Origin of the sequence: Streptomyces rishiriensis (assembly GCF_003112535.1) — a bacterium.
Classification (GTDB): Bacteria; Actinomycetota; Actinomycetes; order Streptomycetales; family Streptomycetaceae; genus Streptomyces; species Streptomyces rishiriensis.
In genome coordinates, this window is record NZ_BEWA01000007.1 from 1 (window position 1) to 56,566 (window position 56,566).

A 56,566-nucleotide genomic window follows, 5' to 3' on the forward strand; every position below is an offset into this window, starting at 1 on the left:
GTGCCGACCGGCGACGACTACTAACGACAGTCGTACTGAGCGACAACCCAGGTCACCCGATGGGATCTGCGTGCCCAAGCCCGGAGCTCTCACCTAGCAACGAGATCTTGGGCACCAGCGGAGGCGATATGTCGCGGTTCTGAGTGGACAGTTGGAGTGCGCCTGGTCTCCTGCGGCCATCCTCTGGCTAAGACGCGTCGGACAGGGTGCCTCAGTGTCCTGAAGATGCAGGTCAAGCCCTGTTTAGACGCACGAATTCGGCTGGTTTCAAGACCGTCGTGGCAGCGATTCCGCCGTACGCTCGAACCCACTGCCTCCGTGCGATGGTAGTGAGCAGGGCCCCTGACCTGTCATTCCGGCCGGGGCCGCTCTTGTGTTCGGTTCAGCGTAACTGACCGTGACTCCCCCGTTCGAAGGGCACGGAGCGCGATCCCTGGGTGGCTACAAAGGGCCGGTTGCAGGCTCGGCGGCTTCTGCGCTCGGCTGGGAGGGGATGCGGGCCACGGCGCCCCGGCGGTTCTCGATGAGGTTCCCCAGTTCCTTCGGGGTCGGCCAGGGGGCGCGGCGGTGGATCATGCGGTGGCAGTTCGCGCAGATGAGTGCGAGGTCGCTGAGCTTGGTCCGGCCTTCGCCAGCCTCGTGCAGGGGCACGACGTGGTGGCACTCGATGTAGCCGCTGCCGCGGTCACCGTAGACTTCCTCGAAGTCGAATCCGCACGCCTCGCAGGCTAGCGCTCCGCCTTGCTTGAGAACCGCGGCGATTTTCTTCTTCCGCAGGTCCTTGTTCCGCTCTCGGCGCTTGTGCCGGCTCATCAGCAGCCGACCTTCGGGCGCGCTGTAGTCCAGGTTCTCGTCATCGTCTAGGGGCAGCGTCTGGAGGTCGCCCGCGGTGATGCCGTGCCGGACCAGCTGAGCGACCTCGGCCATCTCGGCCGGCCGGGCCAGGAACTCATGCAACACCTCGGCGTCGAGGGCGCCACCGTTGGTGGGCTTGCCTGGGTAGTCCGGGTGGCGCGTGGCGATGTCGAACGTCTTGCGGGCCACCCCGTTGGGGTTGCGGAACTTTTCGTTGCGGTCGGTCTCAGCGTGGATCGGCATGAGCTGCAGGAGGCCGGACAGCTCGATGACGCGACGATCGCTGGCGTTCAGTCCTTTCCACCCGTTGGCCATCACAAGGTGGCAAGCCATGATGATCTCATCGCGGGCCCAGTCGGGGTTCTTGACAGCCTTGATCTCGAACCCAGCCCGCTTGAGCCAGGCCGCGGCGTGGTCCTTCCCGCCGCTGAACTCCTTTGGGAGGAGTGCGCGACCGTGGTCCCACTTGTGGGCCACCCCGGCAACGGCCTTCGAGTCGTACTCTCGCCCCTCGTGCAGGAGGTTGTACGAGCGAGCCTCGCTGAAGCCGTACCGCGCCAGGAACTTGGACCGACCTAGCTGGTCGTACTCGGCGATGGTCTTGAGCACAGCAGCCCGTGTGATCGCACCTCTACGCATGATGGAAGCGTAGGCGTGACTAGTGACAACCGTGGGGTGTACCAAAGGCTGGTATCGCTTGATCTCATCGTTCTGAGAGCGTCCGCACTCTGGCGGCAAGTTACTGAAGGCCTCGTCAGTACGGGAAGGTGACGTTATCACTGCAGGTACCCGCCAGCCGTGGCACAGCGGTGGGGCCTGGTTGGCGGCTGCTTCTAGGGTTCTGCCTCGGTGAACTTGGCTGTCTTTGGCCAGGGGAGCAGGGCTCCGCGCGTCTGCTCGTCGACGTGATCGGCCCTGAGGTGACTTTCTGTCAGTACGTGGTGATAGACCTATCAACCACAGTTGCATGCAGCACCGTTGGCTACAACGGGACCAGAACAAGGGGGAGACTCAGCATGACCGTCTTCGCGCAGCCAGCGAGTCTGAAGCGGCCGGCCGTTCGGGAACACTACGAGGACACCATCCTGCAACCAGTCGATCTGGCGAGCCACGCCGATCTGTTTGATCCCATGGTCTTGCAAACGCTGAGTGATCTCTTCCCCGCTGGTGAGGCGCAATTGTGGGGGGTCACGCCGGGCATCGGCGGGGCCAATCTGCCTCAGATTCGCAAGATGCAGGCTGGAGACGTCGTCTTCTTCTCTGGCAACAAGCGCCTGTACCTCGTCGGCACAGTCGCTCTAGCGTGGCATAACCCTGCTCTTGCTCAGCGCTTGTGGGGCGTTGATGACCGGACGGAGCAGACGTGGGAGTACATGTACGCCCTCACCAGCGTACGGGGCATCAACTTCCCGATGGAGGAGATTCGCTCCCTACTGAGCTGGAAGCCCAACCGCAACATCCAAGGCTTCGTTGCACTAGGCGAGACGGACGCGGCAATCCTCACGGACCTGGTGGGATACGAGGACGGCATCCATGGAATGCCGCCCCAGAGCCCCGGGGAGCCCGCGACACCTCCTCTCGGCCCCTCGGATGCGGTCGCGGAGGCTCAACGCCGGGCAGAGCAAGGGCGCCTCAAGAAGACCCTTCTCCCTGGGGCAGAGGGCGAGTGCGCTCTCTGCGGACGTACGCTTCCACGAGCCTTCCTTGTTGCTGCACATATTAAGAAGCGCGCCGCGTGCAGCGAGGAGGAGCGATGGGACCTGAACAACGTGGCCATGCTCGCGTGCCTACTCGGCTGCGACAGCCTTTTCGAACACGGCTTCGTCGCCGTCGAGGAGGGGGGACAACTCATGGCTAGCCCTGTCGCAGCGTCCGCTCCGGCCGTAGCCAAGTACATAGACGAACACCTCACGGGCCGCTCTATTGACTGGTGGTCGCCAGAACGTGAGCAGTACTACGCGTGGCACCGATCGCACACGTTCCAGCTCGGAGCCCTAACTCCAAGGCAAGTCAACGACTGACCATTGCATCGCGTATCAGACGGATGGCGACGGCCGCATGGCCCTAACCACGGCCGATATGTCGGGGAGTGAGGTCTGAGCACCCACCTTAAACAACGAGAGCCCAGAGGGAAAGCGCTCGGCTTCCCCGGAGGCTGCGGCTAGTAAGACATCTTCGCAGGAATAACGCCCCTGACCCCGCCGCGCGGGTCTGGAGTGTCACCCCGCCTCCGTGGAATCAGATGAATGTGAGCATGCTCGACTGTTTGTCCAGCAGTCACCCCACAATTGACGCCAACATTGAAACCAGTGATGTTGGAATCGGCCTCCAGGAGAGTCACCCGAAGATCGCGCAGAGCTCTAACGCTGTCACTCTGCTCGGCATCGTTGAGTTCGAAGTAGTCCGCCAGGTGCCTTTTGGGTACAACCAGAAAGTGGCCCTCGGATACAGGGTACGCGTCCAGGAAAGCCACCATCGTGCCGAAATCACGGACGTCCCTTGCGCCACTACGGACTATGCGGCAAAAGGTACATGGGGTGTCCGCGGTGCCAGTGCGTTGACTGCTCATAGCCACTGAGGTAGTCATTCCCCGCTCTCTTTCTTGAGCTTCGCTGCCAGGAGGTTGTAGCCTCCCAGGACGTCGGCTTCGAACTGCTTAGGGAAATACTCATAAGACGAGTTGCGTACGATGCTCTGGCCGGCGAAGGCGCGAGACAACATGCTGTAATGACCGAGAAACTTGGAGAAGCTGTCAGGGATCGGGATCAGGCAGAGGCCGGACTTTTCCTCGAGGATATTTGCAATTTTCTTGTCAATGGCCAGAATTTGATCAACGATTGCCTTATCGTCAACATCCCCTCTGATCTCATTCACATGATCAAGGATGTGCCAAGCCTCGGGTCTGCCTTCCTTCAGCTGAGCAGACAGCACTTTGTTCTGGTCTAGGAGGAGCTTCACAGGGCCATAAAGTTCATTGAGTCGCTTAAGGTTTAGCTCCCGCCGGTAGGCGTTTCGTTCTCTCTTGTGCGTCAAGGCATTAGTCACCAGGCTCACGATCCCGGCAGTGACGAAAGCGATGACGGCGCTGATGATGGTTGCGGTTGGTGCTGAGACTCCCTCGGAGGGTGAAGGCGTACCACCGGTCGTAGCAAGGATGGCGATCATGTCCTCAAACTAACGCCACGGACTGACAGTGCCACCCCACGCGGGGGACGCATTGCTCCCTAACTAGAGGTACCCACTCCGAAACGCTTCGTATCCGGCAGTCTGGAGACCCAGCTCCCGCTTGTGCCACGCCCACGCTCAGGCCTCTGCTTGTACCGTTCGCGGTGAGACTGCCGTTCGACGGGCGCCGTTGTTACCGAGAGGGCTCGATCGGCTCTGCCGGAGGGCTGGAGACACGGGCTGTGCAGCTGAAGCAAAACCGCACTGGGACGGACTCGCTGGCGAGACGGACGCCAGGGACCATGGTCTGCGCCTCGCACTCTGGACAGCGTTCAGGGTGGCCTTTGTCCCTCGTATAAAGCTCCATGATCCATGGAGTGAGGGCGACCCAGGTGTGGCCGCAGAAGTGGCACTGGACAGTTTCTCCATCGGTGACCAGGGCCATCTCGTGGCACTGATCGCACTCCGTGGTGCGGCTCTCGAGGCCTTTCAGTTCCCCGCGTAGCCGTCGTCTGCGTTGAGTGATGAAAGTATGGACTCCGTCCAGCCCGTTACGGACCTGGACCATGTCCGCGCCGATGCTGTTCCGCTCTTCCTGGTCGAAGTCTGGGAGGAGGGCGTCGTCGAGGAAGCGGACGAGGAAGTCGAGAACCCGGCCGGCGCGGGCCTCGAGAGCGCGGGCGTTGTGGGTCAGGCCGTAGTGCTGCAAGGCGTTGCGGTCGCGGCCGAGGTCCTTGAGGGCATCCAGCTCCTTGTTGGTGATGTGGACGCCGGCGATGTTGCGCAGTCGGGTGACAGCTTCGTTGATGGTGCAGCTCTTGAAGTCGCCGGAGCGGAAGGCCCGGTCCGTGGCCTCGCTGGGGCTGTCGAAGACCAGGCTCCAGTGCTCACGCACGAGTCGGGCTTTAAGTAGCACCTCGGTGGCGGCCTGCAGGTGGAGCACCGCGTACTTGATCTCCCGAGGGCCGACCTCACTCCTGGTGAGGTGGTCGACGACGCTGACGAGGTAGTCGATTCCGTTGCGGACGGGTGGGAAGTCGAGCTGGTGGGACTCCGGTGCCCCGGCGGGGGCCGTAGAAGCTTCCAAGTCGGGTGGCATGTTTAGACCTTCCCCCATTCATCCCCCGGCAGGATCCTCTTTATGAGAGAGCGCAGGTGATAGGGGTGTGGGGAACCCGCTGGACTGCCGCCTTCGCCTCGGGGTCCTCGTACTTGCGCACGAGCGGGGTCTGCCAAGGTAACGAAGCTGGGCCGTCTGTGGGCCGTCCCAAGGGGGCCTACAACGACCACCGACGACAGACAACAACAGCACCATTGCTGGTCAGGAAGGCAGTGCATCTAATCCACCGAGGTAGCCGAGCCAGAACGTCACTTCTTCGACGTGTGACCGGGCCGGGCCCGCGGGCCCGCAGCGACGCCCCCGTCTCCTGTTCGTCAGGAGGCGGGGGCGTCGTCGTAGGGCGGCGTTCCGGGACCAGGGCATTCCTTTGCTCTCCACTGGGGCTATCCGGATCCGTCCATGGCGGGCCCGGGTGCACACTGGCATGGGGGCGAGTGCCTGACTGCGGGGTGGTGCAGATGCGGAGCCGTTTCCGGAGCGACCGGGGACTGACCGTGCGGATGACGGTCACCTTGTTCCTGCTCGGACTGCTGTACGTGGCGTTCGTCGTCGCGCTGATCGTGTTGCTGAAGTCCTGGTTGCTGGTCGTGGCGCTGATCGGCGCCCTGTTCGTGGCGCAGTTCTGGTTCTCCGACCGGATCGCCCTGTTCGCGATGCGCGGCCGGGTCGTGGAGCGGGAGGAGTATCCCGAGCTGCACGCCGTCGTGGACCGGCTGTGCGCCCTGTCGGACATGCCCAAGCCGGTCGTCGCCGTCTCGACCATGGACATGCCCAACGCGTTCGCCACCGGGCGCAACCCCCAGAACGCCGTGGTGTGCGTGACGACGGGGCTGCTGCGCCGGCTGGAGCCGGCCGAGCTGGAGGGCGTGCTCGCGCACGAGCTGTCGCACGTGGCGCACAAGGACGTGGCCGTGATCACCGTCGCCTCGTTCCTGGGCGTGATCGCGGGGCTGATCGTGCGGTTCGCGTTCTACTCGCAGGTGTTCGGCGGCGGCCGCCGGGACCAGAACACCGCCGCCGTCTTCGCCGCCGTGATGGGAGTGTCGGCCGCCGTGTACGCGCTCAGCTTCCTGCTGATCAGGGCCCTGTCGCGGTACCGGGAGCTGGCCGCCGACCGCGCCGCCGCACTGCTGACCGGACGTCCCTCGGCGCTGGCGTCCGCGCTGGCGAAGGTGTCCGGCGACATCGCCCGCATCCCGACCGAGGACCTGCGCACCGCGCAGGCCTTCAACGCGTTCTACTTCACGCCGGCCACCGGCAGGGAGCCCGGCATCGAGCGCTTCTTCTCGACCCACCCGAGCCTGGAACAGCGCCTCGACCAGCTGGGGCGGATCTCCGCCGAGCTGGGCGAGGCCGCCACGCCCGGGAAGGCCGGCTGAACGGGATGGGGCTGCTGGACATCCTCCTCGGCCGGACGAAGCCGGTCGTCCCGGACCTCGATCAGCTCTTCGCGCTGCCTTCGGCGGCGGTGACGCTGGAGGCGGCGGCCGGGTTCACCCCGACCGGGCAGGGCGCCGTGTGTTTCGCCACCGTCGAGGGCTCGGCGTTCGAGCAGACGCACCGCGAGGTCCAGGCGCTCCTCGACGCCGACACCGAGCGCACCGGCCCTCCGGTACGGCTCGTGCGGGACGGCTACGGCTACTCCTGGCTCGTCTCGCACCGCGCGCCCGACGAGCTGTCGGCGCTGGTCAACGACCTGCACGCGGTGAACAGCGCCATGGAGGTCAACGGTTTTGGGCCGCAGCTGCTGTGCTCCCTGGCCGGGTTCGAGGAAGGGGCCGCAGGCAGTGCCGGAGACGAGGCGGAAGGCGGCTCCGCCGGGCGGCGCCTGGGGCTCGTGTATCTGTACAAGCGCGGTTCGTTCTACCCGTTCGCGCCGTTGCCCGGCGCGGGGCAACGGCGCGACAACGCGCTGGAGTTGCAGGTGAAGGCCGCTCTCGCCGGCGACCTGCGGATCGAACAGGACCTGAGCCGCTGGTTCCCGGTGTGGGGCGCCCCCGGCCTCTAGGGCGCCCCGGCCCGTGCGGCCGGCCTTACCTGCCGCGCTCGCGCTCCTGACGGCGGGACTCCAGGGGGCGCTCGCGACGGTAGCGGCGCTCCCACCTGGCCTGCGTGTCACGGCGCCGGCGGTAGGCCTTGTACGAGGTCGGCGCGGGCGCCGCGGTCGGAGCGGGCCCGGCCGACGGCGACGACGGCGTCGACGTCCCGGTCCCGTACCGCACGTACAGGAAGAGCACGGCGACGGCGGCGAGCCAGTACAGCGGGTTTCCGAATCCCAGGACCACCAGGACGACGGCCCCGGAGAGAACGACGGTGCCCATGGCGTGCCTCCTCCCTGGGCAGGGACGGACGGTTACTGAGCGTTGCGGTGGGGGCGGCTCGACGTCTCCAGGGTAGGGAAACGGTCACTCACCGTGCATCCCATTTTCCTCGGCGGCGCGCGGGGGTCAGATCCCCGGCGCGGCCCTCACCACGCCTGCCGCGATCGCCGTGCCCAGGACCGAGTGGTCGGCGGCGGTCTGCGCGGCGTAGGCCAGGGCGAACTCGGCGACGGCGCGCTCGAAGGTGTCGGCCCCGCCCAGGTACCCGGCGATGGCCAGGCGGTCGCCGGACCGCGCGTGGGCGCGGGCCAGCGCGGTCCCGCACAGCCGGGCGTACGCCAGGAGGTCGGCCGGGGTCATCCCGGCGACGTCTGCGGAGCCCTCGACGTCGCGCAGCTGACGCCAGTAGAAGGCGCGGCCCTGCGGCCCGGTCATCCAGCCCAGGAAGACGTCGCCGCCGGCCTGCAGCAGCCGCTGTCCGGCGACGACGCGACGGCCGGGGTGGACGGAGGTCCCGCTGGGCAGATGCGCCTCCAGGACGGACGCACGGGCCTCCTTGATCTGCAGGAAGAGCGGGTCCCCGGCGTCACGGCCGGCGAGCAGCACGACGAAGCAGCGGGTGCCGACGCTGCCGACGCCGACGACCTTGCGGGCGGCGTCGACGAAGCGGTAGCGGTCCAGCAGCAGGCGGCGCTCGTCGTTGAGGGTCGACCGGTAGTCGCAGAAGATCTTGCGCAGGGCGGCGCCGTCGGAGGCGCCGGCGGGTTCGAGCAGCGGCGGGTCGTGGACGATGCGGCGGCGTCCGTCGACGACCTCGGTGAGCTTGCCGAGCGGTGGGAGGCTGGTGCGGCGGCGGGCACGGGTGAGGCTGGCCTCGGCCCGGCCGCGGCGTCGCGCGGAGCGCACGAGGGGCAGCAGGCGGTCGGCGTCGATGCGTTCGTGCCAGACGGCGAGTTCGCCCAGCCGGGCCAGCCGTCGCATGGCTCGGCGATAGGCGGCGACGGCCTCCAGGACCGCGCGGTGCACCCTGGTCTCGGGGTGACCGTTCTCGCGGGCCGCCACGGCGACGGAGACGGCGAGCCGTTTGACGTCCCACTCGAAGGGACCGGGGAACGTCTCGTCGAAGTCGTCGAGGTCGAAGAGCAGGGTCCGCTCCGGTGAGACGTACACCCCGAAGTTCAACAGGTGGGCGTCACCGCACAGTTGCACGGTCAGCCCGGTGTGCGGCTGCGACGCCAGATCGGCGGCCATGACGGCGGCCGAGCCCCGCAGGAAGGCGAAGGGCGAGGCGGCCATCCTGCCGTAGCGGACGGGCAGCAGCTCGGGCAGCCGGTCCCGGCCCTGCCGCTCCAGCACGGCGACGGGGTCCGCCCGGTCGACGGACGGGAGCCAGGAGGCGTGCGCGGACCTGGGGACGCGCCTGCGGGCCGCCTTGCCGCGCCGGGCACGCTCGGCGGGGGTGGTCATCCGCGTCGCCTTCGCACCACGTCCGCCTCCCGTCCCAGAACCTCGCCGGGCTTCTGTTCGCAGTGAAGGCCGCAGCGGGGAGGTCCGCACGCCGGATACACCGAACGGGTGACACGCGACGGCAGGAACCGGCGGCTTGCGGAGAGTCGGCCGCCGGGGCCGCTCTCGGGCTCGCCGGTCGCCGGTCGCCGGTCGCCGGGGCGATTGTCAGTGGTGTCGGGGAGGATGCGGTCAGGGACGGGTGACGGACGACGAGACGCCGGGCCGGACGGAAGGCCGGACGGCGGAACGTGACGGGGCGAGGGAGGGTGGAGGCCGGGATGGGCGACGGACAGCGGTACATCGACGGGGCGGAGCGCCGGGCCAGGCTGGCCCTGCGGCACCGGCTCGCCCCCGAGGCGCGGGCCGCGACGCCCGAGGCGGTGGCCGACGCGTTGGTGGCCCTGCACGGGACCGACCCGGCGACGGTCTATCTGGCGGTCGGCGCCCGCCTCGCGGATCCGACCGCGACCGTGCCGGAGACGGACCGGGCGCTGTACACGGACCGGAGCCTCGTGCGGATGCACGGCATGCGGCACACGGTCTTCGTGTTCCCGACGGAGTCGACGGCCGTCGTGCACGCCTCGACCGGACTGGCGGTGGCCGCGCGCGAGCGGGCCGCCCTGGTGAAGGACATGGCGAAGGCCGGCGCCCCGGACGCGGTCTGGCTGAAGGAGGTCGAGGAGTCGGCGCTGGCCGCCCTGGCCCGGCTCGGGCAGGCCACGGCCGCCGAACTGGCCCGCGAGGAGCCGCGCCTGCGGGAGCGGTTCGTGTACGCGGCCGGGAAGCCCTACGAGGGCGTCCACACCGTCGTGACCCGGCTGCTGAAGGTGCTGGGCGTGGAGGGCAAGGTGGTCAGAGGCCGCCCGCTGGGCTCATGGACGTCCAGCCTGTTCCGCTGGGCCCTCGCCCCCGAGCACCCCGAACTCCCCCCGGCCCAGGCCCAGTCGGAGCTGCTGCGGCGCTGGCTGACGGTGTGCGGCCCGGCCACGGAGACCGACCTGAAGTGGTGGACGGGCTGGCGGGTGACGGAGGTACGGCGGGCGCTGACGGCGATCGGGGCGCGGGCGGTGACCCTCGACGAGGGCACGGGCCATGTCGTCGACGGCGACGTGGATCCCGCGCCCGTCCCCGAGGGCCCGTGGGCGGCCCTGCTGCCGGCGCTGGACCCGACGGCGATGGGCTGGCAGGGCCGGGACTGGTATCTCGCCCCGGAGCTGCGCCCCGCGCTGTTCGACTACAGCGGCAACGTGGGGCCGACGGTGTGGTGGGACGGCCGGGTGGTGGGGAGTTGGGCCCAGCGCGCCGACGGGGAGATCGTGTGGCGGGTCCTGGACGCGGAGGGCATGGGCAGCGAGGCGCGGACGGCGATCGACGCGGAGGCGGAGCGACTCGGGGCCTGGCTCGGCCCGACCCGGGTGACGCCGAGGTTCCGGACGCCGCTGGAGAAGGAGTTGGTGAGCTGAGGCGCGCCTTCGTGGGAAAGGCGGTGCCGGGCGCCGCCTCCACGACGACGCCCGGCACCCCGCTCACCGGGTCACCGGGTCACCGGGTCACCGGGTCACCGGGTCACCGGGTCACCGGGTCACCGGGTCACCGGCTGTAGCGCATCAGGGCCCGCACCATGTGGCACGTCGTGTCCGACGGCGGGTGAACGCCGATCAGCTGCGCCGTGCTGCGGATCTTCTCGTTGCGGGCCTGGTTCGGCATGTAGACGCCGAGGTCGAGCAGCGCGATGGCGAGACGCATCGCCTTGAGACGACGGTTGTGCGTGACGTACCACTCGCGGGGCCGCCCGGGCGGCAACGGCCGCTTCTCGACGGGCGCGCAGGGCAGGTCGAGCTGGACGGAACGCTTCGCGGTGGACTGGGTCGCGGACGGCTTCGGCTTCAGTGCGGCAGCGGGCACAGGCATCCTCCTGTCGCGGTCAGGGCCCGCCCCGGCACCTCCGGCGGACCCTCGAACACTGCTTCTATTCTACTGTTCCCCACTGACAAAAGCCCCTGATCACATGGGCTTTGGAGCCATTTTCGAGCTACCGTGACGGGCATGGAGATCTGGATCAACCCCGCCTGTTCCAAGTGCCGCAGCGCCCTCACACTCCTCGACGCCGAGGGCGCCGACTACACCGTCCGCCGCTACCTGGAGGACGTGCCGAGCGAGGACGAGATCAGCGAGGTGCTGGACCGTCTCGGCCTGGAGCCGTGGGACATCGCCCGCACCCAGGAGCCCGCGGCCGGGGAGCTCGGCCTGAAGGACTGGGCGCGGGACGCGAGCACGCGCGGACGCTGGATCGGCGCCCTGGCCGCCCACCCCAGGCTCATCCAGCGCCCGATCATCACCGCCGACGACGGCACCGCACTCGTGGCCCGCACGGACGAGGCCGTACGGGACGCCCTGTCCCGCTGAGCACTGCCGGGCGGCCGACGGCCCTTCGCACGGCGGGAGTCGACACCGTGACGCACGTCACTCTCAAACACCCCCGTGACCACTGAGCAGCCTCGTTCGGTATCTCGTACATAGCGGCGTACGCACCCCTATCTCTCAGGAGGCGCGCATGTCGCGCAGGAGAAGTGTCGGCACGAAGAAGAAGATCGCGCTGCTCGTCAGCGCAGCAGCGGTCGCGGGCGCCGGGGCCTTTGTGATGGCGAACACCTCGAACGCCGCCCAGACACCGCAGAACGCGACGCCGCTGTCGGCGTCGAACTCGACGGTCTGTCAGGGACTCGCCACCGCTCTCGGCAACAACCAGAAGTTCATCGACGGCCAGCGGGCCGCCCCGGACGCGCAGTCCGCGGCCCGGATCGCCAACCGCGAGGCCGTCATCGCGCAGATCAAGGTCCAGCAGAAGGCGTCCGGGTGCGCCGTCGGGGAGTCGGCTCAGGACTCCCAGACGGGCGGCTCCCAGGCAGGCGGGGCACAGGCAGGCGGGGCGCAGGCGGCCCAGCCCTCGCAGGCGGCCTCCGCCCCCGCGGGGAACGCCGGGAACAACGCCGGAAACGGCGGCGGCAACGGCAACGCGGGAAACGGCGGCGCCGCCTCCGGCCGCCAGGTCTGCAACGGTTCGACGGTCACCCTGTCCGGCGAGGCCGGCGCCCCGGCCGCGTCGAGCAACCAGTTCCCGGCCGGAACCAAGCTCAAGGTCACCAACCTGGACAACAACAAGTCCACGACCGTCGAGGTGACCTCGGTCTCCGGCAGTTGCGCCCTGCTCAACAACGCGGCCTTCGAACAGGTCCGTGAGCCCGGCAAGTTCCTCATCCGCCGGGCTCTGATCGAGAAGGTGGGGTGAGGCTCAGCCGCCGAGAAACCCGATGAGCCGACGGCCCGCTCCGGAGGGCAGGGCGGACGGCAGCGCGTGGTGAGAGACGTCCGGGAGGACGATCGTCTCCAGATCGCGCACCGTCGCGCCCGCCCGGGCCGCCGGCTCGTGCGCGGGGGAGGCTTCCCCGCCCGAGGGAAGCCTCGGACGGGCCGAGGTCCTGCTGTTCGCGGCCACGAGCAGCAGGACCGGAGCCTGCAGCCCCCGCAGGGCGTCAGGCCGCGGACGCGGACCGGTCACCGGCCGTTCCGCCGGGAATCCCGCGGCCGCCTCCTGCAGCCGGAGGCAGTCGGGGTCCAGCCCCGCGCCGCCCGTCTCCCACTCCAGGAAGGCGCGCACCCGGCGCGGAGTGGGCCGCACCAGCATCGGCAGGGCGCGCAGCAGATACGTCGCCTTGTAGCCGGCGAAGCACTGGGTCGGGTCGAGGAGGAACAGGCGACGTACCCGCTCGGGGGCACGCAGCGCGAGGCGGAGCGCGAGCCAGCCGCCGTAGGAGTGGCCGCCGACGTCGGCCCGGTCGACGCCCAGTCCGGTCAGCACCGCGTCGAGCCAGGCGTCGAGGTCGGCGAGGGTCCGCACCCCGTTCCCCGTGCTGCGGCCGGCCGCCCCGACGAGATCCAGGGCGTACACCCGCCGCACCCGGGCGAGGTCGGCCGCCTGGGCGAACCAGGAGGCCGAGGTCGCTCCGCCGCCGCCGGGCAGGAGCAGCAGCGCGGGCGCGTCGCGCGGGCCGCAGACGTTGACGTATGCCGTGCCGTACGGGGTGGGGACCCGGACGGCCTCGCGGTCGGCCGGCCACTTGGCCATGACCGTGTCGTAGGCCGCCTGGAAAGACTCGTCGTCGTACGCACCCATGGAGCCCCACCCCCTGCCTTCCGACGCCTTCCGACGCCTTCCGACGCCTTCCGATATTATCTCGCTCGGCGAGAGAATAGCTGAGCGAGATGACAGCCGAGGGAGCACCGCCGTATGCCGACCGACGACCCGCGCCTGGAGACCGTGCATCTGCTGCGCGCTGCGACGGTCGAACTCGGGCTGCACAGCGCCCGGTTCGCGCAGCGCAACGGGATGCACCCGACGGACGTGCGCGCACTGATCGTCCTCATGGACGCGCGGCGGGCCACCGAGGAGGTCACCGCCGGGCGGCTCGGGGCCGCGCTGGGCCTGAACTCGGCGGGCACGACCGCCCTCGTCGACCGGCTGGAGCGCGCCGGGCACGTCCGGCGGGTGCGCGGCGCCACGGACCGGCGCAAGGTCGTCGTCGAGGTGGACGAGCGCGCGGTGGAGCTGGGCCAGGCCTTCTTCGGCCCGCTGATCGGACGCGTGACCGGCCTGCTGGACGGCTACGACGAGCGGGAACGGGCCGCGATCCGCGGCTTCCTGGAGGGCGTGCGCCGGGCCGCGGCCGAGGCGGGCTGAGGCCGGGTCTGCCCCGTTCCCGGCCGCCCACTCCCCTCGCATACGAGCCACCGCCCGCTCCTGCCCGCCCGCGCCCCGCTCCCGGCCTGGGCTCTCACCGCGTGAGGCGCACCACAGAACCACCCGGTAACACGGGGTTCACATTCGAGCAATGATCGGGAAATCGCCTGTTGACAAGCTTCCGGGCAATGGCGGCGCCCCAGTGCCGCAGCACCCGCAGGTGCGTCAGACACACCCCCGAAGGAAGTGGCCCGTGACCTTCAAGGCTGAGTACATCTGGATCGACGGCACCCAGCCGACGGCGAAGCTCCGTTCCAAGACGAAGATCGTCGAGGGCGCTCCCGCCGGTCTCGACGCGCTGCCGATCTGGGGCTTCGACGGGTCGTCCACGAACCAGGCCGAGGGCCACGCCTCGGACCGTGTCCTCAAGCCGGTCTTCACCTGCCCGGACCCGGTCCGCGGCGGCGACGACATCCTCGTCCTGTGCGAGGTCCTCAACATCGACATGACGCCGCACGAGTCCAACACCCGTGCCGCGCTCGTCGAGGTCGCCGAGAAGTTCGCCGCCCAGGAGCCGATCTTCGGCATCGAGCAGGAGTACACGTTCTTCCAGGACGGTTACCCGCTCGGCTTCCCCAAGGGCGGCTTCCCGGCCCCGCAGGGCGGTTACTACTGCGGTGTGGGCGCGGACGAGATCTTCGGCCGTGAGGTCGTCGAGGCGCACCTCGACAACTGCCTCGCCGCCGGTCTCGGCATCTCCGGCATCAACGCCGAGGTCATGCCCGGCCAGTGGGAGTTCCAGGTCGGCCCGCTGGCGCCGCTTGAGGTCTCCGACCAGCTGTGGGTGGCCCGTTGGCTGCTCTACCGCACCGCCGAGGACTTCGGCGTCGCCGCCACCCTCGACCCCAAGCCGGTCAAGGGCGACTGGAACGGCGCCGGCGCGCACACCAACTTCTCCACCAAGGCGATGCGCGAGGGCTACGACGCGATCATCACCGCGTGCGAGTCGCTCGGCGAGGGCTCGAAGCCGCTCGACCACGTCAAGAACTACGGCGCCGGCATCGACGACCGTCTGACCGGTCTGCACGAGACGGCCCCGTGGAACGAGTACTCCTACGGCGTCTCCGACCGCGGCGCCTCGGTCCGCATCCCGTGGCAGGTCGAGAAGGACGGCAAGGGCTACATCGAGGACCGCCGCCCGAACGCCAACGTCGACCCGTACCTGGTGACCCGGCTGATCGTGGACACCTGCTGCTCGGCGCTGGAGAAGGCCGCCCAGGTCTGATCCCCGCACTTCCCGGAAGGGGCGCCCGCCGAGCCGGCGGGCGCCCCTTCCGGCTGTCCCCGCAGCGGCGGGCCGGGGCCGGCTTCGCGCCGAGGATTCGTCCAAGCTGTGAGAGGAGGCTCCTGCGACGGGCGGGTGTCTGCTTCAATGGGTCCATGGCCGGATTCCAGAAGAACAGCGCGACGGGTCGCCATGACCTCGAGCCGTTCTGGCCCTCCCGTCAGCACCACGACTTCGACCGGGTGTGTTGCCGCGCGACGAACGCGCCGGCCCTCTAAAGCCGTACACCCCGGCCTTCGGCCAGCGCGCACGACGTACGTCCTCGACGAGCCCGACCACGAGTCGCGGCCGTCGTCCTCCCCGACGAACCCCTCGCGCGAAAGAGCTGACCTCTCATGGCGACCACTCGTTCTCTCTCCTCCGCTCCCTCCCTCACCCCCACCGCCACCGGCGCGAACTCCACCGCTGCGAACGGCACCGCCCGTCACCGGCTGCGGGCCGTCGACCGGGACGAGGTGGTGGACGTCGCGGACTTCCTGCCGCCGGGCGCGACCTGGCTGCCCGCCCCCCAGCACACCCTGCCCGCGCTGCCGGGCCGGCCGCCGATGATCGGCTACCTGGTGCTCGTCCCGGCCGACCAGCAGCCGCCCTTCCTGCCGGTCGCGGTGCCGGAGCACCCCGCAGCCGACGAGGCCGGGCCCGCCGAGGGCGCCGGACGCCCGCTCGTGCGGATCGACCCCGTGCAGCGCACCGCCGAGGTCGACGGCCGGCAACTCGACCTGACCTACCTGGAGTTCGAGCTGCTCGCGCACCTGGTGACGCACCCGAACCGGGTGCACACCCGCGACCAGCTCGTCACCACGGTCTGGGGCTACGGCCACGTGGGCGACGGCCGCACGGTCGACGTCCACATCGCGCGGCTGCGCCGCAAGCTGGGCGCACAGCACCGCCAGTCGATCCAGACGGTGCGACGCGTCGGCTACAAGTACACCCCGCCGACCGGCGGCTGACCCGGTTCGTCTGCCGACGGCAGAGCACGGTTCCGCGTCGCGCCCGGACCGGGCACAGTCACGGCATGAGACTTCTGGTGCTGGGCGGGACGGAGTTCGCGGGGCGGGCCGTCGTGGAGGCGGCCCTCGGACGGGGCTGGGACGTCACGGTCCTCAACCGCGGACGGCAGGCGCCCGTCTCCGGCGTCCGGTCGCTGACCGGCGACCGCACCGCGCCCGGGGGCCTCGCCGCGCTCGCCGACCCCGGCGAAGGCGAGTGGGACGCCGTCGTGGACACCTGGTCGGCGGCCCCGCGCGCGGTGCACGAGGCGGCGCGGCTGCTGCGGGGCCGCGCCCGCCGGTATGTGTACGTGTCGAGCTGCTCGGTGTACGCCTGGGCCCCGCCCGCCGGGTACGCCGAGGACGCGGCGCTCGTCGAGGGCGCCGAACCCGGCGCCGGGCAGAGCGACTACGCCCGGGACAAGCGCGGCGGCGAGCTGGCCGCCCTCGACGTCTTCGGCGAGCGGGACAGCGTCCTCGTACGGGCCGGGCTGATCCTCGGCCCGTACGAGAACATCGGCCGGCTGCCCGGGTGGCTGACCCGGATCGCGCGCGGCGGGCCGGTCCTCGCACCCGGCCCGCACGGCCTGCCCCTGCAGTACGTCGACGTCCGCGACCTCGCCGAGTGGATCCTGGGCGCGGTCGGGAACGAGCTCGGCGGGCCGTACAACCTGATGAGCCCGCAGGGCCACGCGACGATGGGCGAGCTGTTGGAGGCGTGCGTGCGCGCCACCGGCTCGGACGCCGAACTGCGCTGGACCGCGCCGGAGATCGTCCTCGACGCGGGCATCGAGCCATGGACCGAGCTGCCCGTCTGGGTTCCGCCGGGCACCGACATGCACGACGCCCTGCACGCGGCCGACGTCTCGCGGGCGGTCGCGGCGGGGCTCGTCTGCCGCCCCGTCGAGGAGACCGTCGCCGACACCTGGAGCTGGCTGACGTCGATCGGCGGCGTGGCGCCCCAGCGTCCGGACCGTCCCCGCAAGGGCCTGGATCCGGAGGTCGAGGCGAAGGTCCTCGCGGCGGGCACGGGAGGCGGGGGCACGGAAGGCGCGGGCACGGAAGGCGCGGGCATCGGCGCCGCGGACCCGGGGGGTGTATCTCGCACCACCCCCTGAGCGGGGACCTCGGCCCAGTGACCGCCGACCGGCGGTCCGCGAGACTGACGCCATGAACGCCAACACGCAAAGCGGCAGCATGGGCACCCGGGCGCGGGCGGCGGCGCTCGCCTCCGGCCGGGCCTTCGTCCTGGCCCTGGTGTGCCTGCCCGAGGCCATCCTGTGCTACACGGCCGCCGTCGTCTCGATCGCGCTCGTCCCGGCCGTGGGGGTCGGGCTGTTCACGACGCCGTGGGCGCTCACCTGGGTGCGGTCCTTCGCCGACCGGCGGCGGGCCCTCGCGGCGAAGTGGTGCGGGATACGCATCCCCTCGGCCTACCGGCCGGTGCCGGAGGACGCGAAGCCGTGGGCGCGTACGACCGCGATGCTCCAGGACCCGGCGACCTGGCGTGATCTGCGGTGGCTTCTGGTCGACATGACGGCCGGCTACCTCACCGCGCTGCTGCCGGCCGCGCTGGTCCTCTACGCGGTGGAGGGGTTCGCGCTGGCGGCCGGGATGTGGCGGGTGTACCGGGACGCGACCGGCGACACCTACTGGTACGGCTTCGTGCCGGTCACCGGCCAGGCGTCGGCCTTCGGCGCGGCGGCCCTGGCCTGCGTGCTCCTGGTGCTCGGCTACCTCCACGCCCCGCGTCTGCTGGCCAACCACTTCCGCCTCACCCGGGCCGTGCTCTCCCCCACCCAGGCCGAACTCGCCGAGCGTGTGAGGGTGTTGACGGAGACGCGGCGGGACGCCGTGGACACGTCCGCCGCCGAGCTGCGGCGCATCGAACGGGATCTGCACGACGGCGCCCAGGCTCGGCTGGTGGCGATGGGCATGGACCTCGGCACCGTCGAGATGCTCGTCGACAAGAACCCGGAGAAGGCCAAGGAACTGCTCGCGCAGGCCCGTCAGTCGTCCGCCGAGGCGCTCTCCGAGCTGCGCGACCTGGTGCGCGGCATCCATCCGCCGGTGCTGGCCGAGCGCGGACTCGGCGACGCGGTGCGGGCGTTGGCGCTGCGGCTGCCGGTCGCCACCGAGGTGAGCGTCGACATCGACGGCGGCCGTGCGGACGCTCCCGTGGAGTCGGCGGCCTACTTCGCGGTGAGCGAGGTGCTCACCAACGCGGTCAAGCACTCCGGCGCCGACCGGATCTGGGTCGACCTGCGTCACTCGGACGGCAGTCTGCGGATCTCCGTCACCGACAACGGCAGGGGCGGCGCGGCGATCGGGGCGGGCTCGGGGCTGGCCGGGATCGAGCGCCGGCTCGGTACATTCGACGGCGTCCTGGCCGTCGGCTCGCCCGCCGGCGGTCCCACCATGGTGACCATGGAGATCCCTTGCGTGTTGTCCTAGCCGAAGACCTCTTCCTGCTGCGGGACGGTCTCGTCCGGCTGCTGGAGGCCTACGACTTCGAGATCGCCGCCGCGGTCGAGACGGGGCCCGAACTGGAGCGGGCCCTCGCCGAACTGGAGCCGGACGTCGCCGTGGTCGACGTCCGGCTCCCGCCCACGCACACGGACGAGGGTCTGCAGTGCGCGCTGGAGGCCCGCCGCAGGAGGCCGGGGCTGCCGGTGCTCGTCCTCTCCCAGCACGTCGAGCAGCTGTACGCGCGTGAGCTGCTCGCCGACGGCAGCGGCGGGGTCGGGTATCTGCTGAAGGACCGGGTGTTCGACGCGGAGCAGTTCGTGGACGCCGTGCGGCGGGTCGCCGCGGGCGGCACGGCGATGGACCCGCAGGTGATCCAGCAGCTGCTGGCCCGCCGGGCGAACGACAGCCGGGGCCCGGTGGACCGGCTCACCCCGCGCGAACGGGAGGTTCTGGAGCTGATGGCGCAAGGCCGGTCGAACGGGGCGATCGCGGGCAGCCTGGTCGTCACCGAGCGGGCGGTCGCCAAACACACCGCGAACATTTTCGTGAAGCTGGGTCTGGAGGTCTCGGACGACGACAACCGCAGGGTGCTGGCGGTGCTGGCCTATCTGGACCGGGATCACTGAGCCGCCAACTGCGGCATGGTGTGAGGGTTTTGGGGTTGTTTTGTCGCAGTGGGCTCTCATGAATTTCTGAGCGGGGCTGAACACCTGTGAGGCGGGATGCGTAAGGGAGGAAGCAGCTTCAGCTTCACTCCTGTCGGGCGCCTCGATGCTGCCCCGCAAGGAAGTCAGAGGAGTTCCATGGGACGCAACACACGTAAACGCCGTTCGTCGATGGCCACCAAGGCCGTGGCAGCATCGGCGGCCCTAGCGCTCGGCGGGGGCGGGCTGATCTGGGCGAACTTCTACGCTTCGGCGCACGAGTCGAACAGCTCGGGCCAGAACGAGACCAAGGCCGCCAACGCGGCCGTGCAGGTCGCCACCATCTCCTGCCCGGACGTGGGGCAGAAGCTGACGAGCGTGCCCAACGGGGCCAAGCAGGGCGTCGCGACCGAGCTGGCCAACCTCGACAAGCAGATCACCGAGGCCTACGCCCGGCTCGCCTCGACGCGCCAGGCCCAGGCCGGTGACTCCGGCTTCGTCCAGAACGCGATCGTCGGTCCCCTCAAGGAGAAGCGGGCCGCGACGATCGACCGGATCCGCATCAACATCCAGCGTTCGGGCGGCCAGTTCGACAACTCGCTGAGCCAGCTCGCGGCCTGCACCACGCAGGCGGCGAACAACACGAACGCCGGGCAGGCCAACGGCGGTCAGCAGCAGAACGGCGGCCAGCAGAACAACGGCGGCCAGCAGCAGGGCGGCGGCCAGCAGAACAACGGTGGCCAGCAGCAGGGCGGCGGCCAGCAGCAGGGCGGCCAGCAGCAGGGCGGCCAGCAGAACAACGGCCAGGGCGGCAACGGCCCGGTCGCCGCGGACTTCGTGGACATCACCAAGGTCCAGGGGAACGCGCAGCTGGGCGTGGGGCAGAACGGTCTTCCCGCGAACGGCAACAGCGGTTCGCGCGGCAGCTTCACCTCGAACTGCGGCACCAACGGCAACAAGAACCACAACACGGACAACGTGATCGTGGCCCCCGGCGTCAAGAACGGCGCCCACCACCTGCACGACTACGTCGGCAACCAGAACAACGACGCGTTCGCGAGCGACCAGAAGCTGGCCGCCGCGGGCACGAGCTGCCAGAACCAGGGCGACAAGTCCTCGTACTTCTGGCCGGTGCTCCGTGTCCAGAACGGCACGCAGGACTTCGACCAGAACAACGACGGCGGCGGCAAGGAAGGCAACGTCGGCAAGATCCTGAAGCCCGTCCAGGCGCAGATCAAGTTCGTCGGCAACAAGAAGGGCAACGTCGTCGCGATGCCCACTGCCCTGCGCATCATCACCGGTGACGCCAAGGCCTTCGTCAACGGCAACGGCAACGCCAACGTGAACTGGAGCTGCACCGGCTTCGAGAACAAGGTGCAGCTGGAGACGCAGTACCCGATCTGCCCGCAGGGCAGCCAGGTGGTGCGGACGACCGACTTCCAGAGCTGCTGGGACGGCAAGAACATCGACTCCGCCAACCACCGCACGCACGTGGCCTTCGTCCAGGCGGACGGCACCTGCGCCAACGGCTTCAAGGCGATCCCCCAGCTCCAGGTCCGGCTGGTCTACAACGTCCCGGCCCCGAAGCTGCAGAACGGGAAGGTCGTGAACCCCTACGCGGTGGACACCTTCCCGGAGAACCTGCACAAGCCGATCACCGACCACAACGACTTCATCAACTTCTTCTCGACCAACCTGATGAACAAGATGGTCAACTGCATCAACACCGGCCAGAAGTGCCAGTGACGCGCTGACAGGTCGGGCTGAGCACGCCGACCGAGAAAGCCGGCGGTGAGGATTCCTCACCGCCGGCTTTCGTCGTGTGCCGGGACCGTCCGATGACGGCGGGTCGTTCAGTGACCGGAGTGCGCGGCGCCTTCCGAGGCCTCGTGCGAGGCGTGCGCGGAGTGGTCCGTGCCCTCCTCGATGTCCCCTCCGAGCGTCTTGCGCAACGCGGTCACGGTGCTCGTCTCCTCGCCCACGGCCACCCACTTGCGGCCGACCAGGTAGTGGCCGCCGTAGTCCTTGGCCCCGTTGATCCACTCGCGCTGGCCGCGGTCGGTGGCGAACGTCAGCAGGATGAACTTTCCGGCGGAGTTCTTGCAGAGCGCCTGGCGGAGTTCGTCGGCGTCGGTCTGCATGTCGGGCGTGCACTTCACCTGGGCGGCGATGTGCTCCAGGCTGCCGGTCGCCATCTGCGGGACGGCCGCCTCCTTGTCGCCGGAAGAGCATCCCGCCAGCAGCAGCGCCGCAGCGGCGGCGGCCGCCGCGAGCATCGGTCGGGTCATCTTCATCTGTTCCTCCAAGCGAGAGCCTCGCCCTGGATACGGCTCCCGCGCGCGGTGCGCTCAAAATACCGGTGCCGGGTGGGGACACGCGTGCGAGAGTGGGCCGGTGAACCACGACTGGGAAGATCGCGTGACCGCCGCCTGGGCCTCCTTCGACGACTATCCGCAGGAGAAGGCGCCGGACTTCAGGGCCGTGATCGACGCGCTCGTCGCCGAGCTGCCGGAGGGGAGCCCGCTGGGCCTGTTCGAGCAGGCCTGCGCCTGGGACTCCACCGGCCACTCGGACCGGGCGGCCCCGCTGTACCGGGAGGCGCTCGCCCGCGGCCTGAGCGACGTCAGCGGCTACAAGGGCAGACGCGCCAAGATCCAGCTCTCCAGCTCGCTGCGCAACATCGGCCGCGCACACGAGGGCGTCGAACTGCTGACCCCCGAACTGACAGCCCCGTCGGACGAGTTGGACGATGCCGTGCGCGCCACGCTGGCCCTGTGCCTGTCGAGCCTCGGCCGGGACCGCGAGGGCCTGTCCCTGGTCCTCGGCGCCCTGGCCCCTCATCTGCCGCGCTACCAGCGCTCGATGGCCAACTACGCACGGGCGCTCGTCACCGACTGAGGCGGTGTGCGTCCGGCTCGGGGCGCGGTGTGCGGTCCGGCTCGGGGCGCGGTGTGCGGTCCGGCTCGGGGCGCGGTGTGCGCTCCGGCGCGGTGTGCGGTGTGTGGTCCGGCTCGGTGTGCGGTCCGGCTCGGGGCGCGGTGACCATCGCACGTCTCGCTCGTTCTGCTGAACGTGCAGTCACAGGATGTCGCCCCGCGCCCCGCAGCCGGATCCGCCGCCGACCGGATCGTCGACGTCGAGCAGGCCGAAGCCGCGCTCGTCGAGCACTACCCGCGTCTGGTCCGGCTCGCCTATCTGGTGCTGCCGCCCGGCCTCGGCCGGGGCCGGCGCGTCCTGACCGCGCACGCCCTCGTCCAGCGCGCCCTGCCCCGCGGCCGGACCTCCGCTCCCGTCATCCCCGCCCAGTCCACCGGCCGCGACGGCGACCCCGGGTACGCCTACGTCCGTCTCCAGGTGGTCCGCACGGCGCTGGAGGCGGGGCGGCCGCTGACGCTGCGGGGCCGGCCCAAGCGGGCGCAGCTGCCGCCGCTGTTCCCCCAGGTGTGGGGGCTGCGCCTGTTCCCCCGCCCCGGCGGGGCCGACGAACTCGCCCTCGACCAGCGGCTCGCCGAACTGTCCGGTCCGGCGCGGGCCGCGTACGTCCTGCGCGGTCTGGAGCGGCTTCCGGACGGCGATGTGCGCGAGGCGCTGACCGAGGCCGGCGTCGAGCAGGTCGAGGCGGCCCTGCGGGAGGCCTCCGGGGTCCCGGCCGCTCAGTACGCGCTGCTCGCCGAGTCCACCGAGTTCGACCCCTGCGCCCTGCAGGCCCGGCCGACCGATCTGATCCGCCGGCGCCGGCACACCCGGGCGGCGCTCGCCGCGGCGGCCGCGCTGGCGGTGTGCGGCGCGCTGGTCGCGCTGCCCGGCGACGGCTGGGGACCGGACGGCGCGGCCGCGCCGGTGTACGCGCAGAACCCGGCCGCCGAGGCCGCCCTCGACCCCGGGCGGCTGGTGAGGATCTCCCCCGCCGTCTGGAAGACCTCCGCCCGCACCGACTTCTCGGTGTGGCCCGCGCGCGGCGCACTGACTCGTGACACCACGCTGCTGCGCCGCGCGCTCGCCGTCTGGGCCCGCCCCGGGGAGACCGTCCAGGTCTCCGCGACCCCGGAGACGCCCGGCGGCGGTCCCGCCGGTCCGCCGCAGCTGCTCTACGCGGGCGAGGTCGGCAACGCGCGCGTGGTGATCCTCTACGACGGGCTGCGCATCGCCCGCTACGCGGAGCCCCGGGACGGCACGGCCGGGGCGGCCCTGGACTTCGCGCGGGTGGACGGCGCGACGGGCACCGAGGCGGCCGCGCTGGTGCTCGACCGGGCCGACGGCAACGTCCGCTATCTCACGGCCCCCTGGGTGACCAAGGCCGCCGAGCGGGATCTGTCGAAGCCGGGCGCCGGGGCGATGGACCTGACGCTGACCGACGGGATCACCTCGCCGCTGGCCAGCCCGGCCACCCGGACCGGCGCGTGCACGACCTGGAACGTGCTCCAGCTGACGGACGCCTCGGGCAGCCACCTCCTCAGCGACCTCGGCGAGCTCGTCCCCGCCCGCCTCACCGCGGGGCGTCCGGGCGCGGCCCGGGAGGCGACCGGCGCGCAGGCGCTGCGGACCTGGGCGCCGTTCGCGTGTTCGCTGGCCGACGCGCGCGGGCAGGGCGTGCGGACGGTCAACGCGTGGGGTTACGCGCGCCAGCCGCTGCCCGACGGGAGCGGTTCGGCGGGCTGGGTGTGCACCAGGGCCGAGACCTGGCGGGGCGACGGGAACCGGGTGCTGGCCCAGTTCCACACGCCGGGCGGGCTGTTCGGGGCGGCCGTGGCGAGGGCCGGGGACGTGCCGGCCTGCGGTCCGCGCGATCCGCATGTGCTGGCCGGGGTGCTGTGGAAGTCCAAGGGCGGCCACTGGTACCTCCTCGCGGCCGGCGACAAGGAGACGGCGTCCGTGCGGTCGACGGGCGCGGTGCGCGGCTCCGGGCGGGGAAACCTGCTGACGGTGGCGGCGAAGCAGGGCGCGCAGGCCGGCCTGGAGGGCGAGTTGAGGGACGGACGGCCGATCAGCGGACTGCGCTGACGGCTCGTTCTCGCGGGTTCACGCGGGTTCTCGCCCAGGGGTTCACCCATGGGCTACCCATCAGTACATTGACGTCATGTCCAACAAGGCCGACCGGGCGCCCCTCAAGGCCCGCAAGGTGTCGTTCTCCTGACGCTGGACCTGCTGCGCTGGCACGGCGCGGAGGAGGTCGAGCACCGGTCCGTCGCCTTGGACCTCTTCCAGCACGTGGACGGCGGCTACCGGCGCCGGGTGCGGACCTGGGCGACGGCGTTCGCCACGATGGTGTTCCTGTGGCAGCGCGGGAGCCGCTTCTTCATGGCGAACGACCCCACGCTGGTCGACGGCCGCGGCTCCCTCAAGGACTTCTACGTCCGCGACCGGCGGGGCACGCTGCCCGCGACCGGCGATCCGCTGAGGTCGGTCCCGCGCTGTCTGAGCCGGGCCTGCTGATGCCGAAGCCGATGTCCCTGGGGGCGGTCGCCGGCGCCGCGCTGCTGGTCCGGCGGGCGCTGCGGCACCGGATCCGGGCCTCGCCGCTGTGGCCGATGCCCGCCCTGGAGGAGCCGGTCTCCGGGCGGCCCCGGTCGCGGGCACTGCGGCTGCGGCCGGCCGGCCGCGAGACGGTCGCCGACGGCGTCGTCCGACTGCGCCTCGAGGGGGCCCGGTTGCCGCGCTGGGAGCCGGGGGCGCATCTGGACCGTCGGCGGATCAAGGGGAAGACCTGGACCGGACCGGTCCGATCCGGTCCGTTCGAGTCCGGATTCGATCGGTAAGGTGTTCGTATGACTACCGGGGTTCGTCGCAGAATGGGAGTCGAGGAGCGTCGGCAGCAGTTGATCGGCGTCGCCCTCGAACTGTTCGCCCAGCGTTCGCCGGACGAGGTCTCGATCGACGAGATAGCCGCGGCCGCGGGTATCTCGCGCCCCCTCGTCTACCACTACTTCCCCGGCAAACTCAGCCTGTACGAGGCCGCGTTGAAGCGGGCGTCGGAGGATCTGGCAAGCCGGTTCCGCGAGCCGCACGAGGGCCCGCTGGGCGCCCGGCTGCTGCGTGTGATGCACCGGTTCTTCGACTTCGTCGACGCCCACGGGCCCGGCTTCTCCGCCCTCATGCGCGGCGGCCCGGCGGTCGGCTCGTCGACCACCAACGCGCTCGTCGACTCCGTGCGGCAGGTCGCCTACGAACAGATCCTGTCGCATCTGGGCATCGCCGACCCGCCGCCGCGGCTGGAACTCGTCGTCCGCTCCTGGATCTCGCTCGCCGAGTCGACCGCGCTGATCTGGCTGGACGGGCGGCGCATCCCGCGCGAGGAGCTGGAACGGCAGCTCGTGCACGACTTCGCCGCGCTGACCGCCGTCAGCGCGGCCTACGACGACGAGCTGCGCACGCTGCTGCGGCCCGTGCTGGGCGGCGAGCCGGCGGACGGCCCCTTCGGCGGCCTGGCCACCCGGCTGATCGCCCTCGCGTCCTGAGCGTCCTGAGCGGTCAGGCCTCGTACTTGCGGTACGACGGGTCGAGGTCGCGGACCTCGGCGGACACGTGCAGGCTCACGCCGTCGACCGGCGCGATGTGCTTGCGCAGCAGCTCCAGGGCGGATTCGGTGAGCCGGGCCTTGGTCTCCTCGGTCCGGCCGGCCAGCAGGGCGATCGTGACGTTGACGATCGCCGGGCCCCCGTCGCGGTCCGCCGCGACGGCTCCGACCACGTCCTCCTCGGTGCGCAGGACCCGCGTCTTGCACGCCTCCAGCCGCGCGGCCGCGGTCTCCACGACGACGGGGTGCAGTTCGAGCGCGAATCCGCGCCAGTCGACGTGGTCGAGCCCGGAGGAGACTTCGACGGTGATCTGCGGCATGGGAACTCCTGTTCTGGGTCAGCTGGGCCCACCCTAGAACCTCAGGACACGTCCTGGTGCGTCAGCCGCAGGGCCAGCATCGCGACGTCGTCCTCGCGGTCGTGGCCGAAACAGCTCAGGAGCGTGTCGCACAGGGCGTCCAGGCCCGGCATGGCGCCGGTGGCCGCCGCGCGCAGCTGCTCCATCGACACCGCGAGGTCGGTGCCCCGGGTCTCGATCAGTCCGTCGGTGACCATGAGGAGCCGGTCGCCGGGCTCCAGGAACAGTTCGGTGGGCGGTGGATGCGGCAGGCCCGGGCCGAGCAGCGGACCGGCCGCCTTCACGTAGTCGGCGCTGCGGCCGTCCCGCACGATCAGCGGCGGGATGTGGCCCGCGTTGGCGACGTGCGCGCGTCCGGTGCCGGGGTCGAGCAGGACCAGGCAGACGGTCGCGGTGACCCCGGGGTGGTAGAGCTGGAGCATCCGGTCGAGGCGCTCGGCGAGCACGGCCGGGTCGCTCTCGTCGACGCAGTAGGCGCGCAGCGCGTGCCGGATCTCGACCATCACGGTGGCCGCCTCCAGCGAGTGCCCCACGACGTCGCCGACCGCGGTCAGCACCCCTTCCGCGGTGCGCAGGGCGGCGTAGAAGTCGCCGCCGATCTCCGTCTCGCGCGACGCGGGCACGTAGCGCACCACGACGTCGACGCCCGGCAGTTCGGGCAGCCGGTGCGGCTGGGGCAGGAAGCTGTGCTGCAGGGTGAGGGCCACGTGCCGCTCGGCCCAGTACATCAGCAGCGGCTCGGCGGCGAGCGCGGTGGCCTGGGCGAGGCGGGCGAGCAGCGACTCGCGCTCGGGGTCCACCCGGCGCACCCCGCGGGTCGGGGTGGCCAGACAGACCGCGCCCCGGCCGTCCTGGGTGGGTATGAGGACGAGACGGGCGTCGTGCTGCATGCCCGGGCGGAAGATCCCGGCCGGCCACAGCGGCGCGGACGCCGTGGTGATCCGCACCCCGGCCTGCCCGTGGGTGAGCCGCCGCAGCAGCGTGACCACGGCCCGGTGGGCCTCCGCGTCCGGCAGCGCGAGGGAGGTGCGGGCGCGGGGAGCGCCGCGGTAGAGCTCGTCGTCCGGGCCCAGGACGAAGACGGCGGCGGGTGCGCCGGTGAGCCGCGCGGCGCCCTCGGCCGCCGCGTCGGCGAGTTCCTGCGGGGAGCGGGCCGACTGGATGGCCACGATCGCCTCCGACAGCAGGGTCAGCCGCCGTGCCGCCGCCTGGTCGTCGGCCCGCAGCCGTGCGGCGCGCACCGCCGCGCGCACCACCGCGTCGATCTCCCCGGGCGAGGCGGGCAGCGTCAGGCGGGCCTCGCCGCCCGCGTCCGGTCCCTCCGTCGGGTCCCCCGGGTCCCCGGGGCCCGTCCCGGCCGCCGAGAAGTGCACGACGGGCACGCCGGCCATGTGCGGCCTGGCCTTGAGCCGGCGGCGCAGTTCGAAGCCGCTCATGTCCGGCAGCTCCACGTCGACGAGGGCCACGTCGGGCAGACCGCCCTTGCGCAGCCTCACGTCCAGTTCGACGAGTGCCTCGTGGCCGGAGCCGACCGCGACGACCTGGTGACCGGCGCGGCGCAGCACGGTCCCCAGGGCGAACCGGCCGGCGGCCGTGTGGTCCACGACGAGGACCGTCGTGTCTGTCCGTCTGCCGTCGACGCTCATCAAGTCAGCCTCGGACTCACCGGTGGAGCAGACCGCGTTCGAGGCCTGCTCCACCAAGGTAATGCCGCTGTCTAGGGCGTCGTGCGGGAGAACACCGCCACGGTCCGGGCCGGAACGGCGAACGTGCCCGATTCCTTCGTGTACGTGGAGGAGCGCACGGTCGGGTCCGCGCCGGCCGCCTGCACCGGGTGCAGCCGGTAGCCGGTCCCGGCGAGCGCGGTGACCGTCTGCCGCTGCGCGTCGGGCGTCGCGTTGAACACGACGACCAGGTCGCCCAGCCGCATGGTGATCGCTCCGGGCGTCTCGTGCTTGCCGGACAGCGGGAACGACAGCGCCGACTGGACCTGGGCGGCCGTGGCGAGAGAGAACGCCTTCTCGGTCGTCCGGATCCGCAGCAGGTCGCGGTAGGCGGCGGAGGCCGCGGTGATCTGCGGGCAGCCCACCCTGACGGTGTCCAGCAGGGGCCTGGCGTAGGACCACTTGGACGCGTTGTCGGCGGCCGGGGGCAGTCCGCGGCCGAAGCCGTTGCCGGCGGCGCAGTTCCAGTGGATCGCGTTGAACCAGTCGCCGCTGTCGAAGGAGTTGCGGTCGAGGGACTTCGAACGCAGCAGGTCGGTACCGGCCTGCGACAGGGCCGGGCCCTGGGAGAGCGCGGCGGTGGCCATGGCCAGGACCTGCATCCGGGAGCGGTCGTCGGCGGAGGTGCCGGCCGGCAGCTTGTAGGCCAGGGCGTCGAACAGCGACTCGTTGTCGTGCGCGTCGACGTAGGCGAGGGCGTCGCCGGGCGCGTGTGCGTAGCCGGCCGGGGAGCCGTTGTAGTCGACTTCGGCGCCGCTCACCTCCTTGCCGCCGGAGTCGGTGAAACGGTAGGCGGCGAGGTTTCCGGTGAGGCCGACCTTGAGGAGGTCCTGGTAGTGCAGCAGCCGGGCCTTCTGCTGCGTTGAAGTGCCGTTGCTCGACGAGGAGTTGGGGTCGGTGTACAGCCCGGAGGCGAAGCCCTGCGCTCCCGGGTCCTCGTCGAAGGGCCCGCCGCCGCGGACGGCGTCGCGCGCCCGGTCGGAGAAGGTCGCGACACCGGTTCCCGCCATGTTCTTCTGCGTGGCCTGCACGAAGCGGGCGTCGTCGGCGACCTCGCCGAAGTTCCAGCCCTCTCCATAGAGGATGATCTTCTTGCCGTCGACGCCGTCCCGGGCGGGGGTCAGGGCGTCCAGCGCCTTGCGCACCGCGAGGATGTTGGCCTTCGGGTGGTGCCCCATGAGGTCGAAGCGGAAGCCGTCGACCTTGTACTGCCTGGCCCAGGTGACGACCGAGTCGACGACCAGCTTGCCCATCATGGCGTTCTCGGTGGCCGTGTTGGCGCAGCAGGTGCTGGTGGCGACGGACCCGTCGGCCAGGAGCCGCTGGTAGTAGCCGGGGACGATCCGGTCGAGGACGCTGGTCCGTGCCTGGCCGCTCGCCGCGGTGTGGTTGTAGACGACGTCCATGACGACCCTGAGTCCGTCGCCGTTGAGCGCCTGGACCATCCTGCGGAACTCGACGGTGCGGGCCGTCCCGTCCGGGTCGGTGGCGTAGGAGCCCTCGGGGACCGTGTAGTGATACGGGTCGTACCCCCAGTTGTAGGCGTCCTTGGCGGCGATCGCGGAAACGCATTCCTGCTGTTTCTCGGAGGCCGCCGGGTAGGAGGCGAGGTCGCAGCCGGCGGTCGCCTGGTCGGCCTTGCGCTCGGCGATGGTGGCGATGTCGAAGACGGGCAGCAGATGGACGTAGGACGTGCCCGCGGCCGCGAGCTCGCGCAGATGCTTCGAGCCGTCGCTCCCGCGGTCCGTGAAGGCAAGGTAGGCGCCCCGGTCCTTCGCCGGGACGGTCGGGTCCGCGACCGAGAAGTCCCGGACGTGCAGCTCCTGGATCCGGGCGTCGCGCAGCGGGACCGCCTTCGGCTTGGCGAGCTTCGACCAGCCGCCGGGGGCCAGGGACCTGTCGTTCAGGTCGACGACCAGGCTGCGCGCGGAGTCGGCGGTGAGGGCGACCGAGTAGGGGTCGGTCACCTTGTTGACGACGACCTGGCGCACGCTGGGCGCCCACACCGTCACGACGTACCGGTAGGGCTTGTTCTTCCAGCTTCTCGGGCCGGTCACGGACCAGACGCCGGTGGCGTCGTCCCGGCGCATGGCGACCGTGGAGCCGTCGAGCTCCAGGGCCACGCGCTGCGCCGTCGGGGCCCAGACGGACAGCGTGGGACGGCCGTCGTGGAAGACCGGGCCGAGCCGCGCCGTCGTCGCGCCCGCGTACAGGTCGTCCAGCACGCCCGCGATCTGCACGCCGGTCGCCGCCAGGACGGCCCCGTCGGCGGTCCGCTGGGAGGCGACGACCTGGCCGGTCAGCGCCTCGCGCACCCGGTCGCGGTCGCGCGGGTCCACGGACCAGGCGGTGTAGTCCTTCAGGTGCGGGTACTTCGCCTTCTGGGCGTCGGTGAGCGCGCTCTTCGTCAGCCGCAGCCACTGGGCGTCGCCGGTGAGCCTGCCGTCCCGGACCGCGATCGCGCCCGCACGGCTGTAGAGCAGCTGGGTGGAGGCGGCGCCCTCCGCGCCGTTCCAGGCCACGGTGTTCCGGTCGATCCAGATTGCCTTGGAGGCGGTGAGGTCGAGGGCCGCGGCGGACCCGGCCGGCTGCGGGAGCAGGTACTTCTCCTGCCCGTTCAGCAGCCACACCTCATGGCCGTTCGCGGTGAGGTCCAGCGACCGGTCGGAGGCGAGGTCCTTCTCGTCGCCCTTGTGGACGATGTAGCTCAGGCTGGTGGCGCCGGCGGCCAGCGGCACCTCGAAGACCGCGCCGTAGGCGTCGGTCCGGGCCGGCCGGAGGGGCTTGGACCATTCGGTGGGGTTCGCGGCGCCCGTCCAGACGTGCAGGCCCCAGCCGTCGTAGTCCCCGTCGGCGCGGTGGTAGTGCAGGACGGCCTTCGCGGTGTCCTGGGCCGGGTAGTCGGGCCGCTGCGTGACGACCGCCTCCTTGCCCTGCTCGATCCAGACCTCGCCGGTCTTCGTGACGTCGATGGTGCGGTCGGCGGAGACGTCCTTGTTCCCCGTCCTGTCGATGACGAGGAAGCCCACACTGGACGCGCCCGGCTTCAGCTTGACGTAGGCGAAGGCGCCGTACGCGTCCCGGCCTGCGAACGGGTGACTCGCGGGCCAGGTGGTCGACTCGCCGTCGGCGAGGTCGCCCCAGGCGTACAGGCCCCAGTCGGCGTAGTCGCCGTCGGCGCGCTTGTAGTGGACGATCGCGTAGTCGCGCGAGGACGCGGTGGGAACCTCCTCGGCGGGCGGGGCGCCGGTCACCGAGGCGGCGGTGGCGGCGGAGGTGTGCCCGGCCCGGTCCACGACGACGGCCTTGTAGCGCAGGGCCGTGCCGGCCGGGACGTGTGCGCCGATCGTCTGGGTGACCTTGTAGGGGGCGTGGTCGGCGGAGCCGAGGGTCTGCCACCTGCCGTCCCCGGTCTGGGCGGCGAAGACGACGCGGTCGAGCCGCCCGCCTCCCCCGACGTCCGCGCCGAGTTCCACGGTGCCGGTGGCGCCCGCGGCGGGGGCGTGCAGCATGAGCGTCGGCCGGGCGGCGGGGGCGGCCGGGCGGCGGTCGGCCTTGAGGACGATCGCCGAGCCCGCGGGAACGGTCACCGTGATCTTCTCGTCGGCGCCGGACGTGACCGTCTTCCTCGTGCCGTGGATGCCGTGGAACGCGGTGTTCGCGGAACCGGTTGCGAACGTCGCCTCCTTCGCCGTGCCGGCGTTGTTGAAGGCGACGACGTACTCGGTCGCGTCCTTGCCGAGGCCGTTGCGGGAGACGGCGTAGACGCCGGGGCCGTCGGCCGCGTAGCGCTCGGTCTGGACGCCGTCGGTGAGGGCGGGGTTGGCCCTGCGGAGCGCGGCGAGGGCCGCGATCTGCCGGTACAGCGGGGCGGAGGCGTCGTAGGCGTCGCTCGCGTGGGTGCGGTCGGTGCCGATCTCGTCGTCGTCGAGGTAGTCGGGGACCTTGGAGGCGAACATCGTCTGGCGGGCGTCCTTGTCGCCGCCGGAGCCGGTGAAGCCCTGCTCGTCGCCGTAGTAGACGACCGGGTTGCCGCGGCTGAGGAACATCAGCTCGTTGGCGAGCCGGTCCTTGGCGAGGAGTTCGGCGTCGGTGGCCTTCGGGTTGTCCTGCTTCAGGAAGTACCCGATGCGGCCCATGTCGTGGTTGCCGAGGAAGGTGACCTGTTCGTAGGCGTTGGCCTTGTCGGTCGTGTACTTGTAGTCGTCGGCGAAGACGGACGCGAGCTTCTTCGCGCTGCCGCCCTGGGAGGCGTACTGGCGGGCCGCCTCCTGGAACGGGAAGTCGAGGGTGGCGTCGAGCCGGCCCCGGGTGACGTAGGGGGACGTGACCGACGTGTCGGCGGAGTAGACCTCGCCGAACAGGAAGAAGTCGTCACGGCCCTGCTTGGCCGCGTAGGCGTCGAGGGCCGTCGCCCACTGGGTCCAGAACTCCATGTCCACGTGCTTGACGGTGTCGATGCGGAAGCCGTCGATGTCGAAGTCGCGCACCCAGCGCCGGTAGATCTCCTCCATCCCGCCGACCACCTCGGGACGCTCGGTCCACAGGTCGTCGAGCCCGGAGAAGTCGCCGTACGTGGTGGACTCGCCGGCGTAGGTCGAGTCGCCGCGGTTGTGGTACATCGTGGGGTCGTTGAGCCAGGACGGGACCTTGACGTTCTTCTTCGCGGCCGGAACGGTCGGCGTGCGGGGGAAGGAGTCGGCGTCCACCGACGGGAAGGCCTTGCTGCCGTCCGTGTAGTCCGCGTAGGCCTCGTCGTCGAAGGGGCGGCCGTCCTTCGCCAGATACGGGAACGCGCCCTTGGACAGGTAGTCGTAGGACTTCTCCGTGTGGTCGACGACGTCGGCGGTGTGGTTGGTGATGACGTCGAAGAAGACCTTCATGCCCTTGGCGTGCGCCTTGGCGATGAGGGTCTCCAGGTCCTCGTTCGTGCCGAAGTGGGGGTCGACCTGGGTGAAGTCGGTGATCCAGTAGCCGTGGTAGCCGGCGGAGGCGTTGCTCCCCGTGCCCTGGACGGGCTGGTTCTTGAAGATGGGGGCCATCCAGATGGCGGTGGTGCCGAGGCCCTTGATGTAGTCGAGCTTCTTCGTCAGGCCCTTGAGGTCGCCGCCCTGGTAGAACCCCTTGTCGGTGGGGTCGTAACCGGTGGTCAGGCGTGATCCGGTCAGCCCGCCGCGGTCGTTGGCGGTGGTGCCGTCGGCGAAGCGGTCCGGCATGACGAAGTAGAACTGCTCGCGGGTGTCGTCGTGCCGGGCGGGCGCGGCGGCGAGCTTCGCGTCGGAGGGGGGCGGGGGCGGTCCGTCGGCCCGCGCGGCGAGCGGCTGGATCAGTGCGGCGGCCAGGGCCGCCGCGGTGACGGCGGCTACCCGTCCGGCGTGGGCGGTGCGGCGCGTTGCGGGCGCCGGCCATCTCGGTATCACAGGCGGGAACTCCTTGCGACTGCGGCTCTGTCGGGTCCGACCCCTGCGCCCGGGGCGGACTGCGTCGCCGGGCGTCCGCGCGACGCTATCGCCGACGCAAGCCTTACAGCAAGAGTCATGAAAGAATGGGCAAGAACTTTCATGACTCTTGCCGCGCAAGGGGCCGGATCAGCAGCTGGACTTGCCCGTGTAGAGCGCCAGCGCCGTATCGGCGCCCAGGGTCGCCGTGAACCGCCCCGCGGAGTTCACGCTGACGGCGGTGTTGTTCTGCACGTTGCAGTACGTGCCCGCGGGCAGCCCGGTCTGGAACGTCCGACTCAGCGAGCTGCTCTCGTGGTTGATGGCCACATAGCCCTTCGAGCCCCGCCCGAAGGCGATCGCGTCGCCGCCGTCGTCCCACCAGTTGCCGACCGGCTCGCCGCGCACGGCGTTGCGGAAGGCGACCATGCGCTGGATCTCCGGCCAGGCGTGCTGGCACTTCCAGCCGTTCTGCCAGCAGGCGCGGACGGCGCCGCCGTCGGGCGGCCCGGCGTCCGCGTCCGTCCACTCGTAGCCGGAGTTGACGTCCGGCGCGCCGTACGGGTAGGCGAGCATGAAGACGCTGGCCAGCGTGTAGTTCGCGCCGTCCTTGTAGTTCAGGGTGGAGCCGTTGCGCTCCGTGTCGTGGTTGTCGACGAAGACGCCCGCGACCGAGCTGCTCACATACCCCCAGCCCTCGCCGTAGTTCTTCAGGTAGGCGAGGTTCTCGTTGGTGAAGACGCGTTTGAGGTCGTAGGCGTAGCGGAACTCCTGGACGTCCCCGTTGCCGGTGTACTCGGTGGGCTGCACGGCCTCTCCGGCGCCGTAGACGACCTCCTGCTTCCAGTACACGCCGGTGTTCGTCAGCCGGGACTTGATGTTCGCGAGGTCGGCGGTGTCGATGTGCTTGGCCGCGTCGATGCGGAAGCCGTCGACTCCCAGGGTGAGCAGGTCGTTCAGGTACCCGGCGATCGTCTTGCGGACGTACTCCTCGCCGGTGTCCAGGTCGGCCAGCCCGACGAGTTCGCAGTGCTGGACGTTCCAGCGGTCCGCGTAGTTCGAGATCTGCGCGGTGCAGTCGTCGAAGTCGTGGGAGGAGTACAGGCCCGGGTAGTCGTACTTCGTGTACGACGAGCCGCCGGTGCCGGTGCCGCTGCCCGCCGTCATGTGGTTGATCACCGTGTCGACGACGACCTTCACACCCGCCGCGTGACAGGTGTTCACCATGTTCCGCAACGCCGTGCGGTCGCCGAGCCGCCCGGCGATCCGGTAGCTGACGGGCTGGTACGACGTCCACCACTGCGGTCCCTGTATGTGCTCGGCTGGCGGGGAGACCTGTACGTATCCGTAGCCGGCGGGACCGAGCGCGTTCGTGCACTCCTTGGCGACCGAGGCGTAGTTCCACTCGAAGAGGACGGCGGTGACGTCCTTGACGCCGGGTGGGGCGGCGGAGGCCGTGGAGGCACCGGGGACGACGACGGCGGCCAGGGCGGCGGCCAGGGCGAGTGCGCCCGTAAGGGGTCTGCTGCGTGCCATGTGGGGTTCCTTCGTCTTTGAAGGCTGTTGCTGCAATCTTTCAGAAACCTTGCAGTGGCGTGATGTTAAGGGCCGTCGGCCGAAAAGTGCAGTGGGTGGCGTGAAGGATCTGCGAGAGAGGGCGAGCGGAGGAGGGACGGCTCTTCGGCGGCGGGGAGACGGTGCGGCGGCTACTCGGTCGAACCATCCGCCGTCCGCTGCTTGAATCCCCCGATGACCCCCGACTCTCCCGACCGCACCGCCCCGCACGGGACCCACGACACCACGCCCACGGCCCCGCCCGCGTTCCCGCCGACGTCCCCGTGCGCGCCGCGTCCGGCGCACCCGCTCCTCGGGCGCCTCCTCGACGCCGCCGCGGGGCGCTTCCCCCCGGCCGACGGGGCCGTCACGGTCCTGCCCGCGCTGCCCGGCGGTCTGGAGTGCTCGGTCGCCTTCACCGGCCACGCCGTCGTCGCCACCGCGCTGCCCGCCTCACAGGTGCACGCCCACGGCCCCGACGGCTTCGGCGGCTCCCTGTCCCCGGACTTCCTGCGCTCCCTGGCCGGGCCCACGGGCTGGATCGGCGTCGTCGACGCCACCCTGGTCGGGCGTGGCACCGGCGGCCCGGCCCGCCTGCCCCCGCTCGCCGGGGCCGACGACCACCCCCGGGTCCGGTTCGCCCGCGAACTGCGCTCCGACGTCAGGGTGTTCGGTGACGCCCGCGGACTGGTCACCCTCGCGGCGGGCCTCGCCGGACGCCCCGAGATCAGCGTCGAACTGCACCACCCCGAGGACGGCGGCCGCGGACGGGGCAGATCGCTGCTGGGCGACGCGCTGACCCTGGTCCCCGGGGGCGAGCCCGTCTTCGCGGCAGTCGCCCCGGGCAACGCGCGCTCTCTGCGCGCCTTCCTCGCCGCCGGGTTCACCCCGATCGGGTCCGAGGTCCTGGTCCGCCCCGGCCGGAGCCGGGCATGACGGCCGGCTCCCCGGACGCCGGGACGCCCCTGACGACCCGCAGCAGCTACGACGCGGTGGCCGAGCGCTACGCCCGCGAGATCGGCGACGAACTCGACGGCAAGCCCCTCGACCGCGCCCTGCTGGACGCCTTCGCCGAACTGGCCGCCGACGGCCCGGTCGCGGACGTCGGCTGCGGCCCCGGCCAGGTGACGGCCCGCCTCGCCGCCCGGCACCACGCCCGTCCGCTCGGCGTGGACCTGTCCCCGGCCATGTGCGCCGTGGCGCGCCGCGGCACCGGTCTGCCGTTCCTCGCGGCGGACATGAGGGCCCTGCCGATCCGCTCGGGCGCCCTGGGCGGCGTCCTGTGCCTGTACGCGGTGATCCACCTCGACCCGGCCGAACGGGCCGCCGCCTACGCCGAGTTCGCCCGCGTGCTGCGTCCCGGCGCACCCGCGCTCGTCGCCTTCCACACCAGCGACCCGGATCTGCGCGCCGGACAGGAGGCCCGCCTCGGCGAGTGGTGGGGCCACCGCGTCGACCTGACCTTCCGCTACCTCGGCCCGGCCGCGGAGACGGCGGCCCTCGCCCGGGCCGGTCTCTCCCTCACCGCACGCCTCGACAGGGAACCGCACCCCGGGGTCGAGCACCCGAGCCGACGCACCTACCTTCTGGCACGACGCCCCGCGTAGCCGGCGGCACGGCGCACGCACACGAAGGCCCGCCGCCCCCTGGAAATCGCCACGAGGGACGGCGGGCCTCCCGCACAGCGATCGGCCGTCAGGCGTTCGGACCGTCGGCCCGTCGCGCTTCCGGACGGTCACACGGCCGTGCGGCAACGCGGTCTCGCGGTCCTACTGTGGTGCGGTCTTACGGTCACGCGGTCGTGAACCAGACCGTCGTGTCCGCCGGCAGCTTCGCCTCGCCGGCGTCCGTCTCGGTCACCTCGTCGCTCGCGAGCAGCACCCGTCCGTACGCCGGGGTCGTCACCGCCTCACCCGTCGTGTTCGCCACGCACACGAACTCCCCGCGCCGGAAGGCGAGGACGCCCTCCGGGGCCTTCAGCCACTGCACCGCGTCGCCGGCGCCCAGGTCGGGGCGGGAACGGCGGATGCCGAGGGCCGAGCGGTACAGCTCCAGGGTCGAACCCGGGACGCCCGTCTGGGCCGCCACGCTCAGTTCGCCCCAGCCCGCCGGCTGCGGGAGCCAGCTGCCGCCGTCGCCGAAACCGTACGACGAGCCCTCGCGCGTCCACGGGATCGGCACCCGGCAGCCGTCGCGGAAGCCGTCCTGGCCGGCGCCGCGGAAGTAGGCCGGGTCCTGGCGGACCTCGTCGGCCAGGTCGACGACGTCGGGCAGACCGAGTTCCTCGCCCTGGTAGACGTAGGCGGAGCCGGGCAGCGCCAGCATCAGCAGCGTGGCCGCCCGGGCCCGGCGCAGGCCGAGTTCGCGGTCGCCCGCGGTGCGGATCTGGGTGCCGAGACCGGGCGGGTTGGCGAAGCGCGTCGCATGGCGGGTGACGTCGTGGTTGGACAGGACCCAGGTGGCCGGTGCGCCGACCGGCCGCATCGAGTCCAGGGTGCGGTCGACGACCTCGCGCAGCTCCGCCGCGTCCCACGCGGTGCTCAGGTACTGGAAGTTGAACGCCTGGTGGAGTTCGTCGGGGCGGACGTAGTTCGCGGTGCGCTCGATCGTCGGGGTCCACGCCTCCGCGACGAAGATCTGCTCGCCGGAGTACTCGTCCAGGATCAGCCGCCACTGGCGGTAGATCTCGTGGACGCCGTCCTGGTCGAAGAAGGGCATGACATCGTTGCCCAGCAGTTTCAGCTGGTCGTGGGTGCCGAGGTCGGGGAGCCCGGCGGCCTTGACCAGGCCGTGGGCCACGTCGATGCGGAACCCGTCGACGCCCATGTCGAGCCAGAAGCGCAGGATGGAGCGGAACTCGTCGCCGACGGCCGGGTGGTCCCAGTTGAAGTCGGGCTGTTCGGGGGCGAAGAGGTGCAGGTACCACTCGCCGGCCGAGCCGTCCGGTTCGGTGACCCGCGTCCACGCCGGGCCGCCGAAGATGGACTCCCAGTCGTTGGGCGGGAGTTCGCCGTTCTCCCCCTTGCCGGGGCGGAAGTGGTAGCGGTCGCGCAGGGACGAGCCGGGGCCCTCCGCCAGCGCCCGCTTGAACCACTCGTGCTGGTCGGAGGAGTGGTTCGGCACCAGGTCGACGATGATCCGCAGGCCCAGCTCATGGGCGTCGCGGATCAGGGCGTCGGCGTCGAGCAGGTTGCCGAACATCGGGTCCACCTCGCGGTAGTCGGCGACGTCGTAGCCCGCGTCGGCCTGCGGGGAGGCGTAGAAGGGGCTGAGCCACACGGCGTCCACGCCGAGGTCGCGCAGGTACGGCAGACGGGAGCGGACGCCTTCCAGGTCGCCCATGCCGTCGCCGTCGCTGTCGGCGAAGCTGCGGGGGTACACCTGGTAGATCACCGCGTCCCGCCACCAGTCGCGGCGCTGGGCGACGGTGGCGACGGCCGAGGTGGGGGCGGGGGCCGGGGCTGCGGGCTGCTGGCTCATGGCGTCCTTGGTACCTAACGGAGTCATCGGGTCAGGGGTGTTCGGGGATGTGTGGAGAACGGGTGACGAGGCGGCCGCGGTCACAGCGGGGTCGGATGGCGACCGCGGCCGCCCCGGGCTTTTCGGGGGACCGGGCAGGCGGGCCTGCGTCACCCCTTCGTGCCGCCCGCGGTGAGGCCGGTCACCAGGTTCTTCTGCACGAGGTAGAAGAACAGGGCGGCGGGTATCGCGATCAGCACGGCGGTGGCGGCCATCAGGTTGCGCTGGGCGTCGTGCTCGCTGACGAACGACTGCAGACCGACCGCAAGCGTGTACTTGTCGTCGCTGAGCATGAACGTCGACGCGAAGGCGACCTCGCTGAAGGCGGTGAGGAAGTTGTAGAAGGCGGCTACCGCGAGGCCGGGCTTGGCCAGCGGCAGCACCAGCCGGAAGAAGGTGCCGAACGGGGTGAGCCCGTCGACGCGTCCCGCCTCGTCGATCTCGAAGGGGATGGTGTCGAAGTACCCCTTGAGCAGCCAGGCGCTGTACGGGATGACCGTCGTGCAGTAGACGAGGATCAGACCGAGGTAGTTGTCGATGAGCTGCAGGTCGGACAGGATCTGGTACATCGGCACCATGAGCACGGTGACCGGGAACATCTGGGTGACCAGCAGCACCCACATGAACTTCTTGTAACCGGGGAAGCGCATGCGCGAGACGGCGTAGCCGGTGGTGGCGGCGATGAGCACGCCGATCGCGGTGGTGCCGAGCGTGACGATGAGCGAGCTCTTCAACCAGTCGAGGAACTCGGTGTGCTGGAGGACGAACGAGTAGTTGGCGAACGTCATCTTGTCCCAGATGCCGCCCGGGTGCAGGTAGTCGTCCTTGTCCGGGCCGAGGGAGAGGTAGACCAGCCAGGCGATCGGGAAGAGCGCGACCAGGCTCGCGGCGATCAGCACGCCGTGCGAGGCGAGCGAGCCGGCGAGGCTGTTCTCGCCGCGCCGGCGGACCCGGCGCGGGGCCCTGGCGGGACGCTGCTCGGCCACCGGGGCGGAGGTCTCGGCTGTGGTGGTACTCATGGGGACTCCTGCCTCAGATCGCGAGCTGCTGCTCGTTGCGGTTCAGCCAGCGGCGGTAGAACGAGGTGAAGACGATCAGGATGGCCAGCAGCAGGATGCCGTAGGCGGCGGACTGGGCGAAGTCACGCGGCTGCTGTCCGAAGCCGAGGTAGTACGCCCAGGTGACGAGGATCTGCGCGTCGGGAGCGGTGTTGCCGAACAGCAGGAAGATGACGGCGAACTGGTTGAACGTCCAGATGATGCCCAGCAGGACGACGGTCGAGCTGACCGAGCGCAGACCCGGCAGGGTGATGTGGCGGAAGCGCTGCCAGGCGCTCGCGCCGTCCATCTCGGCGGCCTCGTAGAGGGAGGCGTCGATCGCCTGCAGGCCGCCGAGCAGCGAGATCATCATGAACGGCACACCGCACCAGGTGTTGACCATGATCGCGGCGAACCGCTGCCAGAAGGTGTCCTCCAGCCACAGGGGCGAGGGCAGGTGCAGGGCGTCCAGCGCGGAGTTGATGACGCCGCCGTCGGCGAGCATGAAACGCCAGCCGAAGACCGTGACGAACGTGGGCACCGCCCAGGGCAGCACCAGGATCATCCGGTACAGGGTCCGTCCGCGCAGCTTCTGGTTCAGGAGCAGGGCGAGGCCCAGTCCGATGCCGTAGTGCAGGGCGACACAGGTCGCCGTCCACACGATCGTCCAGATGAAGTGCGACCAGAAGCGGTCGTAGGCGGTGGGGCCCCACAGGATGTCGGCGTAGTTGTCCAGGCCGATGAACTTGTAGGTGGCGTCGATGTGGTTGACGCCGATCGTGCGCGCGGTGTTGAGGCTGTCGGCGTCGGTCAGCGTCAGGTAGAGGCCGTACACCAGGGGGTACAGCACGAGGACGCCGAGGACGACCGCCACCGGGGCGATCATCACGTAGGCGTACCAGTGCTTGTGGTAGCCGCGCTTCAGGCGTCCGGAGAGCCCGGGCCCCGGCTCACGGTCACCGCGGCGCTTGCCGGTCGCGCGGTCGATGGCGACTGTCATGGTTCGACACCTTCTGGATCTTCACGCTGGATCGTCGACGGGGGTACGGCTCACAGACCGGTGGCCGCCGGATCTCTCCCACCGTGCTGGGAGATCCGGCGGCCACGCGGGCTCACTTGCTGAAGTCCGGCACCAGCTTGGCGATGGCGAGTTCGGCGTTGCTCAGGCCCTTGTCGAGGGTCTCCTTGCCGCCCGCGATCTTGGGCAGTTCGGTGTCGAGCGGACCCCACAGGGAGCTGTACTCCGGCAGCGCCGGGCGCGGCTGGGCGGCGGACAGGACGGTCTGGTAACCGGCGATGCCCGGGTCGGCCTTGACGGCGGCGGTGTAGGCGTCGTCGCGCGTGGGCAGCGTGGAGTTCTTCTGGGCGATGGCGGCCTGGGACGCGGCGGAGGTCATGAAGTTCACGAACTTCAGCGCGGCGGCCTGGTGGGCCTTGTCCGAGCCGGCGTAGACCGAGAGGTTGTGGCCGCCGGTCGGGGCGCCCGCCTTGCCGGTGGAGCCGGCCGGGACGGTCGCTATGCCGAGGTTGGCCTTGTCCTTGAAGGCGCCGCCCTTGTAGAAGTTGGTGATCTCCCACGGGCCCTGCACGATCGCGGCGACCTTGCCGTTGACGAACGCGTCCTGGATGTGGGCGTACGCGTCGGCCGTGGTGTCGGCCTTGTGCAGGCCCTTGCCGTCGAAGAGGCCCAGCCAGGCGCCGTACGCCTTCTTCGCCGCCGGCGAGTCGACGGTGATCTTCTTGGCCTTGGCGTCGACGGTGTCGGCGCCCTCGCCGTAGAGGAAGGACTGCGCGTAGTAGGCCTGGGTGGAGCCCCAGTAGCCGTCGACGCCGGTCTTGTCCTTGACGGTGGCGGCGGCGGTCTTCAGCTCGTCCCAGGTCTTGGGGGCCGCGGTGATGCCCGCCTTCGCGAAGAGGGCCTTGTTGTAGACCAGCGCGAGGGTGTCGGTGACCAGCGGGACGCCGTACGTCTTGCCCTCGTACTTGGCCTGCTCCAGCAGGTTCGGCTTGAACGCGGACCGGTCCTTCAGGGCGTCGGTGCCGTCGAGCGGCAGGAAGTAGCCCTTCTTGGCGAAGGCGGGGGTCCAGCCGACCTCGGAACGCAGCACGTCCGGGGCTCCGGAGGCGCCGGCGGCCGTGTCGAACTTGTTCTGCGCCTGGTCGAAGGGCACGTTGACGTACTTGACCTTGACGTCCTTGTCGGCGGCCTCGAACTGCTTGACCAGGGCCTGGTACGTGGGTGCCTCATTGGTGGCGTTGGAGGTGTCCCACCAGGTGATGGTGACCGGCCCGGACGAGTTGTCGCTGCCGCTGTCGTCTCCGCCGCAGGCCGTCGCCGCGAGGGCGAAGGACGCCACCAGCGCGGTGGCCGCTATGCCACGCCGCATGAGTTTCTCCTTGAGGGTGAAAGCCCGTATAGCTGCAGGAGGCGGTCCCGTCCGCCGTCCTGCCGACTGTGCCGACCGCGCCGTTGCTGCCGCCGGGCGACGTGAACGTAACAGCGCGGCAAGCGGCACGAAAGACCTTGCAGCAAAAAAGTGCAAGAGATCTCTGAAGTTATCCGCACGTGACGCGTGCGTGACCTCTCCTCGACTGCCGTGAGACCGTTGTTGTCGCGGTTGACCGGCCTCACAGCGGGGTGGGCAGCCCCTGTGCAAGACTCTGAAAGCTCTTGCCATCACTTTCACGAGGGAGCGCGATGACGCAGCAGCCCGGCGCGGCCCGTTCACCAGGCCGCCCACGGCGACCGATCGGTGTGCAAGGCAGCGCCCGACGGGTACAGTCCACCCCTGTGACCACACGGCTTGCCGACATCGCCGCCCAGGCGGGGGTGAGCGAAGCGACCGTCAGCCGCGTCCTCAACGGCAAGCCTGGCGTCGCCGCCACCACCCGTCAGTCCGTGCTCGCCGCTCTGGACGTCCTGGGCTACGAGCGCCCTGTCCGGTTGCGCCAGCGCAGCGCCGGCCTGGTCGGCCTGATCACGCCGGAGCTGGAGAACCCCATATTCCCGGCCCTGGCCCAGGTCATCGGCCAGGCGCTGACCCGCCAGGGCTACACCCCCGTCCTCGCCACCCAGACCCCGGGCGGCTCCACGGAGGACGAGCTGACCGAGATGCTGGTCGACCGGGGGGTCGCCGGCATCATCTACGTCTCCGGCCTGCACGCGGACACCACCGCCGACATGGAACGCTACGAGCAGTTGCGCGCCCAGGGCGTCCCCTTCGTCCTCGTGGACGGCTTCTCCCCCAAGGTGCAGGCCCCCTTCATCTCCCCCGACGACCGGGCGGCGATGACCCTGGCCGTCACCCACCTCGTCTCCCTCGGCCACACCCGGGTGGGTCTGGCGCTCGGCCCCAAGCGCTTCGTGCCGGTCCAGCGCAAGATCGAGGGCTTCGTGCGGGCGATGCAGGAGCAGCTGCACCTCAGCCCGGAGACGATCGAGACCGAGCTGGTCCAGCACTCCCTCTACACCCTGGAGGGCGGCCAGGCGGCGACCACCGCCCTGATCGACCGCGGCTGCACGGCGATCGTCTGCGCCAGCGACATGATGGCGCTGGGCGCGATACGGGCGGCCAGGCAGCGCGGCCTCGCGGTCCCCCGGGACGTCTCGGTGGTCGGCTTCGACGACTCCCCGCTGATCGCCTTCACCGACCCGCCCCTGACGACCGTGCGCAAGCCCGTCCCGGCGATGGGCCAGGCCGCCGTCCGCACCCTCCTGGAGGAGATCGGCGGAACGCCCGCGCCGCACAGCGAGTTCGTGTTCATGCCGGAGCTGGTGGTACGCGGCTCGACCGCCTCGGCCCCCGGGGACCGCGTCCGGCCGTAGGGCGGACGTCGTCCGCGGGGTGGAGACGTCCGGGCCGTCGCCCGGTGCCCCGGGAGGAGACCAAGGGGTCTTTCCGCCGTAGAACGTGCGGACCGTGCCCTACCGAGGGATGATCGGGCCAAGAGGGCTTTTCTGGCAGACTTCGTGTCCATGGGTGAATCGACTGTGACACCACTGGAAGGCCGTGAGCAGGCCGTTCCCCAGCCTGTCACGGCCCGCACACGACAGCGCCGCCTCGGCCCGCCGCGCACCCCGCGCCGTCCGCGCCTCTGGTTCGAGATCCTGCTCATCGCGGTGAGTTACTGGACGTACTCCCTCGTGCGCAACGCGGTCCCCGAGCAGCGCGGCGCCGCGCTGCGCAACGCGGACTGGATCTGGCGCGCCGAGCACACCCTCGGCATCGCGATGGAGGGGTCGGTCAACCACACGGCGAACTCGGTGACCTGGCTCATCGTGGGCATGAACTACTACTACGCCACGCTGCACTTCGTCGTCACCCTGGCCGTCCTGGTCTGGCTCTACCGCAGCCATCCGGGCCGTTACGCGGCCGCCCGTCTGGTGCTCTTCGCGACGACGGCCGTCGCCCTGGCCGGCTACTACCTGTACCCCCTCGCGCCGCCGCGCCTGATGCCGGGCGGTGACTTCGTCGACACGGTGGCGGCCCATCGCACATGGGGCTCGATGGCGTCCGGCGACCTCAAGCACATGTCGAACCAGTACGCGGCGATGCCGTCCATGCACATCGGCTGGTCCGTGTGGTGCGGCCTGACCGTCTTCGCCCTCGCCAGGCTGCCCTGGGTGCGCATCCTGGGCGTGCTGTACCCGACGGCGACCCTGGTGGTCATCGTCGCCACGGCCAACCACTTCTGGCTGGACGCGGTGGGCGGCGTCCTGTGTCTGGCCTTCGGCTTCGCCGTGGCGCACACCTGGTACGGAGCGCTGCCGTACGCCCTGCCGAGGAGCGTGCCGGCGAGGAGAGCGGACCGGCCCGGCCTCCGGACCCGCTCGAAGACCTGACGGCCGGCGCTCCGACAGACGCTCCGACCGGCGCCGGGACTCAGGGGGCGTGCGCGGGACGACCGGACGGGCGGACCGGGTCCCCGGGCAGCGCGGCCGCCCTGAGCGCCGCCACGAACGCGTCCAGCGCGGGCTGGGACGGCGCTGTCTCCCGCACGACCGCCTGAACGGTCCGCACCGGCACAGGATCACGCACTTCCCGTACGACGACCCCCGGATGCCGGCTGCCCAGCCCGAGCCGCGGCACCAGACTCACTCCCAGCCCGGCGGCCACGAAGCCCTGAGCGGTCATGTAGTCCTCGCTCTCGACGACGAACCGGGGCCGGAACCCGACGGCCGCGCACGCGTCGAGCTGGGCGTCGAGACAGGGCCCGGGCCACTCGCTCCCCACGAAGTCCTCCTCGGCGAGCTCTGCCAGCCGCACGCTCCGCCGCCCGGCGAGCCGGTGCCCGCGCGGCAGGACGGCGAGGTAGGGGTCGTCGAGCAGCGGCACCAGCCGCACGCCGCCCGCCTCCTCCCCCCGCACCACCAGCGCCAGATCGGCCCGCCCCTCCCTGACCTCGGCGAACGCCTCCTCCGGGGCGCTCAGACGCAGATCCAGCTGCACCCCCGGATGCGACTCGCGCAGCCTCGCCACCGCCGGCGCGACCAGCCCCGCCCCCGCGGTGGCGAAATACCGCACGGCCAGCCGCCCGCTGCGCCCTGCCAGCAGATCGGCCAGCGCGGCCTCGGCCTCGGCGAGCTGCCGCCCCAGGGCGTCCGCGTGCTCGGTGAGCAGCAGCCCGGCAGCCGTGGGCCGCACCCCCCGCCCCACCCGCTCCAGCAGCTCGGCCCCCGCCTCTCTCTCCAGCGCCGCGATCTGCTGACTGACGGCGGACGGCGTGTACCCCAGCACGGCCGCGGCCCCCGTCACCGACCCGCTGTCCACGACCGCCCGGAGCACCTGCATCCGCCGCACATCAAGCATGCAGCCCACCTTAACGAACCATCAAGAACCTTTCACTTGTCCTCACAGGACATCTCGGCCACCGTGGACGGCATGCCCCTCCCCTCCACTCTCCGCATGGCTGCGCTCGCCCTCTTCTGGGGCTCGGGCTTCCTCTGGATCAAGCTCGCCCTCACCCACGGTCTGACCCCGGCCCAGATCACCATCGCCCGCTGCGCGCTCGGTGCGGCCGTCCTCCTCGTCCTGGCGCGCCGGGCCGCCCAGCGCCTCCCCCGCTCCTGGACGACCTGGCGGCGCCTCGTCGTGGCCGCCTTCTTCTGCAACGCCGTTCCCTTCGCCCTCTTCGCGCTGGGCGAGCAGCACCTCGACTCGGGCCTCGCGGGCGTCCTCAACGCGACGACACCGCTGTGGTCCCTGCTCATCGGCATCACCTTCGGCGCCGAACGGATCACCCACCCCGCCCGCCTCACCGGCCTGCTCCTGGGCTTCGCCGGAACGGTGCTGATCTTCGCCCCCTGGCGCCACGGGGGCCTCCTCACCTGGCCTGCCCTGGCCCTGCTCGCGGCGGCCGCCAGCTACGCGGTGGCCTTCGCCTACATGGCCCGCCACCTCACGACCCAGGACGCGCCCCTGGCGATGTCGGCGGCCCAGCTCCTGACAGCCACGGGCCTGAGCACCCTGGCCCTCCCCGCGGCCGGTCCCCTCCACCCGGACGCCACCGCCCTGCTGGCCGTCACCGCCCTGGGCGTCCTGGGCACGGGCGTGACCTTCTACCTCAACTACCGCCTGATCGCGGACGAGGGTCCCACCGCGGCGGCCACCGTCGGCTATCTGCTCCCGGTGGTCTCCGTGACGCTCGGCGCGACGCTCCTGGACGAACACATCGGCCCCCGCGTGCTGACCGGTATGACGGTCGTCCTCGTGGCGGTGGCCCTGACCCGCACCGGCGGGCAGCGCGCCACGGTCCGTCGCCCCGTTGACGACCGCCGAGGACGCGGGACGCGGGACCCGGCACCCACAGCCCCGGCCCCGGCCCCGAGGCTTGAGGTCTGAAGCTTGCGGCTGATGGTCGACGGGACCGCGGTTCCCCGCCCCTACCCCCCGTAGAACAGCTCGTCCACGACTCCCCGGGCCAGGCGGGCAGTTCGCCGGTAGTCGTCGAGCATGTCCCCCACCCGTCCGGGGCCGTATCCCAAGTACCGTCCCACGGCGACCAGTTCACGGGGGTCGGACGGGAAGGTGTCCCCGGCCCGCCCGCGCACCAGCATCACCGCGTTGCGCACCCGGGTGGCCAGCACCCAGGCCTCGTCCAGCGTCGCCGCGTCGTCCTGCGTGATGAGCCCGGCGGCCCGGGCGGCGGCGAGCGCCTCCCGGGTACGGGTGGTCCGCAGGCCCGCGGTCGACGCCCCGTGCCGCATCTGCAGCAGTTGCACGGTCCATTCGACGTCGGACAGGCCGCCCGGACCGAGCTTGGTGTGCAGCTTCGGGTCGGCGCCGCGGGGCAGCCGCTCCGCCTCCATACGGGCCTTCAGCCGGCGGATCTCCCGCACGGCCTCCTCGGAGAGCCCGTTCGCCGGATACCGCAGCGGGTCCGCGAGCGCGATGAACCGCCCTCCCAACTCCTCGTCCCCCGCGACGGGTTCGGCCCGCAGCAGCGCCTGCGCCTCCCAGACCAGCGACCACCGCCGGTAGTAGGCCTCGTAGGACTTCAACGTCCGCACGAGGGGACCGGACTTCCCCTCCGGACGCAGATCCGCGTCGACGAGCAGCGGCGGATCGGCGCTGGGGATCTGCAGCAGCCGGCGCATCTCGGAGACGACCTTGTTGGCGGCGTCGGCGGCCTCCCGCTCGTCGACGCCCTCCCGGGGCTCGTGCACGAACAGCACGTCGGCGTCGGACCCGTAGCCCAGCTCGTGGCCCCCGAAGCGCCCCATGCCGATGACGGCGAAGCGCGTCGGAAGGGCGTCCCCCCAGCCCTCCCGGACCACCGCGTGCAGGGTCCCGGCCAGGGTGGCGGCCGTCAGGTCCGACACGGCGCCGCCCACCAGGTCCACCAGGGCGCCCTGATCGGCCTCGGCGGGCTGCCCCTCGGTCCCGTACGAGCCGACGATGTCCACGGCGGCCGTGCGGAACAGTTCACGCCGTCGCACCCCGCGCGCCGCGGTGACCGCCTGCACGGCCCCGCCGGCCCGCTTCACCGCGGCGAGTATCTCCTGCTCCAACGGGCCTCGCGTGCGCGGCTCCAGCCTCCCGCTCTCCCCGTCGCCGAGCAGCGCCACCGCCTCCGGCGCCCGCATCAGCAGATCGGGGGCGAGCCGTCCGGCCGACAGCACGCGCGCGAGGTTCTCCGCGGCGGCCCCCTCATCCCTCAACAGCCGCAGATACCAAGGGGTCTTGCCCAGGGCGTCCGAGACCTTGCGGAAGTTGAGCAGCCCCGCGTCCGGGTCGGCGGAGTCCGCGAACCAGCCCAGCAGAACGGGCAGCAGGGTGCGTTGGATGGCGGCCTTGCGCGAGACGCCGGAGGCCAGCGCCTCCAGATGCCGCATCGCGGCCGCGGGATCGGCGTAGCCGAGCGCGATCAGCCGCTCCCGGGCGGCCTTGGCGCTCAACCTGGTCTCGCCCGGCGCGAGTTGGGCGACCGCGTCGAGCAACGGCCGGTAGAACAGCTTCTCGTGCAGCCGCCGTACCACGGCGGCGTGCCGCTTCCACTCACGTCCCAGCTCGGCCACCGGGTCGGCGCGCAGCCCGAGGGAGCGGCCGAGCCGGCGCAGGTCCGTCTCGCTCTCCGGCACCAGGTGGGTGCGGCGCAGCCGGTAGAGCTGGATCCGATGCTCCATCGACCGCAGGAACCGGTACGCGGCGTCGAGTTGCGTCGCGTCCGTCCGGCCGACGTAGCCGCCGGCGGCGAGCGCCTGGAGCGCGTCCAGCGTGGTCCCGCTGCGCAGCGAGCCGTCGGCCCGGCCGTGCACCAGCTGCAGGAGCTGCACGGCGAACTCGACGTCCCTGAGGCCGCCCGGGGCGAGCTTCAGTTCGCGGTCGATCTCGGCGGCCGGGATGTTCTCGACGACGCGGCGCCGCATCCTCTGCACGTCGACGACGAAGTTCTCCCGCTCGGCTGCCTTCCACACCAGGGGCTCGACGGCGGCGACGTACTCGGCCCCCAGCTCCAGGTCGCCGGCCACCGGCCGGGCCTTCAACAGGGCCTGGAACTCCCAGGTCTTGGCCCATCGCTGGTAGTAGGCGAGATGACTGCTGAGCGACCGCACGAGCGGTCCGTTGCGGCCCTCGGGGCGCAGATTGGCGTCGACGGGCCAGATGGACCCTTCCACCGTGGTCTCGGAACAGATCCGCATCATGTGCGAGGCGAGCTTGGTCGCGGCCCGCAGCGCCTTGTCCTCGTCGGCGCCCTCGACGGCCTCCCCGACGAAGATGACGTCGACGTCCGACACGTAGTTCAACTCGTGGCCGCCGCACTTGCCCATGGCGATGACGGCGAGCCGGCACAGCGCGGCGTCGTCGGGCGCGGCGGTCCGGGCCAGCCGCAGCGCCGCCCGCAACGTCGCCGTGGCGAGGTCGGCGAGCTCGGCGGCGGTTTCGGCGAGGTCGGTCGTCCCGCACACGTCACGCGCCGCGATGGACAGCAGACAGCGCCGGTAGGCGACCCGCAGCAGCACGGGATCCGTGGCCTCGGCGAGCCCCCGCTCGAACTCCTCGACCCCCGGATGCAGATCCCGGGGCTCGTAGGTGACGAGCGCCTCCCAGTCGCGCGGGTGGCGGGCGAGATGGTCGGCCAGGGCGGCGGACGCGCCGAGCACCCCCAGCAGGCGGTCGCGCAGCGGCTTGGCCGCGATCAGCGTGTCCAGCAGTTCCTGGCGGGCGGTGGGGCCGGGCTGCGCCTCCAGCAGCCGGACGAGGCCGTGCAGCGCGAGATCGGGGTCGGCGGTGGCCCCGAGGGCCTCCAGGAGAAAGGGGTCGTCCCGCACCGGGGACAGCTCGGGCCCGTCCAGCAGCCGCTCGGCGGCGGACGGATCGGTGAAGCCGTGCCGCAGCAGCCGTGTGAAGGTGCTGCTCCTGCGCCCCGGCGCCATCATCCCCGGCCTCCTCCTGCGATCAAGCTCGTCCGCAGACGAGCGTAACCCGCACGTCCACCTGGCGCTGCGGGCCGGATTCCGGTTCTGTGGGGAACGGCATGCCGGGCCTCTTCCGCGGAGGCGCCGTGACAAAAGGACGGACAAGGGGAGTCATCCATGAACATGTCGCTCGAGGTGATCCTGCTGCCGGTGTCGGACGTGGACCGGGCCAAGGAGTTCTACCGCGACAAAGTCGGTTTCCACGTCGACATCGACGGCGAGGTGATGGAGGGCGTGCGGATCGTGCAGCTCACCCCGCCCGGATCGGGCTGTTCGATCGCCCTGGTGGACGGCCTGCAGGTCCCGACGGGCGCGCCGCAGCCGGGCACGTACCACGGCATGCAGCTGTGCGTGACCGACGCGAAGGCGGCGTACGAGGAACTGACCGCCCGGGGCCTCGAGGTCAGCGAGCCCGTACAGCTCGCCCCGCGGGACGGAGGGACCTTCCTGTACTTCAAGGACCCGGACGGCAACGGCTGGGCGATCCAGGAGTACCGCCGCCGCGAGACGGAGCCGCTCCACGAACTCCTGGCGAACCAGGCCACCGGCTGACCCCGCGAAAAGCGGCGGGCTGTGGCCACCGACGACCACAGCCCGCCCGCACCACGGAGGAGCCGCCACAGCGGCAGCCCCGGCCCTACAGCACCGGCAGGTTCTTCCGCAGCTCGAAGGCCGTCACCTCGGAGCGGTACTCCTCCCACTCGCTCTTCTTGTTGCGCAGGAAGAAGTCGAAGACGTGCTCGCCGAGCGTCTCGGCGACCAGGTCGCTGCGCTCCATCAGGGTCAGGGCCTCGCCCAGGTTCTGCGGGAGCGGCTCGATGCCCATGGCACGGCGTTCGGCGTCCGACAGGGCCCAGACGTCGTCCTCGGCGCCCGGCGGGAGCTCGTAGCCCTCCTCGACGCCCTTGAGGCCGGCGGCGAGCAGCATGGCGTAGGCCAGGTACGGGTTGGCGCCGGAGTCGATGGAGCGGACCTCGATGCGTGCCGAGCCGGTCTTGCCGGGCTTGTACATCGGCACGCGGACCAGGGCGGAGCGGTTGTTGTGGCCCCAGCAGATGTACGAGGGGGCCTCGCCGCCGGCGCCCGCGGTGCGCTCGGAGCCGCCCCAGATGCGCTTGTAGGAGTTGACCCACTGGTTGGTGACCGCGGCGATCTCGGCGGCGTGCTTCAGCAGACCGGCGATGAAGGAGCGGCCGACCTTCGACAGCTGGTACTCCGCGCCCGACTCGTAGAACGCGTTGCGGTCGCCCTCGAAGAGGGAGAGGTGGGTGTGCATGCCGGAGCCGGGGTGCTCGCTGAACGGCTTCGGCATGAACGTCGCCTGGACGCCCTGCTCCAGCGCGACCTGCTTCATGACCAGGCGGAACGTCATGATGTTGTCGGCCGTGGAGAGGGCGTCGGCGTAGCGCAGGTCGATCTCCTGCTGGCCGGGGGCGCCCTCGTGGTGGGAGAACTCGACCGAGATGCCCATCGACTCCAGCATGGTGATCGCCTGGCGGCGGAAGTCCATGCCGACGTTGTGGGGGGTGTGGTCGAAGTAGCCGGAGTTGTCGGCCGGGGTCGGCCGGGAGCCGTCGGTCGGCTTGTCCTTGAGCAGGAAGAACTCGATCTCCGGGTGGGTGTAGAAGGTGAAACCCAGGTCGGAGGCGCGCGCGAGGGCGCGCTTGAGGACGTAGCGGGGGTCGGCGAAGGAGGGCGAGCCGTCCGGCATGAGGATGTCGCAGAACATGCGGGCCGTGCCGGGGGCCTCCGCCCGCCAGGGCAGGACCTGGAAGGTCGACGGGTCCGGCTTGGCGATCATGTCGGACTCGTAGACCCGGGCGAAGCCCTCGATCGCGGAGCCGTCGAAGCCGATGCCCTCGTCGAAGGCCTGCTCCAGCTCGGCGGGGGCCACGGCGACGGACTTGAGGAAGCCCAGAACGTCCGTGAACCACAGCCGTACGAACCGGATGTCGCGCTCCTCCAACGTCCGGAGCACGAACTCCTGCTGCTTGTCCATCTTCCGCTTCCCCATCCTTGCTGGTCAGGCCGCCTGTCTCCCGTCCCACGAAAGAGGCGGTCGGGCACCTGAGCATCACACCACGCCGGCGTTTCATCCGCGTTGCGGACCATGATCGCCTCGGCGACCCCGGCCTGAACGACTCGCGTCCGGCGGATGTACTGCTCTGCAGCCCATCTTGCCTGCTCGCACCGGCATCCGTAATGCCCGGCCCCCTCCGTCTCGGCCCGCCACTCGAATTGCACCCCGTGAGCGGTACCGCGCCGGAGCGTCCGTGGCCGCGGGGTGTCCCGTCATCCGCGGATGTTCGGGGCGTCCGGTGCGGCGGCGTCCGGTGCGGCGATGTCCGGTGAGGCGGTGTCCGGGGAGGGACCGCCGGGCTCGGAGACGTCAGGGCGGTGCGGCCGGGCGGGCGGGGAGATGCCGAGCAGCAGCGGCCCCGTCGGGTCCGCCACGATGTCCGCGAGCGTGATCGGGTCCAGGGACGCGAAGAACGCCTCCTGGGCCCGGCGCAGGGCGCCCCGCAGCCGGCAGGCCGACCGCAGGGGGCAGGGAGTGCTTCCCTCGCAGTCGACGACGTCGCCGTCGCCCTCGAAGGCGCGCACGATCGCGCCGACGGAGGCGGTACGGCCCCGCTCGGTCAGCGCCAGGCCCCCGCCCCTGCCCCGGCGGGCCTCCAGCAGGCCCAGGTGCTGGAGCTCGGCCACGACCTTGGCCGTGTGCGTGTAGGGGACGTCCATGGCGGCGGCCACATCACGGGTGGTGGGGGTGGCGGCCGGGTCGTCGCCGGTCACCGCGAGCCGCATGAGGACGCGCAGTGCCAGGTCGGTGGATCGCAACAGCCGCATGCACCGAAGCGTAGATAATGCGCATCTCCGCTTCAAATTATGCGCGGGCTCCGGCCGTGTGGCTGTAGCCGGTCTACGAGTTTCCCCGTTCCCCCCTTACGATCAGCTGACCCGCACGCCCGTACGCCCGTACGACCGCGCGTCAGTACGAGTTCGTCAGTTCGTCAGTGCGTCAGTGCCTCAGCAGCGCCCGACCGTCCCGCCCCCTTTCCCCAGAAGGACAGGCCTCATGGGTTCCGCCAGCCAGAACACCAGCGCCACGCGCAAGGAGCGCATAGAGGAGATGCGGCGGGCCGAACAGGCCCGTGAGCGGCGCAACCGGTTTCTCGTGATCACGGGCAGCGTCGTCGCCGTCGCCGCTCTCGTCGCGGGCGGGGTGTTCGTCGTCAAGTCGCAGTCCAAGGACGACGGCGCCGACGCCAAGTCGTCGTCCTCGTCGTCCTCCGGAAAATTCACCACCGGGGCCGACGGGGTCAGGACGTGGAACGGCAAGCTCGGGCGCACGCACGTGGCCAAGCGGGTCAAGTACCCGACGGAGCCGCCCGTCGGCGGCGACCACAACCAGGTGTGGATGAACTGCGACGGCGACGTCTACGCCAAGGCGATCGACAACATGAACGCCGTGCACTCGCTGGAGCACGGCGCGGTCTGGGTGACGTACAACAGCAAGGCCGCCAAGGCCGACGTCGAGGCGCTGGCCGCCAAGGTCGAGAAGACGCCGTACACGCTCATGAGCCCCGACGACGACCAGGCCGACCCGATCATGCTCACCGCGTGGGGGCACCAGCGCACGGTGACGAGCGCGAACGACGCGAACGTGGCCAAGTTCTTCGAGAAGTTCGTGCAGGGTGCGCAGACGCCCGAGCCCGGCGCGGCGTGCACGGGCGGTCTGTCGCAGTGAGGTACGCGGGAGTGGCGGTCGCCGTGGCCGGAGTGCTCGTCGCCGCGGGGGCCGTCACCTACTCGGTGGCCGGGGAGGGCGGGTCGAGTGCCGAGGCGCCCGCCGCCGGCTCCGCGGACGCCGGGTTCGCCCGCGACATGGCGGTGCATCACCAGCAGGCCGTCGAGATGTCGTACATCGTGCGCGACCGGACGACGGACGTCGAGGTGCGGCGGCTCGCGTACGACATCGCGCAGACGCAGGCCAACCAGCGCGGCATGCTGCTCGGCTGGCTCGATCTGTGGGGGCTGCCGAAGGTGTCGTCGGACGGGCCGATGGGCTGGATGGGCATGGCGGGCATGAGCGGCGAGGACGGCGCGCTGATGCCGGGAATGGCCACCGACACCGAGCTGAAGAAGCTCGGGACGCTGAACGGCAAGGCGGCCGAGGTGTTCTACCTGCAGCTGATGACCGCACATCACAAGGGCGGCATCCACATGGCCGAGGGATGCGTGCAGAAGTGCACGGTGGACGTGGAGAAGCGGCTCGCGCAGGGCATGGTGGAGGCCCAGCAGTCGGAGATCGGCCTGATGACGGACCTGCTGAAGGCGCGCGGGGCCAAGCCGTAGCCGAGCGCGGAAGGCCGAACCACGGCCCCTCGGCCAATCCATAGGGTTTTCCCTCGACTTCACGGACGTATCCGTCAAATCCGTCCAGCAAGCGGTCACTTGGGCGCTTCTTGGTGTTCGCATGCCCCAGGCATGAAGTGTTCGTCGTAAGAGTGGCCAGCACGTCGAGTGATCCACTCGCGTCGAACCACATACAGGGGGTCCTATGAGATCCAATCGCGCCGCGCTGCGCGCCGGAGCGAGCATGGCAGCGACACTGCCCATGATCGCCGGCGCGCTGGCGCTCGGCATACCCGCGGCTCACGCCGCGGACAGCCCGGCCCGTGACACGCTGGCCGGGACCAAGCCCGCGTGGGCCACGGCCAAGGCGGACAAGGGCGCGACCGCGGACAGCGCCCAGGTCTCCGCTCGCGTCTACCTCGCGGGACGCGACGCGACCGGCCTCGCGCAGTACGCGAAGTCGGTCTCCGACCCGAGCTCCGCCGCCTACGGCAAGTACCTCTCCGCCGAGCAGGCGCAGGCCCGCTTCGGGGCGACCGACGCCCAGGTGGCCGCGGTCAAGTCGTGGCTGACGGCGGCCGGTCTGAAGGTGACCGGCACCAGCCGGCACTACGTCTCCGTCAGCGGTGACGTGGCCGCCGCCGAGAAGGCGTTCGGCACCCAGCTGCACAACTTCGCCAAGGGCTCCAAGACCTACCGCGCCCCGGCGAAGAGCGCGACGGCTCCGGCGAGCCTGGACGGCGCCGTCCTGACCGTCACCGGTCTGGACAACGCGCCCCACAAGGCCGCTTCCAAGGACCAGCTGCCGCCGCCGGACGCGGTGTTCAAGAACTCCGGGCCGTTCTCCTCGTACTTCGGCTCCAACACCGCGAGCAGCCTCCCGTCGGCCTACGGCAAGAAGATCCCGTACGCCGTGCAGGGCTACACCGGCAAGCAGTTGCGGTCCGCCTACGGGGCCGGGAAGTACACCGGCAAGGGCGTGCGCGTCGCCATCACCGACGCCTTCGCCTCGCCGACCATCGCCTTCGACGCGGCGACGTACGCGAAGGCGCACGGCGACGCGTCCTGGAAGACCGGGCAGCTGCGCCAGGTCCTGCCGGCGAACTACACGAAGACCGAGGAGTGCGGGGCGGCCGGCTGGTACGGCGAGGAGACCCTCGACGTCGAGGCCGTGCACGCGGTCGCGCCGGCCGCGAACGTCACGTACGTGGGCGCCGCGTCCTGCTTCGACGACGATCTGCTCGACTCGCTCAGCAAGGTCGTCGACAACCACCTGGCCGACATCGTCTCCAACTCGTGGGGCGACATCGAGGCCAACCAGACGCCGGACCTGGCGGCCGCCTACGACCAGGTCTTCCAGTTCGGCGCGGTCGAGGGGATCGGTTTCTACTTCTCCTCCGGCGACAACGGCGACGAGGTCGCCAACACCGGCACCAAGCAGGTCGACACCCCGGCCAACTCGGCGTGGGTGACGGCGGTCGGCGGCACCTCGCTGGCGGTCGGCAAGAACGACAAGTACCTGTGGGAGACCGGCTGGGGCACCGACAAGGCCCCGCTGTCGGCCGACGGCAAGAGCTGGACGGGCTTCCCGGGCGCGTTCACCTCGGGCGCGGGCGGCGGCACCAGCAAGACGGTCGCCCAGCCGTACTACCAGAAGGGCGTCGTCCCGAACGCGCTCGCCACGGCCAACAACGCCGCCGGCAACCGCGTCGTCCCGGACATCGCGGCGATCGCCGACCCGAACACCGGCTTCAAGGTCGGCCAGACCCAGACCTTCCCGGACGGGACCCAGCAGTACAGCGAGTACCGCATCGGCGGCACCTCGCTGGCGGCGCCGGTCATCGCGGCCGTGCAGGCTCTGGCCCAGGAGGCGCACGGCGGCGTGGCGATCGGCTTCGCCAACCCGTCGATCTACTCCAAGTTCGGGTCGCGGGTCTACCACGACGTCACGGACAACCCGACCGGGTCCGGGCTCGCGGTCGTGCGCGTCGACTTCGCCAACAGCATCGACGCGACCGGTGGTCTGCTGACCTCCGTGCGCAGCCTCGGCAAGGACAGCTCGCTGTCCGCCGTGAAGGGCTACGACGACGTCACCGGCGTGGGCACGCCCACGAACGGCTACGTGGAGTCGTACAAGAAGCACTGAGGCGCAGCCGGCAGGCGCCTTGAGGGGGCGCGGGGTAGGTCACCCGCGCCCCTTTGCCGCGCGTGGGGGGCGGCACACACCCCCCTCACCCCCCGCACCCCCGATCGCGTCGCTTTGACGATTACACTGGGTCCGTGCCTGACTCGAACTTCTGGTCCCTTTATCAGCATGGTTTCGCACGCGTCGCCGCATGCACGGGTCACACCGTCATCGCCGACCCGCCGGCCAACGCCGAGGCGGTCCTGCGCCACGCGCGCCGGTGCGCCGCTCAGGGGGTGGCCGTCGCCGTCTTCCCGGAGATGGTGCTGTGCGGCTACTCCATCGAGGACCTGCTGCTGCAGGACGCGCTGCTCGACGAGGTCGAGGCGGCGCTCCAGGAGGTGGTGGCCGGGTCGGCCGGTCTGCTGCCGGTCCTCGTCGTGGGGGCCCCGCTGCGGCACCGCAACCGGGTCTACAACTGCGCGGTGATCGTGCACCGCGGCCGTGTCCTCGGCGTCGTGCCCAAGTCGTACCCCCCGAACTACCGGGAGTTCTACGAGCGCCGGCAGATCGGCGACGGCGCCGACGAGCGCGGCGGGTCCGTCCGCGTCGGCGGCGAGACCGTGCCGTTCGGCGTCGACCTGCTGTTCACCGCGCAGGACGTCCCCGGTCTGGTGCTGCACGCGGAGATCTGCGAGGACATGTGGGTGCCGGTGCCGCCCAGCGCGGAGGCGGCCCTCGCCGGGGCGACCGTCCTCGTCAACCTGTCGGGCAGCCCGATCACGGTCGGGCGGGCCGAGGACCGCAAGCTGCTGTGCCGCTCGGCCTCCTCCCGCTGTCTGGCCGCGTACGTCTATGCCGCGGCC

General features: G+C 71.0%; 46 protein-coding genes and 3 pseudogenes (1 of these 49 cut by a window edge). 28 read left to right on the top strand and 21 right to left on the bottom strand.

Features of this window, described 5'->3' with window-relative positions; all coding sequences use genetic code 11:
* Window positions 1-441 precede the first annotated feature (441 nt).
* On the bottom strand, window positions 442-1,494 hold the full coding sequence (locus Sri02f_RS12665; RefSeq protein ID WP_109001522.1) for an HNH endonuclease: 1,053 nt from the start codon (window positions 1,492-1,494) through the stop codon (window positions 442-444).
* A gap of 377 nt (window positions 1,495-1,871) precedes the next feature.
* Here Sri02f_RS12665 and Sri02f_RS12670 point away from each other — a divergent pair, with 377 nt between their 5' ends.
* Window positions 1,872-2,876, top strand: coding sequence for a hypothetical protein (locus Sri02f_RS12670; protein WP_109001261.1), 1,005 nt, complete (start codon window positions 1,872-1,874; stop codon window positions 2,874-2,876).
* A 140-nt stretch (window positions 2,877-3,016) separates the two neighbouring features.
* Here Sri02f_RS12670 and Sri02f_RS44050 read toward each other — a convergent pair whose 3' ends face one another.
* From Sri02f_RS44050 to Sri02f_RS12685, 3 genes are all read right to left on the bottom strand, one after another.
* Window positions 3,017-3,442, bottom strand: a complete 426-nt coding sequence (locus tag Sri02f_RS44050) for an HIT family protein (RefSeq protein ID WP_373865097.1) — start codon at window positions 3,440-3,442, stop codon at window positions 3,017-3,019.
* The gene (locus tag Sri02f_RS41195) at window positions 3,439-4,020 is read right to left on the bottom strand and encodes a hypothetical protein (protein ID WP_159106703.1); all 582 of its coding nucleotides are present in this window, start codon (window positions 4,018-4,020) and stop codon (window positions 3,439-3,441) included. Before Sri02f_RS41195 ends, Sri02f_RS44050 begins: the two co-directional genes overlap by 4 nt.
* Before the next feature lie 193 nt (window positions 4,021-4,213).
* Entirely contained in the window at window positions 4,214-5,119 is a 906-nt protein-coding gene (locus Sri02f_RS12685; RefSeq protein WP_109001264.1) for a hypothetical protein, read from the bottom strand.
* Window positions 5,120-5,598: 479 nt separating this feature from the next.
* On the opposite strand from Sri02f_RS12685, the gene htpX reads away from it, so the two are divergent.
* Together htpX and pspAB are read left to right on the top strand one after the other, a co-directional pair.
* The gene (htpX, locus tag Sri02f_RS12690; protein WP_109001523.1) at window positions 5,599-6,519 is read left to right on the top strand and encodes a zinc metalloprotease HtpX; all 921 of its coding nucleotides are present in this window, start codon (window positions 5,599-5,601) and stop codon (window positions 6,517-6,519) included.
* Between the two features lie 5 nt (window positions 6,520-6,524).
* A complete protein-coding gene (gene pspAB / locus Sri02f_RS12695) occupies window positions 6,525-7,148 on the top strand; it encodes a PspA-associated protein PspAB (protein WP_109001265.1) in 624 nt (207 codons plus the stop codon).
* Between the two features lie 25 nt (window positions 7,149-7,173).
* On the opposite strand, the gene Sri02f_RS12700 is transcribed toward pspAB, so the two are convergent.
* Window positions 7,174-7,461, bottom strand: coding sequence for a hypothetical protein (locus tag Sri02f_RS12700; protein ID WP_109001266.1), 288 nt, complete (start codon window positions 7,459-7,461; stop codon window positions 7,174-7,176).
* A gap of 126 nt (window positions 7,462-7,587) precedes the next feature.
* Window positions 7,588-8,928: a DUF2252 domain-containing protein gene (locus Sri02f_RS12705; RefSeq protein ID WP_109001267.1), complete on the bottom strand. Its 1,341-nt coding sequence runs from the start codon at window positions 8,926-8,928 to the stop codon at window positions 7,588-7,590.
* 320 nt (window positions 8,929-9,248) lie between these two features.
* On the opposite strand from Sri02f_RS12705, the gene Sri02f_RS12710 reads away from it, so the two are divergent.
* Window positions 9,249-10,433 carry a winged helix DNA-binding domain-containing protein gene (locus tag Sri02f_RS12710; protein ID WP_109001268.1) on the top strand — a complete coding sequence of 395 codons (1,185 nt, stop codon included), beginning with the start codon at window positions 9,249-9,251 and terminating at the stop codon, window positions 10,431-10,433.
* A gap of 127 nt (window positions 10,434-10,560) precedes the next feature.
* On the opposite strand, the gene Sri02f_RS12715 is transcribed toward Sri02f_RS12710, so the two are convergent.
* The gene (locus Sri02f_RS12715; protein WP_109001269.1) at window positions 10,561-10,875 is read right to left on the bottom strand and encodes a hypothetical protein; all 315 of its coding nucleotides are present in this window, start codon (window positions 10,873-10,875) and stop codon (window positions 10,561-10,563) included.
* A gap of 141 nt (window positions 10,876-11,016) precedes the next feature.
* Here Sri02f_RS12715 and Sri02f_RS12720 point away from each other — a divergent pair, with 141 nt between their 5' ends.
* Window positions 11,017-11,376 carry an arsenate reductase family protein gene (locus Sri02f_RS12720; RefSeq protein ID WP_109001270.1) on the top strand — a complete coding sequence of 120 codons (360 nt, stop codon included), beginning with the start codon at window positions 11,017-11,019 and terminating at the stop codon, window positions 11,374-11,376.
* A 148-nt stretch (window positions 11,377-11,524) separates the two neighbouring features.
* The gene (locus Sri02f_RS12725) at window positions 11,525-12,259 is read left to right on the top strand and encodes an SCO2207 family protein (RefSeq protein ID WP_109001271.1); all 735 of its coding nucleotides are present in this window, start codon (window positions 11,525-11,527) and stop codon (window positions 12,257-12,259) included.
* A 3-nt stretch (window positions 12,260-12,262) separates the two neighbouring features.
* Here the strand turns inward: Sri02f_RS12725 and Sri02f_RS12730 are convergent, their stop codons facing one another.
* Window positions 12,263-13,144 carry an alpha/beta fold hydrolase gene (locus tag Sri02f_RS12730; RefSeq protein WP_109001272.1) on the bottom strand — a complete coding sequence of 294 codons (882 nt, stop codon included), beginning with the start codon at window positions 13,142-13,144 and terminating at the stop codon, window positions 12,263-12,265.
* Between the two features lie 114 nt (window positions 13,145-13,258).
* On the opposite strand from Sri02f_RS12730, the gene Sri02f_RS12735 reads away from it, so the two are divergent.
* From Sri02f_RS12735 to Sri02f_RS12765, 7 genes are all read left to right on the top strand, one after another.
* Window positions 13,259-13,708, top strand: a complete 450-nt coding sequence (locus Sri02f_RS12735) for a MarR family winged helix-turn-helix transcriptional regulator (protein WP_109001273.1) — start codon at window positions 13,259-13,261, stop codon at window positions 13,706-13,708.
* Window positions 13,709-13,961: 253 nt separating this feature from the next.
* Window positions 13,962-14,993, top strand: coding sequence for a glutamine synthetase (gene glnII / locus Sri02f_RS12740; protein ID WP_109001274.1), 1,032 nt, complete (start codon window positions 13,962-13,964; stop codon window positions 14,991-14,993).
* A gap of 395 nt (window positions 14,994-15,388) precedes the next feature.
* A complete protein-coding gene (locus Sri02f_RS12745; RefSeq protein WP_109001275.1) occupies window positions 15,389-16,003 on the top strand; it encodes a winged helix-turn-helix domain-containing protein in 615 nt (204 codons plus the stop codon).
* Window positions 16,004-16,068: 65 nt separating this feature from the next.
* On the top strand, window positions 16,069-17,160 hold the full coding sequence (locus Sri02f_RS12750; protein WP_109001276.1) for an NAD-dependent epimerase/dehydratase family protein: 1,092 nt from the start codon (window positions 16,069-16,071) through the stop codon (window positions 17,158-17,160).
* Between the two features lie 52 nt (window positions 17,161-17,212).
* On the top strand, window positions 17,213-18,496 hold the full coding sequence (locus tag Sri02f_RS12755; RefSeq protein ID WP_109001277.1) for a sensor histidine kinase: 1,284 nt from the start codon (window positions 17,213-17,215) through the stop codon (window positions 18,494-18,496).
* Entirely contained in the window at window positions 18,481-19,137 is a 657-nt protein-coding gene (locus Sri02f_RS12760) for a LuxR C-terminal-related transcriptional regulator (protein WP_109001278.1), read from the top strand. Before Sri02f_RS12755 ends, Sri02f_RS12760 begins: the two co-directional genes overlap by 16 nt.
* 177 nt (window positions 19,138-19,314) lie before the next feature.
* Window positions 19,315-20,901, top strand: coding sequence for a DUF1996 domain-containing protein (locus tag Sri02f_RS12765; protein ID WP_109001279.1), 1,587 nt, complete (start codon window positions 19,315-19,317; stop codon window positions 20,899-20,901).
* A 107-nt stretch (window positions 20,902-21,008) separates the two neighbouring features.
* Here the strand turns inward: Sri02f_RS12765 and Sri02f_RS12770 are convergent, their stop codons facing one another.
* Window positions 21,009-21,449, bottom strand: coding sequence for a hypothetical protein (locus tag Sri02f_RS12770; protein ID WP_109001280.1), 441 nt, complete (start codon window positions 21,447-21,449; stop codon window positions 21,009-21,011).
* A 100-nt stretch (window positions 21,450-21,549) separates the two neighbouring features.
* Here Sri02f_RS12770 and Sri02f_RS12775 point away from each other — a divergent pair, with 100 nt between their 5' ends.
* The 5 genes and pseudogenes from Sri02f_RS12775 (at window position 21,550) to Sri02f_RS12795 (ending at window position 25,610) form a co-directional block, all read left to right on the top strand.
* Window positions 21,550-22,053 (top strand): tetratricopeptide repeat protein, encoded by a 504-nt coding sequence (locus Sri02f_RS12775; protein ID WP_167467539.1) that lies wholly within the window; start codon window positions 21,550-21,552, stop codon window positions 22,051-22,053.
* Between the two features lie 174 nt (window positions 22,054-22,227).
* Window positions 22,228-24,156, top strand: coding sequence for a hypothetical protein (locus Sri02f_RS12780; protein ID WP_109001281.1), 1,929 nt, complete (start codon window positions 22,228-22,230; stop codon window positions 24,154-24,156).
* 135 nt (window positions 24,157-24,291) lie between these two features.
* A pseudogene (locus Sri02f_RS12785) lies at window positions 24,292-24,582 on the top strand (metal-dependent hydrolase); the annotation flags it as partial.
* Between the two features lie 5 nt (window positions 24,583-24,587).
* Window positions 24,588-24,836: pseudogene (locus tag Sri02f_RS12790) on the top strand (PDR/VanB family oxidoreductase); the annotation flags it as partial.
* An 84-nt stretch (window positions 24,837-24,920) separates the two neighbouring features.
* Window positions 24,921-25,610, top strand: coding sequence for a TetR/AcrR family transcriptional regulator (locus tag Sri02f_RS12795; RefSeq protein WP_109001282.1), 690 nt, complete (start codon window positions 24,921-24,923; stop codon window positions 25,608-25,610).
* 13 nt (window positions 25,611-25,623) lie between these two features.
* On the opposite strand, the gene Sri02f_RS12800 is transcribed toward Sri02f_RS12795, so the two are convergent.
* From Sri02f_RS12800 to Sri02f_RS12815, 4 genes are all read right to left on the bottom strand, one after another.
* Entirely contained in the window at window positions 25,624-25,989 is a 366-nt protein-coding gene (locus tag Sri02f_RS12800; protein WP_109001283.1) for a 5-carboxymethyl-2-hydroxymuconate Delta-isomerase, read from the bottom strand.
* Between the two features lie 41 nt (window positions 25,990-26,030).
* A complete protein-coding gene (locus tag Sri02f_RS12805) occupies window positions 26,031-27,674 on the bottom strand; it encodes a fused response regulator/phosphatase (RefSeq protein ID WP_109001525.1) in 1,644 nt (547 codons plus the stop codon).
* Window positions 27,675-27,745: 71 nt separating this feature from the next.
* Window positions 27,746-33,172 carry a pullulanase-type alpha-1,6-glucosidase gene (gene pulA, locus Sri02f_RS12810; RefSeq protein ID WP_109001284.1) on the bottom strand — a complete coding sequence of 1,809 codons (5,427 nt, stop codon included), beginning with the start codon at window positions 33,170-33,172 and terminating at the stop codon, window positions 27,746-27,748.
* Between the two features lie 168 nt (window positions 33,173-33,340).
* Window positions 33,341-34,726 (bottom strand): alpha-amylase, encoded by a 1,386-nt coding sequence (locus Sri02f_RS12815; RefSeq protein WP_109001285.1) that lies wholly within the window; start codon window positions 34,724-34,726, stop codon window positions 33,341-33,343.
* A gap of 213 nt (window positions 34,727-34,939) precedes the next feature.
* On the opposite strand from Sri02f_RS12815, the gene Sri02f_RS12820 reads away from it, so the two are divergent.
* Both Sri02f_RS12820 and Sri02f_RS12825 read left to right on the top strand, forming a co-directional pair.
* Window positions 34,940-35,680, top strand: coding sequence for a hypothetical protein (locus Sri02f_RS12820; RefSeq protein ID WP_245970615.1), 741 nt, complete (start codon window positions 34,940-34,942; stop codon window positions 35,678-35,680).
* The gene (locus Sri02f_RS12825) at window positions 35,677-36,351 is read left to right on the top strand and encodes a class I SAM-dependent methyltransferase (protein ID WP_109001286.1); all 675 of its coding nucleotides are present in this window, start codon (window positions 35,677-35,679) and stop codon (window positions 36,349-36,351) included. The genes Sri02f_RS12820 and Sri02f_RS12825 overlap by 4 nt, the downstream gene beginning before the upstream one ends.
* A 184-nt stretch (window positions 36,352-36,535) precedes the next feature.
* Here the strand turns inward: Sri02f_RS12825 and Sri02f_RS12830 are convergent, their stop codons facing one another.
* The 4 genes from Sri02f_RS12830 to Sri02f_RS12845 form a co-directional block, all read right to left on the bottom strand.
* A complete protein-coding gene (locus Sri02f_RS12830) occupies window positions 36,536-38,224 on the bottom strand; it encodes a glycoside hydrolase family 13 protein (protein WP_109001287.1) in 1,689 nt (562 codons plus the stop codon).
* Window positions 38,225-38,373: 149 nt separating this feature from the next.
* Window positions 38,374-39,282, bottom strand: a complete 909-nt coding sequence (locus tag Sri02f_RS12835; RefSeq protein WP_109001288.1) for a sugar ABC transporter permease — start codon at window positions 39,280-39,282, stop codon at window positions 38,374-38,376.
* Between the two features lie 13 nt (window positions 39,283-39,295).
* Complete coding sequence (locus tag Sri02f_RS12840; protein ID WP_109001289.1) at window positions 39,296-40,300, bottom strand: carbohydrate ABC transporter permease; 1,005 nt, start codon at window positions 40,298-40,300, stop codon at window positions 39,296-39,298.
* Between the two features lie 112 nt (window positions 40,301-40,412).
* A complete protein-coding gene (locus Sri02f_RS12845) occupies window positions 40,413-41,687 on the bottom strand; it encodes an extracellular solute-binding protein (protein ID WP_109001290.1) in 1,275 nt (424 codons plus the stop codon).
* A gap of 404 nt (window positions 41,688-42,091) precedes the next feature.
* On the opposite strand from Sri02f_RS12845, the gene Sri02f_RS12850 reads away from it, so the two are divergent.
* On the top strand, window positions 42,092-43,126 hold the full coding sequence (locus Sri02f_RS12850; protein ID WP_109001291.1) for a LacI family DNA-binding transcriptional regulator: 1,035 nt from the start codon (window positions 42,092-42,094) through the stop codon (window positions 43,124-43,126).
* A 150-nt stretch (window positions 43,127-43,276) separates the two neighbouring features.
* A complete protein-coding gene (locus tag Sri02f_RS12855; RefSeq protein WP_109001292.1) occupies window positions 43,277-44,143 on the top strand; it encodes a phosphatase PAP2 family protein in 867 nt (288 codons plus the stop codon).
* 40 nt (window positions 44,144-44,183) lie between these two features.
* Here Sri02f_RS12855 and Sri02f_RS12860 read toward each other — a convergent pair whose 3' ends face one another.
* A complete protein-coding gene (locus tag Sri02f_RS12860) occupies window positions 44,184-45,110 on the bottom strand; it encodes a LysR family transcriptional regulator (RefSeq protein WP_167467540.1) in 927 nt (308 codons plus the stop codon).
* 96 nt (window positions 45,111-45,206) lie between these two features.
* Here Sri02f_RS12860 and Sri02f_RS12865 point away from each other — a divergent pair, with 96 nt between their 5' ends.
* Entirely contained in the window at window positions 45,207-46,142 is a 936-nt protein-coding gene (locus Sri02f_RS12865) for a DMT family transporter (protein ID WP_245970616.1), read from the top strand.
* A 41-nt stretch (window positions 46,143-46,183) separates the two neighbouring features.
* Here the strand turns inward: Sri02f_RS12865 and Sri02f_RS12870 are convergent, their stop codons facing one another.
* Window positions 46,184-49,180: a bifunctional [glutamine synthetase] adenylyltransferase/[glutamine synthetase]-adenylyl-L-tyrosine phosphorylase gene (locus Sri02f_RS12870; protein ID WP_109001293.1), complete on the bottom strand. Its 2,997-nt coding sequence runs from the start codon at window positions 49,178-49,180 to the stop codon at window positions 46,184-46,186.
* Window positions 49,181-49,336: 156 nt separating this feature from the next.
* Between Sri02f_RS12870 and Sri02f_RS12875 the strand changes: the two genes are divergently transcribed.
* The gene (locus Sri02f_RS12875; RefSeq protein WP_109001294.1) at window positions 49,337-49,771 is read left to right on the top strand and encodes a VOC family protein; all 435 of its coding nucleotides are present in this window, start codon (window positions 49,337-49,339) and stop codon (window positions 49,769-49,771) included.
* Between the two features lie 85 nt (window positions 49,772-49,856).
* On the opposite strand, the gene glnA2 is transcribed toward Sri02f_RS12875, so the two are convergent.
* A complete protein-coding gene (gene glnA2, locus Sri02f_RS12880) occupies window positions 49,857-51,218 on the bottom strand; it encodes a gamma-glutamylpolyamine synthetase GlnA2 (protein WP_109001295.1) in 1,362 nt (453 codons plus the stop codon).
* A gap of 416 nt (window positions 51,219-51,634) precedes the next feature.
* Window positions 51,635-52,066: pseudogene (locus Sri02f_RS12885) on the bottom strand (RrF2 family transcriptional regulator); the annotation flags it as partial.
* 229 nt (window positions 52,067-52,295) lie between these two features.
* Between Sri02f_RS12885 and Sri02f_RS12890 the strand changes: the two are divergent.
* From Sri02f_RS12890 to Sri02f_RS12905, 4 genes are all read left to right on the top strand, one after another.
* Window positions 52,296-52,967 carry a thioredoxin-like domain-containing protein gene (locus Sri02f_RS12890; RefSeq protein ID WP_109001297.1) on the top strand — a complete coding sequence of 224 codons (672 nt, stop codon included), beginning with the start codon at window positions 52,296-52,298 and terminating at the stop codon, window positions 52,965-52,967.
* An 11-nt stretch (window positions 52,968-52,978) separates the two neighbouring features.
* On the top strand, window positions 52,979-53,575 hold the full coding sequence (locus Sri02f_RS12895) for a DUF305 domain-containing protein (RefSeq protein WP_109001298.1): 597 nt from the start codon (window positions 52,979-52,981) through the stop codon (window positions 53,573-53,575).
* A 244-nt stretch (window positions 53,576-53,819) separates the two neighbouring features.
* Window positions 53,820-55,721 (top strand): S53 family peptidase, encoded by a 1,902-nt coding sequence (locus Sri02f_RS12900; RefSeq protein ID WP_245970617.1) that lies wholly within the window; start codon window positions 53,820-53,822, stop codon window positions 55,719-55,721.
* Window positions 55,722-55,855: 134 nt separating this feature from the next.
* Window positions 55,856-56,566: the start of an NAD(+) synthase gene (locus Sri02f_RS12905; protein ID WP_109001300.1), read on the top strand. 1,329 nt of this gene lie beyond the right edge of the window; only the first 711 of its 2,040 coding nucleotides appear in the window; the start codon lies at window positions 55,856-55,858; its stop codon lies off the right edge, out of view.

Excerpts from the sequence above, each read along its gene's own strand:
- Sri02f_RS12900 (WP_245970617.1), top strand. The coding sequence starts at position 53,820 with ATGGCAGCGACACTGCCCATGATCGCCGGCGCGCTGGCGCTCGGCATA.
- pspAB (WP_109001265.1), top strand. The coding sequence starts at position 6,525 with ATGGGGCTGCTGGACATCCTCCTCGGCCGGACGAAGCCGGTCGTCCCG.
- Sri02f_RS12890 (WP_109001297.1), top strand. The coding sequence starts at position 52,296 with ATGGGTTCCGCCAGCCAGAACACCAGCGCCACGCGCAAGGAGCGCATA.
- Sri02f_RS12815 (WP_109001285.1), bottom strand. The coding sequence starts at position 34,726 with ATGGCACGCAGCAGACCCCTTACGGGCGCACTCGCCCTGGCCGCCGCC.
- Sri02f_RS12665 (WP_109001522.1), bottom strand. The coding sequence starts at position 1,494 with ATGCGTAGAGGTGCGATCACACGGGCTGCTGTGCTCAAGACCATCGCC.
- glnA2 (WP_109001295.1), bottom strand. The coding sequence starts at position 51,218 with ATGGACAAGCAGCAGGAGTTCGTGCTCCGGACGTTGGAGGAGCGCGAC.
- Sri02f_RS12805 (WP_109001525.1), bottom strand. The coding sequence starts at position 27,674 with ATGAGCGTCGACGGCAGACGGACAGACACGACGGTCCTCGTCGTGGAC.
- Sri02f_RS12820 (WP_245970615.1), top strand. The coding sequence starts at position 34,940 with ATGACCCCCGACTCTCCCGACCGCACCGCCCCGCACGGGACCCACGAC.
- Sri02f_RS12835 (WP_109001288.1), bottom strand. The coding sequence starts at position 39,282 with ATGAGTACCACCACAGCCGAGACCTCCGCCCCGGTGGCCGAGCAGCGT.
- Sri02f_RS12700 (WP_109001266.1), bottom strand. The coding sequence starts at position 7,461 with ATGGGCACCGTCGTTCTCTCCGGGGCCGTCGTCCTGGTGGTCCTGGGA.
- Sri02f_RS12720 (WP_109001270.1), top strand. The coding sequence starts at position 11,017 with ATGGAGATCTGGATCAACCCCGCCTGTTCCAAGTGCCGCAGCGCCCTC.
- Sri02f_RS12800 (WP_109001283.1), bottom strand. The coding sequence starts at position 25,989 with ATGCCGCAGATCACCGTCGAAGTCTCCTCCGGGCTCGACCACGTCGAC.
- Sri02f_RS12705 (WP_109001267.1), bottom strand. The coding sequence starts at position 8,928 with ATGACCACCCCCGCCGAGCGTGCCCGGCGCGGCAAGGCGGCCCGCAGG.
- Sri02f_RS12825 (WP_109001286.1), top strand. The coding sequence starts at position 35,677 with ATGACGGCCGGCTCCCCGGACGCCGGGACGCCCCTGACGACCCGCAGC.
- Sri02f_RS12765 (WP_109001279.1), top strand. The coding sequence starts at position 19,315 with ATGGGACGCAACACACGTAAACGCCGTTCGTCGATGGCCACCAAGGCC.
- Sri02f_RS12875 (WP_109001294.1), top strand. The coding sequence starts at position 49,337 with ATGAACATGTCGCTCGAGGTGATCCTGCTGCCGGTGTCGGACGTGGAC.
- Sri02f_RS12860 (WP_167467540.1), bottom strand. The coding sequence starts at position 45,110 with ATGCTTGATGTGCGGCGGATGCAGGTGCTCCGGGCGGTCGTGGACAGC.
- Sri02f_RS12725 (WP_109001271.1), top strand. The coding sequence starts at position 11,525 with ATGTCGCGCAGGAGAAGTGTCGGCACGAAGAAGAAGATCGCGCTGCTC.
- Sri02f_RS12845 (WP_109001290.1), bottom strand. The coding sequence starts at position 41,687 with ATGCGGCGTGGCATAGCGGCCACCGCGCTGGTGGCGTCCTTCGCCCTC.
- Sri02f_RS44050 (WP_373865097.1), bottom strand. The coding sequence starts at position 3,442 with ATGACTACCTCAGTGGCTATGAGCAGTCAACGCACTGGCACCGCGGAC.
- Sri02f_RS12685 (WP_109001264.1), bottom strand. The coding sequence starts at position 5,119 with ATGCCACCCGACTTGGAAGCTTCTACGGCCCCCGCCGGGGCACCGGAG.
- Sri02f_RS12750 (WP_109001276.1), top strand. The coding sequence starts at position 16,069 with ATGAGACTTCTGGTGCTGGGCGGGACGGAGTTCGCGGGGCGGGCCGTC.
- htpX (WP_109001523.1), top strand. The coding sequence starts at position 5,599 with ATGCGGAGCCGTTTCCGGAGCGACCGGGGACTGACCGTGCGGATGACG.
- Sri02f_RS12745 (WP_109001275.1), top strand. The coding sequence starts at position 15,389 with ATGGCGACCACTCGTTCTCTCTCCTCCGCTCCCTCCCTCACCCCCACC.
- Sri02f_RS12670 (WP_109001261.1), top strand. The coding sequence starts at position 1,872 with ATGACCGTCTTCGCGCAGCCAGCGAGTCTGAAGCGGCCGGCCGTTCGG.
- Sri02f_RS12735 (WP_109001273.1), top strand. The coding sequence starts at position 13,259 with ATGCCGACCGACGACCCGCGCCTGGAGACCGTGCATCTGCTGCGCGCT.
- Sri02f_RS12870 (WP_109001293.1), bottom strand. The coding sequence starts at position 49,180 with ATGATGGCGCCGGGGCGCAGGAGCAGCACCTTCACACGGCTGCTGCGG.
- Sri02f_RS12840 (WP_109001289.1), bottom strand. The coding sequence starts at position 40,300 with ATGACAGTCGCCATCGACCGCGCGACCGGCAAGCGCCGCGGTGACCGT.
- Sri02f_RS12865 (WP_245970616.1), top strand. The coding sequence starts at position 45,207 with ATGGCTGCGCTCGCCCTCTTCTGGGGCTCGGGCTTCCTCTGGATCAAG.
- Sri02f_RS12730 (WP_109001272.1), bottom strand. The coding sequence starts at position 13,144 with ATGGGTGCGTACGACGACGAGTCTTTCCAGGCGGCCTACGACACGGTC.
- Sri02f_RS12770 (WP_109001280.1), bottom strand. The coding sequence starts at position 21,449 with ATGAAGATGACCCGACCGATGCTCGCGGCGGCCGCCGCCGCTGCGGCG.
- Sri02f_RS12755 (WP_109001277.1), top strand. The coding sequence starts at position 17,213 with ATGAACGCCAACACGCAAAGCGGCAGCATGGGCACCCGGGCGCGGGCG.
- Sri02f_RS12855 (WP_109001292.1), top strand. The coding sequence starts at position 43,277 with ATGGGTGAATCGACTGTGACACCACTGGAAGGCCGTGAGCAGGCCGTT.
- Sri02f_RS12795 (WP_109001282.1), top strand. The coding sequence starts at position 24,921 with ATGACTACCGGGGTTCGTCGCAGAATGGGAGTCGAGGAGCGTCGGCAG.
- Sri02f_RS12830 (WP_109001287.1), bottom strand. The coding sequence starts at position 38,224 with ATGAGCCAGCAGCCCGCAGCCCCGGCCCCCGCCCCCACCTCGGCCGTC.
- Sri02f_RS41195 (WP_159106703.1), bottom strand. The coding sequence starts at position 4,020 with ATGATCGCCATCCTTGCTACGACCGGTGGTACGCCTTCACCCTCCGAG.
- Sri02f_RS12710 (WP_109001268.1), top strand. The coding sequence starts at position 9,249 with ATGGGCGACGGACAGCGGTACATCGACGGGGCGGAGCGCCGGGCCAGG.